Origin of the sequence: Stappia sp. TSB10GB4 (assembly GCF_900185745.1) — a bacterium.
Classification (GTDB): Bacteria; Pseudomonadota; Alphaproteobacteria; order Rhizobiales; family Stappiaceae; genus Stappia.
The window spans coordinates 1-55,611 of the sequence record NZ_FYAV01000070.1; the positions used below are offsets into that span (position 1 = coordinate 1).

General features: G+C 68.6%; 53 protein-coding genes (1 of these 53 only partly in view). 31 read left to right on the forward strand and 22 right to left on the reverse strand.

The window, feature by feature from the left end; all coding sequences use genetic code 11:
- Positions 1–185 (forward strand): hypothetical protein (locus TSB10GB4_RS23705; protein WP_208984904.1); only part of this gene is annotated, 185 nt, incomplete at its 5' end.
- A gap of 449 nt (positions 186–634) precedes the next feature.
- Here the strand turns inward: TSB10GB4_RS23705 and TSB10GB4_RS20215 are convergent.
- Entirely contained in the window at positions 635–1,564 is a 930-nt protein-coding gene (locus tag TSB10GB4_RS20215; protein WP_244570983.1) for an alpha/beta hydrolase, read from the reverse strand.
- Positions 1,565–1,728: 164 nt separating this feature from the next.
- A complete protein-coding gene (gene purD, locus TSB10GB4_RS20220) occupies positions 1,729–3,015 on the reverse strand; it encodes a phosphoribosylamine--glycine ligase (protein WP_186397212.1) in 1,287 nt (428 codons plus the stop codon).
- A gap of 136 nt (positions 3,016–3,151) precedes the next feature.
- On the opposite strand from purD, the gene ubiA reads away from it, so the two are divergent.
- Positions 3,152–4,096, forward strand: coding sequence for a 4-hydroxybenzoate octaprenyltransferase (gene ubiA / locus TSB10GB4_RS20225; protein WP_186397213.1), 945 nt, complete (start codon positions 3,152–3,154; stop codon positions 4,094–4,096).
- Positions 4,097–4,113: 17 nt separating this feature from the next.
- Here ubiA and TSB10GB4_RS20230 read toward each other — a convergent pair whose 3' ends face one another.
- Complete coding sequence (locus TSB10GB4_RS20230) at positions 4,114–4,698, reverse strand: DUF6101 family protein (protein ID WP_208984899.1); 585 nt, start codon at positions 4,696–4,698, stop codon at positions 4,114–4,116.
- A 245-nt stretch (positions 4,699–4,943) separates the two neighbouring features.
- Here TSB10GB4_RS20230 and TSB10GB4_RS20235 point away from each other — a divergent pair, with 245 nt between their 5' ends.
- From TSB10GB4_RS20235 to lpxK, 6 genes are read left to right on the forward strand one after another with little or no spacing between them, the layout of a single operon-like run.
- Positions 4,944–6,287, forward strand: a complete 1,344-nt coding sequence (locus TSB10GB4_RS20235) for a TldD/PmbA family protein (protein WP_186397214.1) — start codon at positions 4,944–4,946, stop codon at positions 6,285–6,287.
- Positions 6,274–7,080, forward strand: a complete 807-nt coding sequence (locus TSB10GB4_RS20240; RefSeq protein WP_244570985.1) for a 3'(2'),5'-bisphosphate nucleotidase CysQ — start codon at positions 6,274–6,276, stop codon at positions 7,078–7,080. The genes TSB10GB4_RS20235 and TSB10GB4_RS20240 overlap by 14 nt, the downstream gene beginning before the upstream one ends.
- Positions 7,081–7,136: 56 nt before the next feature.
- Positions 7,137–7,379, forward strand: a complete 243-nt coding sequence (locus TSB10GB4_RS20245) for a DUF4170 domain-containing protein (protein ID WP_186386979.1) — start codon at positions 7,137–7,139, stop codon at positions 7,377–7,379.
- A 51-nt stretch (positions 7,380–7,430) separates the two neighbouring features.
- On the forward strand, positions 7,431–8,120 hold the full coding sequence (locus TSB10GB4_RS20250) for a lysophospholipid acyltransferase family protein (protein WP_186386980.1): 690 nt from the start codon (positions 7,431–7,433) through the stop codon (positions 8,118–8,120).
- Positions 8,117–9,472, forward strand: a complete 1,356-nt coding sequence (locus TSB10GB4_RS20255) for a 3-deoxy-D-manno-octulosonic acid transferase (RefSeq protein WP_186397215.1) — start codon at positions 8,117–8,119, stop codon at positions 9,470–9,472. The genes TSB10GB4_RS20250 and TSB10GB4_RS20255 overlap by 4 nt, the downstream gene beginning before the upstream one ends.
- A complete protein-coding gene (lpxK, locus tag TSB10GB4_RS20260) occupies positions 9,469–10,506 on the forward strand; it encodes a tetraacyldisaccharide 4'-kinase (RefSeq protein ID WP_186397216.1) in 1,038 nt (345 codons plus the stop codon). The genes TSB10GB4_RS20255 and lpxK overlap by 4 nt, the downstream gene beginning before the upstream one ends.
- Here the strand turns inward: lpxK and TSB10GB4_RS20265 are convergent.
- The gene (locus TSB10GB4_RS20265) at positions 10,482–10,703 is read right to left on the reverse strand and encodes a DUF2093 domain-containing protein (RefSeq protein WP_186397217.1); all 222 of its coding nucleotides are present in this window, start codon (positions 10,701–10,703) and stop codon (positions 10,482–10,484) included. The genes lpxK and TSB10GB4_RS20265 overlap by 25 nt on opposite strands.
- Positions 10,704–10,997: 294 nt before the next feature.
- On the opposite strand from TSB10GB4_RS20265, the gene TSB10GB4_RS20270 reads away from it, so the two are divergent.
- Both TSB10GB4_RS20270 and TSB10GB4_RS20275 read left to right on the forward strand, forming a co-directional pair.
- A complete protein-coding gene (locus TSB10GB4_RS20270; protein ID WP_186386984.1) occupies positions 10,998–11,849 on the forward strand; it encodes a patatin-like phospholipase family protein in 852 nt (283 codons plus the stop codon).
- Positions 11,850–11,905: 56 nt separating this feature from the next.
- The gene (locus TSB10GB4_RS20275) at positions 11,906–12,742 is read left to right on the forward strand and encodes an MBL fold metallo-hydrolase (RefSeq protein ID WP_208984900.1); all 837 of its coding nucleotides are present in this window, start codon (positions 11,906–11,908) and stop codon (positions 12,740–12,742) included.
- 13 nt (positions 12,743–12,755) lie between these two features.
- Here the strand turns inward: TSB10GB4_RS20275 and TSB10GB4_RS20280 are convergent, their stop codons facing one another.
- Complete coding sequence (locus TSB10GB4_RS20280; RefSeq protein ID WP_186386985.1) at positions 12,756–13,100, reverse strand: antibiotic biosynthesis monooxygenase; 345 nt, start codon at positions 13,098–13,100, stop codon at positions 12,756–12,758.
- A gap of 72 nt (positions 13,101–13,172) precedes the next feature.
- Positions 13,173–13,643 (reverse strand): nucleoside deaminase, encoded by a 471-nt coding sequence (locus TSB10GB4_RS20285; protein WP_186386986.1) that lies wholly within the window; start codon positions 13,641–13,643, stop codon positions 13,173–13,175.
- Positions 13,644–13,781: 138 nt separating this feature from the next.
- On the opposite strand from TSB10GB4_RS20285, the gene TSB10GB4_RS23995 reads away from it, so the two are divergent.
- Both TSB10GB4_RS23995 and rsmD read left to right on the forward strand, forming a co-directional pair.
- The gene (locus tag TSB10GB4_RS23995; protein ID WP_186397218.1) at positions 13,782–15,800 is read left to right on the forward strand and encodes a pseudouridine synthase; all 2,019 of its coding nucleotides are present in this window, start codon (positions 13,782–13,784) and stop codon (positions 15,798–15,800) included.
- The gene (gene rsmD / locus TSB10GB4_RS20295) at positions 15,797–16,351 is read left to right on the forward strand and encodes a 16S rRNA (guanine(966)-N(2))-methyltransferase RsmD (RefSeq protein WP_186386988.1); all 555 of its coding nucleotides are present in this window, start codon (positions 15,797–15,799) and stop codon (positions 16,349–16,351) included. The genes TSB10GB4_RS23995 and rsmD overlap by 4 nt, the downstream gene beginning before the upstream one ends.
- A gap of 5 nt (positions 16,352–16,356) precedes the next feature.
- Here rsmD and TSB10GB4_RS20300 read toward each other — a convergent pair whose 3' ends face one another.
- The 3 genes from TSB10GB4_RS20300 to TSB10GB4_RS20310 form a co-directional block, all read right to left on the reverse strand.
- A complete protein-coding gene (locus tag TSB10GB4_RS20300; protein WP_186397219.1) occupies positions 16,357–16,638 on the reverse strand; it encodes a hypothetical protein in 282 nt (93 codons plus the stop codon).
- Positions 16,639–16,781: 143 nt separating this feature from the next.
- Positions 16,782–18,683 (reverse strand): DNA mismatch repair endonuclease MutL, encoded by a 1,902-nt coding sequence (gene mutL / locus TSB10GB4_RS20305; RefSeq protein ID WP_186397220.1) that lies wholly within the window; start codon positions 18,681–18,683, stop codon positions 16,782–16,784.
- 159 nt (positions 18,684–18,842) lie between these two features.
- A complete protein-coding gene (locus TSB10GB4_RS20310; RefSeq protein ID WP_186397221.1) occupies positions 18,843–20,789 on the reverse strand; it encodes a methyl-accepting chemotaxis protein in 1,947 nt (648 codons plus the stop codon).
- Between the two features lie 291 nt (positions 20,790–21,080).
- Here TSB10GB4_RS20310 and TSB10GB4_RS20315 point away from each other — a divergent pair, with 291 nt between their 5' ends.
- The gene (locus TSB10GB4_RS20315; protein ID WP_186386992.1) at positions 21,081–21,953 is read left to right on the forward strand and encodes a TIGR01459 family HAD-type hydrolase; all 873 of its coding nucleotides are present in this window, start codon (positions 21,081–21,083) and stop codon (positions 21,951–21,953) included.
- A gap of 210 nt (positions 21,954–22,163) precedes the next feature.
- Here TSB10GB4_RS20315 and TSB10GB4_RS20320 read toward each other — a convergent pair whose 3' ends face one another.
- Complete coding sequence (locus tag TSB10GB4_RS20320) at positions 22,164–22,838, reverse strand: protein phosphatase CheZ (protein WP_186386993.1); 675 nt, start codon at positions 22,836–22,838, stop codon at positions 22,164–22,166.
- 139 nt (positions 22,839–22,977) lie between these two features.
- A complete protein-coding gene (locus TSB10GB4_RS20325; RefSeq protein WP_067220588.1) occupies positions 22,978–23,361 on the reverse strand; it encodes a response regulator in 384 nt (127 codons plus the stop codon).
- A gap of 239 nt (positions 23,362–23,600) precedes the next feature.
- Here TSB10GB4_RS20325 and TSB10GB4_RS20330 point away from each other — a divergent pair, with 239 nt between their 5' ends.
- The 7 genes from TSB10GB4_RS20330 to TSB10GB4_RS20360 all read left to right on the forward strand — a co-directional run bounded on the left by TSB10GB4_RS20330 (position 23,601) and on the right by TSB10GB4_RS20360 (position 30,546).
- Complete coding sequence (locus TSB10GB4_RS20330) at positions 23,601–24,056, forward strand: MaoC family dehydratase (RefSeq protein ID WP_186386994.1); 456 nt, start codon at positions 23,601–23,603, stop codon at positions 24,054–24,056.
- A 149-nt stretch (positions 24,057–24,205) separates the two neighbouring features.
- Positions 24,206–25,207 (forward strand): bifunctional riboflavin kinase/FAD synthetase, encoded by a 1,002-nt coding sequence (locus TSB10GB4_RS20335; RefSeq protein ID WP_186397242.1) that lies wholly within the window; start codon positions 24,206–24,208, stop codon positions 25,205–25,207.
- Positions 25,204–26,148 (forward strand): DMT family transporter, encoded by a 945-nt coding sequence (locus TSB10GB4_RS20340; RefSeq protein WP_186386995.1) that lies wholly within the window; start codon positions 25,204–25,206, stop codon positions 26,146–26,148. The genes TSB10GB4_RS20335 and TSB10GB4_RS20340 overlap by 4 nt, the downstream gene beginning before the upstream one ends.
- A 15-nt stretch (positions 26,149–26,163) precedes the next feature.
- The gene (gene lspA, locus TSB10GB4_RS20345; protein ID WP_186386996.1) at positions 26,164–26,679 is read left to right on the forward strand and encodes a signal peptidase II; all 516 of its coding nucleotides are present in this window, start codon (positions 26,164–26,166) and stop codon (positions 26,677–26,679) included.
- A 112-nt stretch (positions 26,680–26,791) separates the two neighbouring features.
- Positions 26,792–27,502 (forward strand): hypothetical protein, encoded by a 711-nt coding sequence (locus TSB10GB4_RS20350; protein WP_186386997.1) that lies wholly within the window; start codon positions 26,792–26,794, stop codon positions 27,500–27,502.
- Between the two features lie 177 nt (positions 27,503–27,679).
- The gene (locus TSB10GB4_RS20355; protein WP_244570986.1) at positions 27,680–29,176 is read left to right on the forward strand and encodes a pitrilysin family protein; all 1,497 of its coding nucleotides are present in this window, start codon (positions 27,680–27,682) and stop codon (positions 29,174–29,176) included.
- A 44-nt stretch (positions 29,177–29,220) separates the two neighbouring features.
- Entirely contained in the window at positions 29,221–30,546 is a 1,326-nt protein-coding gene (locus TSB10GB4_RS20360) for a pitrilysin family protein (RefSeq protein ID WP_186397222.1), read from the forward strand.
- 127 nt (positions 30,547–30,673) lie between these two features.
- Here the strand turns inward: TSB10GB4_RS20360 and TSB10GB4_RS20365 are convergent, their stop codons facing one another.
- A complete protein-coding gene (locus tag TSB10GB4_RS20365; RefSeq protein ID WP_186397223.1) occupies positions 30,674–32,146 on the reverse strand; it encodes an EAL domain-containing protein in 1,473 nt (490 codons plus the stop codon).
- Positions 32,147–32,411: 265 nt separating this feature from the next.
- On the opposite strand from TSB10GB4_RS20365, the gene TSB10GB4_RS20370 reads away from it, so the two are divergent.
- Positions 32,412–32,609, forward strand: coding sequence for a heavy-metal-associated domain-containing protein (locus TSB10GB4_RS20370; RefSeq protein ID WP_186387000.1), 198 nt, complete (start codon positions 32,412–32,414; stop codon positions 32,607–32,609).
- Between the two features lie 24 nt (positions 32,610–32,633).
- Here the strand turns inward: TSB10GB4_RS20370 and TSB10GB4_RS20375 are convergent, their stop codons facing one another.
- From TSB10GB4_RS20375 to TSB10GB4_RS20385, 3 genes are read right to left on the reverse strand one after another with little or no spacing between them, the layout of a single operon-like run.
- Positions 32,634–33,359, reverse strand: coding sequence for an ABC transporter ATP-binding protein (locus TSB10GB4_RS20375; protein WP_186397224.1), 726 nt, complete (start codon positions 33,357–33,359; stop codon positions 32,634–32,636).
- On the reverse strand, positions 33,356–34,594 hold the full coding sequence (locus TSB10GB4_RS20380) for an ABC transporter permease (RefSeq protein WP_186397225.1): 1,239 nt from the start codon (positions 34,592–34,594) through the stop codon (positions 33,356–33,358). The genes TSB10GB4_RS20375 and TSB10GB4_RS20380 overlap by 4 nt, the downstream gene beginning before the upstream one ends.
- A 4-nt stretch (positions 34,595–34,598) precedes the next feature.
- Entirely contained in the window at positions 34,599–35,612 is a 1,014-nt protein-coding gene (locus TSB10GB4_RS20385; protein WP_186397226.1) for an efflux RND transporter periplasmic adaptor subunit, read from the reverse strand.
- A 308-nt stretch (positions 35,613–35,920) separates the two neighbouring features.
- On the opposite strand from TSB10GB4_RS20385, the gene TSB10GB4_RS20390 reads away from it, so the two are divergent.
- Together TSB10GB4_RS20390 and TSB10GB4_RS20395 are read left to right on the forward strand one after the other, a co-directional pair.
- Entirely contained in the window at positions 35,921–37,378 is a 1,458-nt protein-coding gene (locus TSB10GB4_RS20390) for a sigma-54 dependent transcriptional regulator (protein WP_208984901.1), read from the forward strand.
- 79 nt (positions 37,379–37,457) lie between these two features.
- On the forward strand, positions 37,458–38,084 hold the full coding sequence (locus tag TSB10GB4_RS20395) for a hypothetical protein (protein ID WP_186397227.1): 627 nt from the start codon (positions 37,458–37,460) through the stop codon (positions 38,082–38,084).
- A 54-nt stretch (positions 38,085–38,138) separates the two neighbouring features.
- Here the strand turns inward: TSB10GB4_RS20395 and TSB10GB4_RS20400 are convergent, their stop codons facing one another.
- A complete protein-coding gene (locus TSB10GB4_RS20400; protein WP_186397228.1) occupies positions 38,139–39,455 on the reverse strand; it encodes a pilus assembly protein in 1,317 nt (438 codons plus the stop codon).
- A 363-nt stretch (positions 39,456–39,818) separates the two neighbouring features.
- Between TSB10GB4_RS20400 and groES the strand changes: the two genes are divergently transcribed.
- From groES to TSB10GB4_RS20415, 3 genes are all read left to right on the forward strand, one after another.
- Positions 39,819–40,106 (forward strand): co-chaperone GroES, encoded by a 288-nt coding sequence (groES, locus tag TSB10GB4_RS20405; protein ID WP_186387007.1) that lies wholly within the window; start codon positions 39,819–39,821, stop codon positions 40,104–40,106.
- A gap of 102 nt (positions 40,107–40,208) precedes the next feature.
- The gene (gene groL, locus TSB10GB4_RS20410; protein ID WP_186387008.1) at positions 40,209–41,846 is read left to right on the forward strand and encodes a chaperonin GroEL; all 1,638 of its coding nucleotides are present in this window, start codon (positions 40,209–40,211) and stop codon (positions 41,844–41,846) included.
- 186 nt (positions 41,847–42,032) lie between these two features.
- Positions 42,033–42,245, forward strand: coding sequence for a SlyX family protein (locus tag TSB10GB4_RS20415; protein ID WP_186397229.1), 213 nt, complete (start codon positions 42,033–42,035; stop codon positions 42,243–42,245).
- A gap of 26 nt (positions 42,246–42,271) precedes the next feature.
- Here the strand turns inward: TSB10GB4_RS20415 and hisG are convergent, their stop codons facing one another.
- Genes hisG through hisS form a run of 3 tightly spaced genes read right to left on the reverse strand, consistent with a single transcriptional unit; the run spans position 42,272 to position 46,016 of the window.
- A complete protein-coding gene (gene hisG, locus TSB10GB4_RS20420; protein ID WP_186397230.1) occupies positions 42,272–43,270 on the reverse strand; it encodes an ATP phosphoribosyltransferase in 999 nt (332 codons plus the stop codon).
- 11 nt (positions 43,271–43,281) lie between these two features.
- Positions 43,282–44,409, reverse strand: a complete 1,128-nt coding sequence (locus TSB10GB4_RS20425) for an ATP phosphoribosyltransferase regulatory subunit (protein ID WP_186397231.1) — start codon at positions 44,407–44,409, stop codon at positions 43,282–43,284.
- Positions 44,406–46,016, reverse strand: a complete 1,611-nt coding sequence (gene hisS / locus TSB10GB4_RS20430; RefSeq protein WP_186397244.1) for a histidine--tRNA ligase — start codon at positions 46,014–46,016, stop codon at positions 44,406–44,408. Before hisS ends, TSB10GB4_RS20425 begins: the two co-directional genes overlap by 4 nt.
- A gap of 270 nt (positions 46,017–46,286) precedes the next feature.
- Here hisS and TSB10GB4_RS20435 point away from each other — a divergent pair, with 270 nt between their 5' ends.
- The 5 genes from TSB10GB4_RS20435 (at position 46,287) to TSB10GB4_RS20455 (ending at position 52,493) form a co-directional block, all read left to right on the forward strand.
- Complete coding sequence (locus TSB10GB4_RS20435; RefSeq protein WP_186387122.1) at positions 46,287–47,438, forward strand: glycosyltransferase family 2 protein; 1,152 nt, start codon at positions 46,287–46,289, stop codon at positions 47,436–47,438.
- A 39-nt stretch (positions 47,439–47,477) separates the two neighbouring features.
- Entirely contained in the window at positions 47,478–49,025 is a 1,548-nt protein-coding gene (locus TSB10GB4_RS20440) for a glycosyltransferase family 39 protein (protein WP_186397232.1), read from the forward strand.
- Positions 49,026–49,096: 71 nt separating this feature from the next.
- On the forward strand, positions 49,097–49,885 hold the full coding sequence (locus TSB10GB4_RS20445; RefSeq protein WP_186397233.1) for a ChbG/HpnK family deacetylase: 789 nt from the start codon (positions 49,097–49,099) through the stop codon (positions 49,883–49,885).
- A 315-nt stretch (positions 49,886–50,200) separates the two neighbouring features.
- A complete protein-coding gene (locus TSB10GB4_RS20450) occupies positions 50,201–50,890 on the forward strand; it encodes a Crp/Fnr family transcriptional regulator (RefSeq protein WP_186387015.1) in 690 nt (229 codons plus the stop codon).
- 169 nt (positions 50,891–51,059) lie between these two features.
- Positions 51,060–52,493: an amidase gene (locus tag TSB10GB4_RS20455; protein ID WP_186397234.1), complete on the forward strand. Its 1,434-nt coding sequence runs from the start codon at positions 51,060–51,062 to the stop codon at positions 52,491–52,493.
- Positions 52,494–52,916: 423 nt separating this feature from the next.
- On the opposite strand, the gene TSB10GB4_RS20460 is transcribed toward TSB10GB4_RS20455, so the two are convergent.
- The 3 genes in view from TSB10GB4_RS20460 to TSB10GB4_RS20470 are tightly spaced (at most 49 nt apart) and all read right to left on the reverse strand, a layout consistent with a single transcriptional unit that may run on beyond the window.
- Positions 52,917–53,786 carry an oxaloacetate decarboxylase gene (locus TSB10GB4_RS20460; protein ID WP_186397235.1) on the reverse strand — a complete coding sequence of 290 codons (870 nt, stop codon included), beginning with the start codon at positions 53,784–53,786 and terminating at the stop codon, positions 52,917–52,919.
- 49 nt (positions 53,787–53,835) lie between these two features.
- Complete coding sequence (locus TSB10GB4_RS20465) at positions 53,836–55,110, reverse strand: TRAP transporter large permease (RefSeq protein ID WP_186397236.1); 1,275 nt, start codon at positions 55,108–55,110, stop codon at positions 53,836–53,838.
- An 18-nt stretch (positions 55,111–55,128) separates the two neighbouring features.
- On the reverse strand, positions 55,129–55,611 hold the 3' portion of the coding sequence (locus TSB10GB4_RS20470) for a TRAP transporter small permease (protein WP_186397237.1). 24 nt of this gene lie beyond the right edge of the window; the window shows 483 of its 507 coding nt (coding positions 25–507); the start codon falls outside the window, past its right edge — the gene reads right to left on this strand; its stop codon occupies positions 55,129–55,131.

The window sequence follows — 55,611 nt, forward strand, 5'->3', positions numbered from 1 at the left end:
GTCTCTCCGGCGGCATCAACCCCGTGGAGTTGGAAGAGATGCTTGGACGTGTCCATGCCGATGCGCGTAATCTCGTTCATTGGGCGGCTCCTTCGATGTGTTGGGACCATCATCTTGGCGCAAAACGGCGCCGGATGGGGGCCGTCCACCCCAACGGGATCCATTGGCAACCTCGGCAGGCGTGAGGCGGGACGCGCGCGCCTCCGCCCCAGCCACTCGGTCCACCCTCTCCGGCGTCTTCCCGGACGGCGCGCCAGCGCCGAGCCGGGATCGGCGAGCCGCGGCGCTTGTGGTGTCTTTCGGGAGCGCACCTCAAACGCCCCCGGCTCTCCGGCCCCGCATCTCCGCTTCGCTGCGTGCGGGATGACGAAGGAGGGGCTTGCGTGCAGCATGACGACAGAGAGGATGCAAGGCGCTGCCTCCCTCTCAGACGTCATCCCGGTCCAGCGCAGCGCAGAACCGGGAACCATTGGCAACCCCGGCCGGCATGTGACGGAAGACCCTCTCGCAGCCACCCCAGCCCCGCTCCTCCCCCTCCGGCGTCTTCCCGAACGGCGCGCCAGCGCCGAGCCGGGATCGGCGAGCCCCGGCGGTCGTGGCATCTTTCGGGCGCCACCTCGTCAAAAGAACGCGCTCACGCCTCCCCCAAAAAGAACGGCAGCAGCGCGGCCAGCGTTGCCGCCGGGGCCTCCTCAGGCAGGAAGTGGCCGGCATCGACGCCGTGCCCGCGCACGTCGCTCGCCCAGCGCGACCAGGTCTCGACCGGCGTCGCGGTCTTTTGCGCCAGGCCCCCATTGCCGTAGAGCGTCAGCAGCGGGCAGGCGATCTTGCGGCCCGCCTCGCGGTCGGCGGTGTCGTGATCCATGTCGACAGTCGCGCCGGCCCGGTAGTCTTCGCAGGCCGCGTGCTGGCGCGCCGGCTGGGCGAACGACGCCCGGTAGTCGGCGAGCGCCCTCGCATCGAAGGCGCTGAGGTCCTTGCGCGCCGTCCAACTCGCCAGCGTGTGGTCGAGATAGAAGTCGGGGGCCCCACTGATCAGCCGTTCGGGCAGCGGCTTGGGCTGGGCCAGGAACAGCCAGTGATAGATGGCCATGCCGTAGCGCCAGTCCATGTTCTGCCAGTAGTCGTAGGTCGGCAGGATGTCGAGCACCGCGAGCCGGCGCACCTTGTCGGGGTGATCGAGCGCCATCCGGTAGCCGACCCGCCCGCCGCGGTCGTGGCCGGCGACCATGAAGCTGTCGTGGCCGAGCCCGGCCATGACCGCGACCATGTCGGCCGCCATCGCGCGCTTGGAGTAAAGGTGATGGTCCGCATCGCCCTCCGGCGCGGTCGAGCGGCCATAGCCGCGCAGATCCGCGACGACCACGGTGAAGTGGCGCGCAAGATCGCCGGCAATAGTGTGCCACATCGCATGGGTCTGGGGATAACCGTGCAGCAGCAGGAGCGGGGGGCCCTCGCCGCCACTGATGCGGCAGAAGATGTCCACGCCCTCGCCGCGAGATATCCCCGCCGTGAAGCCTGGAAAGAGATCGTCGCCGCCCTGCATCGCAGCCTCCCGCGCCATCCGGTCGGCAGGCCCTCCTCGCGGAACCTGCGCGGGTGCGATTGAAGCGTCTGTGGCCGTCCGGCGCAATCGGCGATTTCGAGAGACGTTTCTCGAATTTTACGGATTTCGAGACGGAATTTCGCAAAATCCGTCTCGAAATTCTGCAAGCCGAAAAACTGGCCTCAGGCCGTGCCGTCTTCGCGCGCGACCGCCCGCCAACCGATGTCACGGCGGCAAAAACCTTCAGGCCAATCAATGCGTTCGATGGCGGCATAGGCGCGCTCGCGGGCTTCCGCGACAGTGCGGCCGAGCGCCGTGACGTTGAGCACGCGCCCGCCATTGGCGAGCAGCCGGCCGTCGTCGTCGCGCCGCGTTCCGGCATGGAAGACCTTGAGCGCGGGGTCCCCCTCCAACGCCTCCAGACCGTGGATAACCGTGCCCTTGTCGTAGATGCCGGGATAGCCGTTCGCGGCCAGGACTACGGTCAGCGCCACCTCGTCGCGCCAGCGCGCGCCGACGGTGTCGAGTGTCCCGTCGATGCAGGCGAGCATCAGGGTGACGATGTCGTCCTTGAGCCGCATCATCAGCACCTGGCACTCCGGATCGCCGAAGCGAACGTTGTATTCGATCAGCTTCGGGCCGTCCTTGGTCATCATCAGCCCGGCATAGAGCACGCCGACGAAGGGCGTTCCCTCGCTTGCCAGCGTCGCCACGGTCGGCTCGACGATCTCGCGCATGGCGCGCGCGGTGAGTTCCTGCGTCATCACCGGCGCGGGGGAATAGGCGCCCATGCCGCCGGTGTTCGGGCCGGTATCGCCCTCGCCCACACGCTTGTGGTCCTGGGCGCTGGCGAGCGGCAGCACGTTGCGGCCGTCGGACAGCACGAAGAGGCTCGCCTCCTCGCCTTCCAGGAATTCCTCGACCACGACCTCGGCGCCGGCAGCGCCGAATTCGCCGTCGAAACAGGCATCTATCGCGGCAAGCGCCTCGGCCTCGGTCATCGCCACGACAACGCCCTTGCCGGCGGCGAGCCCGTCCGCCTTGACGACGATGGGGGCGCCGACCTTGGCGACATGGGCCTTGGCAGCAGCGGCATCGGTGAAGCGGCCATAGGCGGCGGTGGGGATCGCCGCACGGGTACAAAGGTCCTTGGTGAAGCCCTTGGAGCCCTCCAGGCTCGCCGGTGCCTTGCGCGGGCCGAAGGTCTTGATGCCGGCGTCCATCAGCTCGTCGACAAGGCCGGCGACCAGCGGCCCCTCCGGCCCGACGACGACGAGGCCGATCTCCTGGTCGCGGCAATAGGCGATGACGGCCGAGGGGTCCGACGTGTCGAGCGCGACGCAGACCGCCTCCTGCGCGATGCCGGCATTGCCGGGGGCGACATGGAGACGGCCGGTCAGCGGCGAGTTGGCGATGGCCCAGGCCAGGGCGTGTTCGCGGCCGCCGGATCCGATCAGGAGGATATTCATCTGTCGCTCACCCCGTCGCGATGTATGGAGGACTTGCCGCCTCCTAGCCTGCGCCGACACCCGAAACAAGCCCCGCTCTTTCAACGGCGCCGCAAAGGCGGTATCACGTCGCGCTGGATAGCCGACAGGTGAGGCGATGCAAAACGACACGATCGCGGGCCGGGTGGCGGATGCCGTACGGGGACATTGGGTCGACACGCGGGCGCCGCAATGGCTGCGGCCCTATGCGAGACTGGCGCGCTGGGAGCGGCCGATCGGCTGGTGGCTGCTGCTGTGGCCGTGCTGGTGGTCGGCCGCGCTTGCGGGGATAGCCGGCGGGCGGGCCTTTCCCGACCCCTGGCATCTGGTGCTGTTCCTGATCGGCGCCGTCGCCATGCGCGGCGCCGGCTGCACCTATAACGACCTGATCGACCAGGACATCGACGACAAGGTCGCGCGGACCCGTTCGCGCCCCCTCCCCTCCGGCCAGGTGACGCGGATGCAGGCCAAGACCTTCCTGCTGCTGCAGGCGCTGGTCGGGCTTGCGGTTCTGGTACAGTTCAACGGCTTCGCCGTGCTGCTCGGCATCGCCTCGCTGGCGGTGGTCGCCGTCTATCCGTTCATGAAACGGGTGACCAACTGGCCGCAGCTCTTTCTCGGCCTTGCCTTTTCCTGGGGCGCGCTGATGGGCTGGGCGGCCGCATTCGGCCGGCTCGACTGGCCGGCCGTGGCGCTCTATTGCGGCGGCATCCTGTGGACGATCGGCTACGACACGATCTACGCGCATCAGGACAAGGAGGACGACGCACTGGTCGGCGTGCGCTCCACCGCGCGCCTTTTCGGGACGTGGACAAAGCCGGCGCTCGCCGCCCTTTACGGCGGGGCGACGGTGCTGTTCGCGCTGGCGCTCGCCGGGGTGGACGCGGGGCCGGCCGCGTTCCTCGGCCTTGCCATCGGCCTTGCCCATCTGGTCTGGCAGATCGTCCGGCTTGACATCGACGACCCGGACCAGTGCCTGAAGCTGTTCCGCTCCAACACGACCTATGGCTGGATCCTGTTCGCCGGCCTGGTGCTGGACGCGATGGTCCAGGCACTGCTGTAAAAGCGGATTTTTTTCAGTCAGTTGCGGGCGATCATCTCGCGCTCGCCGCGATGGACGGCGGGGGTCTGCGAGCGGCTGCCCGGCTTGCGGCGCAGCAGGAAGCGCGGCCGGCGGGCGGTCAGCGCCGCGACGCGGCGGCGGGCCGGCGCCATCGGCGTGCGCCCCGAATGGCCGGGGCCATCGATGCGGCTGACGCTGCCGTCCGGCTCGACGAGAAGCAGCGGCAGGCCGAGGGCCTCGCCCCAGGCGCACCAGTCTTCGGCAAGCCCTTCGAGATGGTCGTCGCTGGCCAGTTCGATGGACATTGCCGGATCGCGGTGCATCAGGCCGATGCGGGCCTTCAGCGTGCCCGGCGCCTCGCCGGGCGTGACCTCGGCGAAGACGCCGAGGAAGACGGCGACCGGCTGGGCAAGGGTCAGCGGCAGGCCGGCGAGCCGGCGTTTGACGATGACCTGCTGGCGGTCGATATAGACGTCGAGTTGCGTCGGCTCGCAGGCCGTGCCGCGCGCCGCGAAGCGGTGCGGCATCTGCGAGGGATCGAGCCGCGCGGTGCGGCCCGATCCCGTTGCAGTGGCGTCCTGATGTGCTGTTTGACGGCTCAATTCGCTCTCCATCGGGCCACTGTTTTTGTCTGGCCTCTGATGGGTTCACACTAGCAGGCAGGCGTCCCAAACCGCTTAACAAGCACGGTTAACGATTTTCCGTTGCAACCAGGGTTAGGGATTGGTCACCGAATACGGCAAACAAAACCTGAACCGCCTCCGCGACCGGCTTGCCGAAGCGCGGCCCCGGCACTACGGTCGCGGCCGACCGTTCAGCGGACCGCCTCCCCCGCAAGGATCACGAGATGCAGCACCCGATTGACCAGACCCGGCTGATGGACGAGGCCCGCGCTCTTGTCGAGGCCGCCCTCAAGGCAGGCGCGGACGCGGCCGATGTCGTCGCCGCCACCGGCGTTTCGCTTTCCGTCGAGATGCGCGAGGGCAAGCTGGAGGAAAGCGAACGCTCGGAGGCCGACGACGTCACCTTGCGCGTCTTCTGCGGCCACCGGGTCGCCAGCGTCTCCTCCAACGATTTCCGCGAGGGCGCGACCCTTGCAGAACGCGCCGTCGCCATGGCCCGCGCCGCGCCGGAAGACCCGTTCGCGGGCCTCGTGCCGGCCGGCGAACTCGCCAGCGCGTTTCCCGATCTCGAACTGCTCGACGCGGTACAGGTAGGCGCCGAGGCGCTTGCCGAGCGCGCCCGCGAGGCGGAGGCCGCGGCCCTTGCCGTCAAGGGCGTCAGCCGTTCGGGCGGGGCCAGCGCCTCCTTCCGCCTCAGCGGCATCGTGCTGGCGACCAGCGAAGGCTTCTGCGGGGGATATCTGGTCTCGCGCCACGGCGTCTCGGCGACGGCGGTCGCCGGCGAGGGCACGGGAATGGAGCGGGACTACGACTTCGACAGCCGAGGATTTCTGTCCGATCTTGCCGACCCGCGCGAGATTGGCCGGCGCGCCGGCGAGCGGGCGGTGGCACGGCTCAACCCGCGCAAGCTCTCGACCCGCACCGCCGACATCGTCTATGAGCCGCGCGCGGCGCGCTCGCTGCTCGGGCATTTCGCCGGCGCCATCAACGGCGCGGCGATCGCCCGGGGCACCAGCTTCCTGAAGGAGAAGATGGGCGAGCGGATCTTCGCTGCCGGAATTGCCATCACCGACGATCCGACCCGGCCGCGCGGCCCGGCGAGCCGCCCGTTCGACGGCGAGGGCCGGCCCGTCGCCCCGCTGGTGCTGGTGGAGGACGGCATCCTCAAGACCTGGCTGCTCGACACACCGGCAGCGCGCGAACTCGGCCTTGCCCCCAATGGCCGGGCGGTACGCGGCGGGGCCGGCACCAGCCCGTCGACCACCAATGTCACCCTGTCGCCCGGCGCCCGCTCGCAAGCCGAGATGCTGGCCGAGATCGGCACCGGCCTCCTGGTCACCAACCTTATCGGCCACGGCGTCAATGGCGTCACCGGGGATTACTCGCGCGGCGCCTCGGGCTTCTGGATCGAGGACGGCGCCATTGCCTATCCGGTCTCGGAGATCACCATCGCCGGCAATCTGATCCCGATGTTCGCCTCGCTGGAGGCGGGCAGCGACCTCGACACCCGCTCCGCCTATCAGGTGCCGAGCCTGCTGCTGAGGGGCCTCACCATTGCCGGCGCGTGACACGACCGCCAATCTCGACGACATGGATCTGATCGCCCGCGCGGCCCGCGAGGGAGGCGAGATCGCCCTGTCCTATTTCCGCAAGGACCCGCGCCGCTGGACCAAGGAGAACGACTCGCCCGTCTCCGAGGCCGACCTTGCCGTCGACCGGCACCTTGCCGAGGCGTTGAAGGCGGCGCGTCCAGACTATGGCTGGCTGTCGGAAGAGACCGCGGACGACCGCTCGCGGCTGGCGGCCCGGCGCAGCTTCGTCGTCGACCCGATCGACGGGACGCGCGGTTTTCTCGCCGGCTCCGGCGAGTGGACCGTGGCGATCGCGGTGGTCGAGGACGGCAGGCCCGTCGCGGCGGCGCTCTACCGGCCGGTCGGCGATGACCTCTACACCGCGACCCTCGGTCAGGGGGCAAGGCTCAACGGGCGCGAGGTTGCCGTTTCCGGCCAGCCGGTGCTGTCGGGCGCGAGCGTTGCCGGTCCCAAGTCGATCACCGGCCAGGGGCCGATGATGCGCACCGGCATTTCCCATGCCGGCTACATTCCCTCGCTGGCCCTGCGCCTGGCGCTGGTCGCGCAAGGGCTGATCGATGCCGCCGTGGTCCGGGAAAATGCCTGCGACTGGGATCTTGCGGCGGCCGACCTTTTGGTGCAGGAAGCGGGCGGCCGGCTTGAGGATCTCGAGGGGCGGCCGCTTGCCTACAACCGGGCGAGCGTCCGGCACCCGGCGCTGGTCGCAGGGCCGCCGGCCCTCGCCGCGCCGCTCCGGCCGATCCTCGCGCAGCTCTTGACGAACCCGTGATGCCGGCCGGACAGTCCGGCCAGATCCTTGCGAACCCCGTTCCCGGAGTGACGTTGATGACGACCACCGAACCCGGCAAGCAGCTTCTCCATCTCGTCTTCGGCGGCGAGCTCGAACGTGTCGACGGCCTGACCTTCCGCGATCTCGAGAAGCTCGACATCGTCGGCATCTACCCCAACTATGCCGCGGCCTATGTGGTGTGGAAGCAGAAGGCGCAGCAGTCGGTCGACAACGCCCACATGCGCTACTTCATCGTCCATATGCACCGCCTGCTCGACCCCGAGACCGAGGGCCAGTAAACCCTTGGTACGACGTCTTTCCCGGAGGCCGGCCGCACGGCCGGGCGGATCATGCTGAAGCGCGCCGGACGCAGCCCCCTGCTGCAGCGGCTGGTCGGCAACGCGCTGGCCGGCTACCTGCTCGCCGTGCGCAAGACCAGCTCCTTCCGCCTGGACCCGCCCGACCTCTACGAGCGGATCGAAGACGACCTGCCGGCCATCGTCGCCATGTGGCACGGCCAGCATTTCGCCGTGCCCTTCGCGCGCCCGCCGAGCTACGACGTCCGGGTAATGATCTCGCGCTCCGCCGACGGCGAGATCAACGCGATTGCCGCGCGCAAGCTCGGCCTTGGGCTGATCCGCGCGTCCGGTGCCCATCACGCCCACCAGGTGAGCAAGCGCGGGGGCCTGCGCGGTTTTATCGAGGCGATGCGCTGCCTGAAGGAAGGCGCCAGCGTGGCGATGACGGCGGATGTGCCGAAGGTGTCGCGCGTCGCCGGGCTCGGCATCGTCCAACTCGCCCGCCATTCCGGCCGGCCGATCCTCCCGATAGCGGTCGCCACCAGCCGCCATGTCGACCTGTCGAGCTGGGACCGGGCAACGATCAACCTGCCGTTCAGCCGGATGGTGGTGGCAGCCGGCGACATGATCCGCATCGCCCCGGATGCCGACGACGCCGCGCTGGAGGAGGCGCGCCAGGCGGTGGAGGCCTCGATGAACGAGACCACCGCCCGCGCCTACGCCCTGGCAAAGTCCAGATGACGACCGACGGCCCGGACAGGACCGCTGTGCCGGCCGGCCTCGCCCGCGCCGGAGTGCCGTCGCGACTGATCGGGGAGATCCTGCTCCTGCTCTATCGCGGCTTCGGCCATGCGGTGGCGCCGCTGCTGCCGCTGCTCTTCGCCCGCCGGGCGCGGCGCGGCAAGGAGGATGCCGGCCGGCGCGGCGAGCGCTTCGGCCGCGCCTCGCGGCCGCGCCCCGACGGACCGCTGGTCTGGCTGCATGCGGCCAGCGTCGGCGAGATGAACGCCTCGCGCCCCCTGGTGCGCGCCCTGCGCCAGCGCGGGCTCGTCGTGCTGCTGACCACCGGCACCGTCACCTCCGCCCGGATCGCCGCCGCCGAGGTGGATCCCGGCGTCATCCACCAGTTCGTGCCCTATGACACGCCGCCGGGCATCGACCGCTTTCTCGACCACTGGCGGCCCGACCTTGCCATCACGGCGGAATCGGAAATCTGGCCGACGACCATCTCGTCGCTGGCCCGGCGCGGCATTCCGCTTGCCATTGCCAGCGCCACCATGTCGCCGCGCTCGGCCAAGGGCTGGCGGCGGATGCGGCCCTTCGCCCGCGCCATCTTCTCGCGCATTCCGCTCTGCCTCGCCCAGACGCCGGAGGACGGGGAGCGGCTCAGCGAGTTCGGCGCGCCGCAGGTCGAGATCTGCGGCAACCTGAAATTCGACGGCGGCGACCTGCCGGTTGACGCATCGGCCTTGGACGCGCTGACGCAGGCGCTCGCCGGACGGCCCGTGTGGCTCGCAGCCAGCACCCATGAGGGCGAGGAAACGCTGGTCGCCGAGGTCCACGAGACGCTGCGCGAGGATCTGCCGGGCCTGCTCACGGTCATCGTGCCGCGCCATCCGGAGCGGGGAGCCGCCATCGCAGACACCCTCGCGGCGCAGGGGCTGCGGCTCGCCCGGCGCTCGCAAGGTCTGCTGCCGGACCCGGACTGCGACATCTATCTCGGCGACACGATCGGCGAGATGGGCCTCTACTATCGCATCGCGCCGGTCGCCTTCATCGGCAAGTCGCTGGTGCCGGAGGGCGGGCAGAACCCGCTGGAGGCCGCCCGCCTCGGCGCGGCCATCGTCACCGGCCCGCATGTGTTCAACCTGCTCGACATCTACACACCGCTGTTTACGGCGAAGGGGGCGGAGATCGTCCGGGATGCGCGCGAACTGGCCGACGCCGTGCGCGCCCTGCTGGGCGACAGGCGGCTTGCCAGCGAACGCGCGGCCATCGCCGCCAATGTCGGCAAGGCAGGAAGCGGCGCGCTCGACGCAAGCCTTGCCGCGCTTCGCCCCCTGCTGCCACCGGCACGGGATCCGGCGCCGTGAGCGGCGGACTTGAAGCCCCGTCGTTCTGGTGGCAGCCGCCCGGCCCTGCCGCCGTCGCGCTCGCCCCGTTCGGCTGGATCTATGGCGCGATCACAGCAAGCCGCATGGGGCGCAAGCCTGCCTACACCGCCGCCGTGCCGGTGATCTGCGTCGGCAACTTCACCGTCGGGGGAACCGGCAAGACGCCCTTCGCCCTGGCGCTTGCCGAGATGCTCAAGGCGCGCGGCGAGCGCCCGGTCTTCCTGACCCGCGGCTATGGCGGGCGGCTCTCCGGCGGCCCGCCGGTGCGGCTCGATCCCGCAAGGCACAGCCCGCTTGATGCCGGCGACGAGCCCCTGCTGCTTGCAGCCAGCGGCCCGGTGGTGATCTCCGCCGACCGGCCGGCCGGCGCAAGGCTCGCGGAAGGGCTCGGCAGCGTCATCCTGATGGATGACGGGCTGCAGAACCCGACCCTTGCAAAGACCGTGTCGCTGGCGCTGATCGATGCCGCATCAGGCACCGGCAACGGTTTCTGCCTGCCGGCCGGCCCCTTGCGCGCGCCGGTGGAGCGGCAGCTTGCCCATGTCGATGCGCTGGTGGTGATCGGCGACGGTGAGGCGGCAAAGCCGGTCGAGGCCGCCGCCCAGCGGCGCGGCCTTCCGGTCTTTCGCGCAAGTCTGGCTGCTCGCGAGGCGGATTGGCTGACAGGGACCCGGGTGCTCGCCTTTGCCGGCATCGGCCGGCCGGAGCGGTTCGTGGACAGCCTGCGCGGTGCCGGGGCCGATATTGTCGAGACGCGGTTCTTCGGTGATCATCACGCCTTCACCGACAGCGAGGCGCAGGACCTGCTCGACCGCGCCGCGCGGTCAGGACTGACCCTCGCCACCACGGCAAAGGACCGGGTGCGGTTCGGCACGGGCGAAGGCGACACCGTACTCGCCCGGTTGGCGAGGCAAGCGCGGGTGCTGGAGGTCGAGATGCAGCCCGAGGAACCCGACGCCCTTGCCGCGTTTCTTGGCGCACGCCTTGATCAGGGCGTGTTGCCGCATTCCTGATAGCGGGACAGGGCGGCCTGCGCGTCGGCATAGGCCTCCTGGCGCGACACGCTCCAGTATTTCAGCTCATCGAGCGGAATCGTCTGGCCGGTGACGGCGCAGCGCACGAAAGTGCCCGGCGACAGGATCTGGAAATCGGCGTCCAGATAGCGGATGCGCGCCTCGCCCGGCACGCGCGGGGTCTCGTATCGGTTCATGCGTGTGGTGCCTTTCGCGGCCCGTCGCGGCCGCCTTTCGGTCCTGAATACAGGCCTGCCGGCTCCTTGGCCACCCCTTGCCGTGCCGCCGCGTCTCATGCCGCCCTACCTCTTGGAAGACCCCTTGCCGCCGCCCTCGCGGATCGGCGACAGGTGTCATCCGCAAGTTGCCCGATTCCTCCGTTAAGCGAAACCGAACGGATGCGGGCGGCAGCCTGTGCGCCTTCGCCGGCTTGACCCGCGCCGGCGGGCGCGAAACCATCGGGACGGGGAATGCCCCACACAGGAGGCGTCATGACCACGGTACGGATCGGACTGGCACTCGGCGGCGGCGGGGCGCGCGGCATGGCTCATGTCCCGGTGATGGAGGCCTTCGACGACCTCGGCATCCGCCCGGCGGCGATCGCCGGCACCTCCATCGGCGCGATCTTCGGAGCGGCCTTCGCCACCGGCCTCGACGGCGCGGCGCTGCGCGAGATCTCGCAGGCGACCTTCGCCGACCGCAATGCCGTGCTCGCCCGGCTGTGGAAGCTGCGCCCGCGCCGGCTCGGCGACCTGTTCGGCAATCCCGGCATCATGCAGTTCAACGCGCTCAAGGTGCTGGAACAGTTCGTCGGCCAGCACATTCCGGCAAGCTTCGAAGAGTTGCAGACGCCGCTCACCCTGATCGCCACCGACTTCTACCTGTGCCGGGAGGTGCGGCTGCAGCAGGGCTCGCTGCACCATGCCGTTGCCGCCTCCATTGCCATCCCGGCGCTGTTCAAGCCGGTCACCGTCGAAGGGCGCATCATGGTCGACGGCGGTCTCGTCAACCCCCTGCCCTTCGATGCGCTGCCGCCCGACATGGACATCGTCGTCGCCAGCGACGTGGTCGGCTCGCCGATCCCGCGCAAGGGCCGCAACCTGCCGGGGGCGGGCGATGCGGTGTTCGGCGCGACGCAGATCCTGATGCAGTCGATCGTTCAGGAAAAGCTGAAGAACCGCCAGCCGGACGTGCTGGTGAAGCCGGACATTTCCGGCTTCCGCGTGCTCGACTTCATGAAGACCGGCACCATCCTGGAGGCGGCCGAGCCGATGCGGGAAACGGTCAAGCGGCAGGTGGCCGCCGCCATCGAGGCCTTCGAGGCCGGGCGCGCGATACCTTGAAGCGAGCGGCCAGGGCGCTATCCTAACCTCGCGGCACGCCAGCAGGGAGCCTTGCGATGGACCTGACGACCTTCTCTGCCCCCCTCCGCCCGCTGCGGACGATGGCGCGATCTGCGCTTGCCGGGCTTGTCGGCACCTTCGCCCTTGCCGGCGGACAGGCCGCCGCCTCCTGCCAGTTGCTCGCCGACGGCTGGATCACCGCTCCCCCACCTCTGGTGCGGCAGGCGGCGCTGGCGATGGACCAGGTCGGCATCACCTTTGTCGGACACGCCACGTTCGAGATCGAGACGCCGAAGGGCGTGCGCATCGCCACCGACTACAACAACGTGCACCGGCCCGCGCGGCTGCCGCGCGTCGTCACCATGAACGGTGCCCATTCCACCCATTTCACCCTCAATCCGGATCCGGCGATCGAGCATGTGCTGCTCGGCTGGAACCCGGACGGCGGGCCGATGGACCACGACCTCACCGTCGAGGACGTGCGCATCCGCAACCTGCAGACCAATATCCGCGGCTGGGACGGCCAGACGCGCCTGCTCGGCAACTCGATCTTCGTCTTCGAGGTGGCGGACCTGTGCATCGCCCATCTCGGCCATCTGCACCACCGGCTGACACCCGAGGACCTTGCCCGGCTCGGCACGATCGACATCGTCTTCGCCCCGGTCGACAACGCCTCGACGCTCAGGCTCGACAGCCTGGTGGAGGTGATCGGCGCCGTTTCGCCGCGCATCGTCATCCCGATGCATGCCTATACCTACGGCTCGCAGGAAACCTTCGTCGCCCGCATGGCGAGCGAAGGCTTCCGCGTCGAGATGTCTGAGAGCCCGCTCTATGTGGCCAGCCGCGCGGCGCTCCCAGCGGAGCAGACCGTTCTGGTATTGCCGGAGCGCTGAGGGGGGCGCCGCCTCACCCGTGCAGGGCGATGCTGTCTTCCGGCGCCTCGTCACGCGCGCTCATGCCGTAGTCGCGGATGACGGCGGCCACGCGCAGGCGATAATCGGCGAAATGGGTCTTGCGGCCGGCCGCCTGCGCCATGCGGTGGCGCGCCTCGTGCCGCCATTTCGACAGGGCCTCCTCATCGCGCCAAAACGAGAGGGAGAGCAGCTTTCCCGGCTCGGTCAGGCTCTCGAACCGTTCCACCGAAATGAACCCGTCCTGCTCGGCGAGCAGCGGCTTCAACCCCGCCGCGATGTCGAGATAGGCGCCCGTGTGGCCCTCCTTCGGCCAAAGCTCGAAGATCACCGCAATCATGTTCTCTCCCTCCGTGTTTGGTGACGCTGTCCGGCGACGCGGCCCCTCGTGCCTGCCGCCCGCCGGTGTCTTTCAGTCGCGCCGTGCCTTGAAAAAGCTGCGCAAAAGCTCCGCCGCGTCGCGCTCGGCAAGCCCGGAATAGACCTCCGGCGCATGGTGGCAGGTGGCCTGGGAATAGAAGCGCACGCCGTTCTCCACCGCGCCGCCCTTAGGGTCCTGTGCGCCGAAATAGAGCCGGCGGATGCGGGCGAAGGAAATCGCCGCCGCGCACATCGGGCAGGGTTCGAGCGTGACGTAGAGATCGCAGTCGGGCAGCCGCTGGCTGCCGAGCGCGGCGGCGGCACGCCGCATCACCAGGATTTCCGCATGGGCGGTGGGGTCGCTCAGCTCCAGCGTGCGGTTGCCGTCGGCGGCCAGAACCTCGCCGCCGCGCACCAGCACGGCGCCGACCGGCACCTCGCCCCGCGCCGCCGCCGCCCGTGCCTCGGCCAGCGCCAGATCCATGAAGCTGCCACCCGCGGCAGGCCTGTCGTTCCCTGTCATGGCCGCGACCCTACAGCCCCGGAGCGCCGTTTGGAATCGCCAACTCGGCCCTCCTCCTGCCCCTTGCGCAAAACGCAGGGAGCGGCGCTGAAAAAGCGCGCTTCCCGCAGCCCTGCCGCTCTGGTATGACGCGGCACCATGACCGAAGACAATCGACCCTCGCGGCCCCCGCGCCGCGCCCCCGCGCCGGGGAAATCCGGCAGCGGACGCCCCGGCAACGGCAAGCCCCGCGCAGCGCGCGGCACTGACGGCGCACATCGTTCAACGGACGGTGCCGAGGCACGCGCTCCGCGCAAGAGCTTCGGCGCAAAGCCCGCCGGCGACCGGCCGGGTGCGGACAAGCGGAGCGGTGGCAAGCCCTTCTCCGACAAGAAGAGCTCTGGCGGCAAGAAGAGCTTCGGTAGCAAGAAGAGCTTCGCTGATCGCAAGGGCGCGCCGAAGCGCGACAAGACCCCGCCGCCGGGCGCAGCGCCGCTGGCCGCGCGCACCGAGGATGCCGAGCGCGTCGCCAAGGTGATCGCCCGTGCCGGCCTGTGCTCGCGCCGCACGGCCGAGAGCTGGGTGGTCGCCGGGCGCGTTGCCGTAAACGGCACGGTGCTGACCTCGCCGGCCGTCACCGTGACCGACGCCGATCGCATCACCGTGGACGGCGAGCCGCTGCCGGAGCGCGAGCGCACCCGCCTCTGGCTCTACCACAAGCCGCGCGGCCTGGTGACGACCAATTCCGACCCGGAAGGCCGGCCGACCGTGTTCGAGCGATTGCCCAAGACCCTGCCGCGGGTGCTGACCGTCGGGCGTCTCGACATCAACACCGAAGGCCTGCTGCTGCTGACCAATGACGGCGGCCTGTCGCGGGTGCTGGAACTGCCGGCCACCGGCTGGCTGCGCCGCTACCGCGTGCGCGCCTATGGCCAGATCACCCAGGACCGGCTCGACAAGCTGGCCGACGGTATCGAGATCGACGGCGTGCTCTATGGCGCCATCGAGGCGCAAATCGACAAGGAGCAGGGCGATAACGTCTGGATGACGATCGCCCTGCGCGAGGGCAAGAACCGCGAAATCAAGAAGGTGCTGGAGCATCTCGGCCTTGCCGTGAACCGGCTGATCCGCATCTCCTTCGGCCCGTTCCAGCTTGCCGAACTGCCCGAGGGCGAGGTGCGCGAAATCCGTGGGCGGGTGCTGCGCGACCAGCTCGGCGAACGGCTGGCCGCCGAGGCCAATACCGACTTCGAGGCCCCGCTGCTGACGCCGGGCGGCGAGGCCGACGGCGACGATGCCAAGCCGGCCCGCAAGTCCGCTCCCGGTGCCGCCCCGCAGCGCGGCAAGCCCGCCGCCGGCAAGCCCATCTCTGGCAAGCCCGGAGCCGCAAGAACCGAGGACCGTTACCTCAGTGCCCGCGAGGGCCGCGAGGCGCGCGAGAAGCCGTCGCGCAGCCGGCGCAAGGACGAGAGCCGGGCAAAGCCGTCGCGGGACGAGGCAGAATCTTCGGCCTATATCTCGCCGCGCTCGCGCTTCCGCTTCACGCCGGAGACGATGCCCCGCGCGCCCAAGGGTGACAGCCAGGCGAGCGGCGCCCGCCGGCGGATCTGGGACGAGGACGGCTCGCTGGTGGTCGACACCGCCCCCGTGTCCGACGACGCGCCGCGCGGCGCGGGCCGCGGCAAGCCGGGCGGCGGAAAGGCATTTGGCGGCAAGGCTGGCGGCGGAAAGTCCTTCGGAGACAGGAAGCCCTTCGCGGCCCGTTCAGGCGACGACCGCCCGCGCCGTTCCGGCCCGCGCGAGGACAGGTCGCGCGAGGACAGGCCGAGGGACGACCGGCCCCGCGAGGATCGCCCAAGGGGCGAGCGACCCTTCGGCGACAGGCCTAGAACTGACAGACCCGGAACTGACAGGCCGCGCGACGACCGCCCGAGAGGCGACCGTCCCTTCGGCGGCAAGCCCGGCGGAGACCGGTCGCGCGAAGACCGGTCGCGCGAAGACCGGCCACGGGGAGACCGTCCCGGGGGCGGCCGTCCGGCAGGTGGGCGTCCCGGCGGAGGCCGCCCGGGCAGCAGCCGTCCGGCGGGCAAAGGCCCCGGCGGCAAGGGTCCTGGAGGCAGGGGGCCTGGAGGCAGGGGTCCCGGCGGTAAGGGTCCTGGTGGGGGCAAGCGCCCGTGAGGATTGTCGCCGGACGCTTCCGGGGCTCGCCGATCGAGGCGCCGCGCGGTGACGCGACGCGCCCGACCAGCGACCGGCTGCGCGAGACCCTGTTCAACGTGCTGGCCCATGGCCATGGCGAGGCGCTGCAGGAGACGCGCGTGCTGGACCTGTTCGCCGGCAGCGGCGCGCTGGGGCTGGAGGCGCTGAGTCGCGGCGCCCGCCACTGCCTCTTCGTCGAGGAGGCGAGTGCCGCGCGTGCGGCGATCCGCGCCAATGTCGAGGCGCTCGGCCTGACCGGGGCAACCAAGATCTTTCGCCGCGACGCAACGCGCATCGGCCCGGTCGGCACCATCGCGCCCTTCGACCTCGTCTTCGCCGACCCGCCCTATCGCAAGGGGCTGGGCGAGCAGGCGCTCGCCGCCTGCCTTGCCGGCGGCTGGCTGGCGCCGGGCGCGCTGGTGGTGCTGGAAGAAGACGCCAAGACCGAGATCACCCCCATCGACGGGCTGGAAGAGCTGGACCGCCGCACCGTCGGCGACAGCCAGTTCGTCCTCTTCCGCCGGGTGTAGCGCCGTCAAGACCCGGGTTGGGACGGCTCCTTGCGGCGCGGGCGGGTGCGGCGCAGTGCCGCCGTCAGGCCCTTCGGCGCCTTTTCCTCCAGTCGGATGAAGGCCTCATCGAGCCGCAGCAGCCGGCGACGGCGGGTGCGCAGCCAGCGCGTCGCCTGGCGGCTGCTGCCAAGGATCAGGATCAGCCCGCCGGCGATGAGCGGCACGCCGGTGGGGATCGGTGTCCAGACGGTCGCAAGACCGAGCAGGATCATCACCACGGCCGCCGCCCAGACGAACAGTTTCATGCGCGATCGGCTCCAGGACGGATGGAGCCCGCACGGGCGCTCCCTTGCACGCAAATGGCACGGGCGCATGACGGGCGTATGACGGGCGCATTACAGGCGCGCGAGCGGCTGAGAAAACGCCGCGCCGCGCCCTCTTCCCTGCGCTATTTGCGGCCGAACAGCCGCTCGATGTCGGAGAGCTTCAGCGAGATCCAGGTCGGGCGACCATGGTTGCACTGGCCGGAATTGGGCGTTGCCTCCATCTCGCGCAAGAGGGCGTCCATTTCCTCCGGCCGCAGGCGCCGCCCGGCGCGCACCGACCCGTGACAGGCCATGGTCGCAGCGACATGGTCGAGCCGTTCGCGCAGGCGGGTGGAACTGTCCCATTCGGCGAGATCGTCGGCAAGATCGGTCACCAGGCCGCGAATGTCGATCTGGCCGAGCAGCGCCGGCGTCTCGCGCACCGCCACCGCGCCGGGGCCGAACGGCTCCAGCACCAGACCGACGGCCTCCAACTCCTCGGCCCGCTCCGCAAGACGCGCCACATCTTCCTGTGGCAATTCGACGATCTCGGGGATCAGGAGGCCCTGGCGGGCGACGCCGCGCTCGGCGAGCGCCGCCTTCAGCCGCTCGTAGACCAGCCGTTCATGCGCGGCGTGCTGGTCGACGATGACGAGGCCGTCCTCGGTCTGGGAGATGATGTAGGTGGCATGGACCTGCGCCCGTGCCGCGCCGAGCGGGCGCGTCTGGCGCTCCTCCATTGCCTCATTGGCAGGGGCGAAAACATGCGCGCGGGCATCCGCCGAGGGCATGTCCAGCGTCTCGAAGCCCGCCTGCGTCGCCTCGCCGAAGCCGGACATGACCGGTGCCCCGCCATCGTCTGCCTCCCCATCGTCGAGCGGGCGGAAGGGCGAGGTGCGCCAGTCGGTTGAGGCCGGCGCCGGCGACGTTGCGGAGCGCTGGTAGCCATACGTGCCGCCCGAGGCGGGGCGTAGGCCGGCGGACGGGCCGGCCGCAAAGCCTGTCGAGAAGGACGCCATCGCTGACCTTGCGGTGTGCGAGGAGGCGAGATGGCCGGCCTCGGCAAAGACCTGGCGCAGGGCGCCGACGATCAGTCCGCGCACCAGTTGCGCGTCGCGGAAGCGCACGTCGGCCTTGGCGGGGTGAACGTTGACGTCGACCTGGCGCGGGTCGAGTTCGAGGAACAGCACGGTGACCGGATGCCGGTCGCGGGCGAGCACATCGGCATAGGCGCCGCGCAGCGCCGCCATCAGCAGCTTGTCGCGCACCGGCCGGCCGTTGACGAAAAAGAACTGGGACAGCGAATTGGCCTTGTGGAAGGTCGGCAGGCCGGCAAGCCCGTGCAACCGCACGCCCTCGCGCACCGCATCCACCGGCCGGGCATTCTCCACGAAATCGGTGCCCATCACCTGGGCAATGCGGGCGTCCAGCGCCCGCTCGCCGCTGGCCGCGGCAAAGGTCGTCGCCTGCCGGTCGCTTCCCGACAGTTCGAAGCGCACCGACGGGTTGGCGAGCGCCAGCCGGCGGACCACGTCGGTGACCGCCGCGCCTTCCGCCCGGTCCGACTTCAGGAACTTGAGTCGCGCGGGGGTGGCGAAGAACAGGTCGCGTACCTCCACCTGGGTCCCGCCCGCATGGCTGGCCGGGGACGGACCATCCTTGCGCCCGCCCTCGACCCGGATGGCCCAGGCATGGGCGTCCGACGCATGGCGCGAGGTCATGGCAAGGCGCGCGATCGCGCCGATGGAGGGCAGCGCCTCGCCGCGAAAGCCGAGGCTGCGGATGTCGAACAGGTCGTCCTCGGAGAGTTTGGAGGTGCAATGCCGCTCGACCGCCAGCGCCAACTGGTCTGCGGGAATGCCGCAGCCGTCGTCATCCACGCGGATCAAGGTCTTGCCGCCGGCCGCCGTCGCCACGCAAATGCGCGCGGCGCCCGCATCCAGCGCGTTCTCGACCAGTTCCTTGACCACGCTGGCCGGCCGCTCGATCACTTCGCCCGCCGCGATCTGATTGATCGCGTGGTCGCTCAATTGCCGGATCGTCATTCCCGGACCTTCACCTGCGAATCGCCCCGTCTCCCGGCGCCAGCATCGCCCGTTTGGCCTCGCGGGACCAGCCACCCCGGCAACCCTGCCGCGAAACGGGAAAGGAGCGCCCCGGGGCGCTCCTCTCGATGTCAGCCGTAGGGTGAGGCAGCGCAGCGTTCAGGCGGCGGCAACGCTCTTGAGGAACAGCTCGATCTCCTCGCGGAAGCGCGCCGTATGACGCGCCGCCTCGCCGGTCGCTCCCAGCACCTGCTGCGCCGAGCGGTTGGTCTCCTCCACCGCCGTGTCGAGTTCGCCGATGCTGTCGACCACGGAGCGGGTGCGGGTGGCAGCCAACTGGATGTTGGAACTGATCTCGCTCGTCGCCGCCCCCTGCTCAACCACCGCCGCGGCGATGGCGCTGGTGTGATCGTTGACGTCGTCCATGGTGTTGGCGATCTCGGCGATGGCCTTCGCCGTTTCGGAGGTCGCCGCCTGGATGGCCGCGATCTGGGCCGAGATCTCGCCGGTGGCACGCGAGGTCTGGTCGGCGAGTTGCTTCACCTCCCCCGCGACGACGGCAAAGCCCTTGCCCGCCTCGCCGGCGCGCGCGGCCTCGATCGTGGCGTTGAGCGCCAGCAGGTTGGTCTGCTCGGCGATCGCCTGGATCAAGGTCACTACCTCGCCGATCTTGGCGGCGGAGGCTGCAAGGCCGGAGACCTTCTCGTTGGTTGCCCGCGTTCTGTCGGTCGCGCGGGTGACCACCGTCGTGGTCCGCTCCACCTGTTCCGAGATCTCGTGGATCGAGGAGGAAAGTTCCTCGGCCGCGCCCGCAACGGACTGCACATTGCCGGAGGCCTCGCTCGAAGCCGAGGCTGCGCCTTCCGCCTGCTCGGCGCTGGAGGCGGCCACCGCCTCCAGCGTGCGCGCGGTCGCCTCCAGGCTCGCATTGGCATGATCGACGGCCGCCAGCACGTCCTGCGCGGTGGCCTGGAACCCGCTGATCAGCGCGTCGACCTGCCGCTGACGCGCATCGCGCGCCTCCCGGTCGCCATGCTGGGCGCGCTCCAGCCGATCCTGCTCGATGCGGTTGTCCCGGCACACCTCGATGGCGCGGGCGATGTCGCCGATCTCGTCCGAGCGCTCGCGCCCAACGGCCTCGAAGCCGGTCTTGCCGGCGGCCAGTTCCATGATCTGGTCGGCGACCGTGCGCAGCGGATTGCAGATCGAACGCACGGCGTAGACGACCGCACCGGCGGCAATTGCCAGCAGCAGCAGGCCGACGCCGATGCCGGCCGCCCGCGCCCGTCCGGCAATCGTCGCATAGGCGGTGCGGTCCACCGCGATCACCGCGACGGCTATGGGATGCCCCGAAAAGTCGGCGACATCGATCTTGTCGACATAGAAATCGCCGGAAGCCGAGACGAGGCCGCCGCCCGCCGCATGCGCGGCAAGGGCCAGCGGATCCATGTCGGCCGGCAGACGATTGCCGATCACTTCCAGCGCGTCGCCGCCCCTGGCGCCGAGCCGCAGGACCGCCAGCGGATAGCCGGTCTTCGCCGTGAAATCGGCGACGAACATCTCATGCAATTCGAGACCGAATTCGACCGAGCCCTTGTGCTGGCCATCGACGCGGATGGGCACGACGCCGCGGTTGCCGATGCCGGCAACGCCCTGCTCCAGGCCGGAAATGTCCCTGACTTGGGCATTGGTCTCCACCACCGTGGCACGGAAGGAGGCGAGATCGTCGCCGAACTCCTCCGGCTTGTGAACCCGCAGGAAGGAGGTCGCGGGCGGCAGGTGGAACTGGAACTGGCGAATGCCGAACTGCGCCTTCAACTCCTCGAAGGCCGGGACAAACTCGTTCGCCAGCCCCTCGCGGTCGCCGGCGGCGAAGCGCTGCTGTACCGAGGCCTGCCCCGCAACCACCTTGGCCAGCAGCAGGGCCTGGCGGCTTTCCGCCTCGATCTGCGCCAGTAGCTGCCGCTTGGCGCCTGCCACCTCCCGCTGCAAGGCCGTGTCCGTCAAGCTCCCGGCCACCCATTGCGAGATGGCGACAGCGGACACCGCGCCAAGCAATGCCAGCGCAATCGTCACCAGCATCATGCGTGCTCTTATCGTCTTCATCCTTGACCTCTCGACGAGACCGGTCGACGCGAAGCGGGAGCGGGAGACAGATACTTTCTCTAATTTCAATATTCAGATGTGACCAAGTCTCTACTCGAGAGTGACCAGAACATGTTGAACAATGTCTTAAGCGCACGCGCCGGAGACTGCGGCAATCCGTCCTCCGGCGCCGCGGCGCGGCGCCGTCAGCGCCCGCCCGTGCTGCTGGCGTCTTGTCCTTGTCGTCGGGGATCATCTATGGTCCGCCCGCGCGCCCTCGCGCTCCCAGTCCGCCCGCCGAAAGAGGCCTCGATGACCCAGCCCGCGCCGCTTCTCGTTTCCGGGCTTTCCGCCCTCGCACCGTCCTACCGCGCCGTCCTGTGCGACGTGTGGGGCGTTCTCCACAACGGCGTTGCGGCGTTTCCGGCCGCCTGCGAAGCGCTGGCCCGTTTCCGCAGCGAGACCGGCGGGATCGTCGTGCTGATCACCAATGCGCCGCGACCGACCGGTTCCGTGCTGACGCAGTTGGAAGCGCTCGGCGTGCCGCTCGACGTGTTCGACGACGTGGTGACCTCCGGCGATGTCACCCGTCACCTGCTGGCGGCGACGCGCGACCGGCCCGTCTTCCATATCGGTCCGGCGCGCGACCTGACCCTGTTCGAGGGCCTCGACATCCGTCTGGTCGACGAGGACGAGGCCGGGCAGGTGGTCTGCACCGGGTTTCACGACGACGAGAACGAGACGCCGGAAGACTACCGCGACCAGATGGAGCGGCTGGCGGCGCGCGGCCTGCCGTTCCTGTGCGCCAATCCGGACATCGTGGTGGAGCGGGGCACCCGCCTGGTGTGGTGCGCCGGCGCGCTCGCCCGGCTCTATGAGGACATCGGCGGCACCGTCACCATCCTCGGCAAGCCGCATGCGCCGATCTACGAGGAGGCGGTGGCGCGGGTCGCCAGGATCGCCGGCGAGAAGGTGGCGCGCGAGCAGATCCTTGCCGTCGGCGACGGGCTGCCGACGGACATCCGCGGTGCGGTCGCCAACGAGATCGACGTGCTGTTCATCACCGGCGGCATCCATGGCGCCGATTTCGGCCCTGTCGAGGCCCCGGACGAAGCACTGGTGCGCCGCCGCCTCGCCGAGGAGGGGCTGAGCGCGCAGGCCGCCGTGCCGCATCTTTGCTGGTAGCGGCACGCAAGCGGGACCCGCACGCAACGTCCCTGCCCCCTGGCACACGAACATCTTGGTAGACGAAAAAAGGCCGGATCCCATCGGACCCGGCCTTTTTTCAGTTTCCGGCCGCTCGCGGGGGGCGCCGGCCAGGCAACTCGCGTCTCTTGGTGGACGCGCAGCAGACGGTAGGCCCCTGCGGGCCGATCTCGGTTGGCCGACCCTGGATCAGCCGAACAAGCGGTCGATTTCGTCCTGGGCATCCGACAGCATGCTGTCGACATCGGCCTGGGACACGCCTTCGCCCGCATGCTGGGGGCCGTGCAGGATCAGGTCGCGGCGGCGCCGTTCCTCGTCGGTCTCCTCGCGCGGCGCGTCGTCGCCCTCGGCGATGCGCAGCCGCTCGACAAAGGCCGAGACGCGGGCGTCAATGGCGTTCAGCGCGCTGACCACCTTGGAGATGCGCTGGCCGGTGATGTCCTGAAAGGCGCAGGCCTCGAAAATCTCGATCATCTTGTCGTTGACCAGCGCCTGGTAGGCTTCGTGGTCCGCAGCATCGGCGGCCATGATCGTTTCGGCCGCCTCCATGATCGTGTGTGTGGCGGACTCGGTCGACTCGACGATGGCATCCAGTTCCCGGCCCGCTTCCGGGATCTGGTTGTTCTTCATGTCGTTGGGGCGCAGGTTGATGATCTCGACCTTCAGCCGCGAAATCTCGTCGGCGATGGCCGTCAGTTCCGCGGTGATCGTCGGCTGGACGGCAGCGAGAAACTCGCGCATCGAGCCGGTCATCACCTCGGCGAGATCGATCACATCGTTCAGCGTCACATCGCCCTGGCGCTCCCGGTTGTGCTCCAGGAAAGAAATCAGTTGCGAGAGATCCTGCTTCTTCAAAGAGCCCATGGATCCTGTCCTTCTTGCCACGGCATCCGACGGCCGCGCATCATCCGCCTGCGCCCGGCGACCGGACGCAGCTTGCCTGCTCCCCGGCGGCGCTGCCGCCGGCTCCCTGCAGAGCCTCAATCCCCGGCCGATACCCGGCTCAGTCGGAGAACACGGCCTCGATCTTGCCCTTCAGCGTCTGTGCGTTGAACGGCTTGACGATGTAGTTGTTCACGCCGGCCTTCTTGGCGGCGATGACGTTCTCGGTCTTGGACTCGGCCGTCACCATGATGAACGGCGTCTTGCAGAGGCCGGCATCGGCGCGGACCTGCTTCAGCAGTTCGTAGCCGGTCATCGGCTCCATGTTCCAGTCGGAGATCACCAGTCCGTAGCGGCGCTGCTTCATCTTCTCGAGCGCTTCGGTGCCGTCGGCAGCGTCGTCGATGTCTTCGAAGCCGAGCTGCTTGAGCAGGTTTCGGATGATGCGGATCATGGTCTTGTAGTCGTCCACCACGAGGACCGGCATCTGAACATCCAGGGCCATTGTCTACTCCATACTGTAAATCTGCCCGACCCGCTTGAGCGGGCGTCTGATGCTTCTTCAACTCTTCAGGAGGACGACACGATCCCGTGTCTCCGCCTCCCCACGCCTTGCCACACTAGCCTGCTCCCCTGAAAACTCCGTTAATGCGGCCCCGCGATCTGACACCAAAGCTTAATTGCTTCCGCGGTCGTGAGCGACTAGCGTCCCTTGCCGACGACGGAGGAAGGACTGAGGCGACCATGCTGGCATTGCAGACACTGTATTTCGAAGATCTCTCGCCCGGACTGAGCGAAACCCTGACGAAGACCGTCAGTTCTTCGGATGTGATTGGCTTCGCGGAGGTTTCCGGCGACCGCAACCCGATCCACCTGTCGGAACACTTCGCCGCCCGGACCCCCTTCCGCACCCGCATCGCCCATGGGCTCTACACCGCCAGCCTGATCTCGGCGGTGCTCGGCACGCGGCTGCCGGGCCCTGGTGCGATCTATCTGTCGCAGACGCTGAATTTCCGCGCGCCGGTGCGAATCGGCGACGAGGTGACAGTCACGGTGACGGTCAGCGAGTTGATGGAGAAGGGAAACCGGGCGCGGCTCGACTGCCGCTGCGCCGTCGGCGATACGGTGGTGCTGGAGGGCGAGGCCATCGTCAAGGTGCCGACCCGGGCCGAACTGGAGGCGGGCGATCCGCGCGGCTGACGCGGTAACGCAGCCGCATTTGCGGCGCTTGACCTTTTGAGGGCGAATGGGCAGGGTCCGCCGGCAGTTTCGCGCCGCCTCGGGCGGCGTGCCCATTCAGCCTCCGGCCGCCCGCTGTCCCGCGCGTGTCCGGCAAGCCCTCGACGCCGATGACCGATCTCGTCTCCACCGCCTTTCCCCTCGTCACCGATCTTGCGGCGTTTCCCGCCGCCCTTGCCGACGGGGTCGTGGCGATCGGCAATTTCGACGGTGTGCATCGCGGTCACCAGGCGGTGCTCGGCGCCGCGCTGGAGATTGCCAGGGCCCAGTCGGTGCCGGCCTTCGCGCTGACCTTCGAGCCGCATCCGCGCACGGTGTTCAATCCGGACAAGCCGGTCTTCCGCCTGACGCCGGAGCCGATGAAGGCCCGCGTCATGGCCGCCACCGGGCTCGACGGCATGGTCAGCCTGCCCTTCACCCGCGCCTTCGCCGGCATCGAGGCGGAAGCCTTCGTCCACGAGATCCTGCGCGACAAGCTGCATATCCGCCACGCGGTGACCGGCTACGACTTCCATTTCGGCCGCGCCCGCCGCGGCACGCCGGACTTCCTGCGGGCCGCCGGGCAGTCCGACGGCTTCGGCGTCACCATCGTCACGGCGGAGACCGCCGAGGCCGGCGAGGCGGTCTCCTCCAGCCGCATCCGCGCGGCGCTGGCCGAGGGCGATGTGGTGGTCGCCAACGCGCTGCTCGGCTATCGCTGGTCGGTGGAGGCAGACGTGCGCCATGGCGAGAAGCGTGGCCGCGACCTCGGCTATCCGACCGCCAATCTGGCGCTGCCGGCCGAAACGGAACTCGCCCACGGCATCTATGCGGTGCGCGCCCGCATTGATGGCGGCGCCTGGCGCGACGGCGTCGCAAGCTTCGGCCGTCGCCCCACCTTCGACAATGGCGCGCCGCTGCTGGAGGTCCATCTCTTCGACTTTTCCGGCGACCTTTACGGCAAGCGGATGCAGGTCCTTTTCGCCGCCAGACTGCGGGACGAGGAACGGTTCGAGAGCATCGAGGCGCTTATCGTGCAGATGGACCGCGACAGCGCCGAGGCGCGGGCGGCGCTGGCCAGCCTTGTCCCACTCGGTGCCGTCGACCTTGCCCTGAACGGTCCCGCAAGATGAGCGGCGGCGCTCCGGCAACCGGGGTCATGCGCGGCATCGCCCTGATGAGCGTTGCCATGCTGCTGGTGCCGATGATGGATGTGACGGCCAAGTACCTGACCGCCACCCAGCCACCGCTGCAGATCGCGCTCGGCCGCTTCGCCTTCCAGATGGTCTTCGCGGTGCTGACGGCGGCCATCGGCCCGGGCCTTGCCGTGCTGAAGGCGCCGCGCCTGTGGCCGCACCTGTTGCGCGGCTTCTTCCTGTCCGGTGCGACGGTTTGCTTCTTCACCGCGGTCGCGACCATGCCCGTGGCCGATGCCATCGCCATCTTCTTCGTCGAGCCGATGATCCTGACGGTGCTTTCGGCCTTGGTCCTCAAGGAGCAGGTCGGCCCCCGCCGCTGGGCCGCGGTGATCGTCGGGCTCGCCGGCGCGGCGATCATCATTCGTCCGGGTTTCGCGACCTTCGGCGCCACGGCGCTGCTGCCGCTCGCCGCCGCCCTGCTGTTCGCCCTCTACCTGGTCATCACCCGCAAGCTCTCGGGCGAAGGCGGCATGCTCTGCGTCCAGTTCACCGCCGGCCTCGGCGGCGTGATGCTGCTCGGAACCCTGTTCCTGGCCGCCAATGTGGCCGGCTACCAGCCAGCCGCCGCCGTGATGCCGGATCTGCCGGGCTGGGGACTGCTCGCGCTGGTCGGCGCCATCTCCTTCTTCGCCCACGGACTGATCGTCCAGGCCTTCGCCGCCGCTCCCGCCTCGGTGCTGGCGCCGTTCAACTACCTGGAAATCGTCAGCGCCACCCTGTTCGGCTATCTGATCTTCGGCGACTTCCCCGACGGTCCCACCTGGGTCGGCATTGCCCTGATAGTCGGCAGCGGCATCTATATCGCCCATCGCGAGAACCGCCGCAGCCAGGAGGAGCTGGCCGCGCGCATCAACCGCACCGGCCCGCCGGACTGAGCGAGACGAAAACGGATGACCAAGCTCCGCCTCTGGGGCCCCTCCAGCGCCCTGATCCTGACCCTTGCCGTCCTCGGCATGGTGGTCGACCAGGCCTTCAAGCTGTGGATGCTCTACGGCTTCGACATCGCCGCGCGCGGCCGCGTTGCCGTCACGCCGTTTCTCGATCTCGTGATGGTCTGGAACTACGGCATCTCCTACGGGTTGCTGCAGCAGGAGGAGGACCTTGGCCGCTGGCTGCTGGTCGCCGCCACCGCGGTGATCACCCTTCTGTTCTGGATCTGGGGTGCCCAGGCGCCGCGCCGCCTGCAGGCCGCCGGCTTCGCGCTGGTCATCGCCGGCGCGCTTGGCAACGGCATCGACAGGGTGGTGCACGGCGCAGTCGCCGACTTCTTCCACCTCCATGCCGGAGACTTCTCCTGGTACGTCTTCAACCTTGCCGATGTCTGGATCGTTGCCGGGGTGGCGGCTCTGCTGTATGACAGTTTCGCTGGTGGCCCTAATGATGCCGCAAAAAACCCGTCTGAGTAGTCGCAGTGCCCTGTACGCGGCTTGTGCGGACCAGCCGGAGCCGACCTTCCTGGTGGCCGTAGTTTCGCCGGGACGCGGGTTTCCCCCGCAAGAGCCTTGAAGGATAGCTGACGTGTCGCGTCGAAACTGGACCGGAACCCCCCTTCGCAAGTCCGCCCGGAGCCTGCTCCTTGCCACGGCCGCGGCGCTCGTGCTCGCCGGCTGCCAGCACGGAGCCGATGGTTTCAACGACGGCCGGACCAGCGACGAAGCGCCCGATGTCGCGATGATGCGCCAGTTGATGGAAGGCCTCGGAGCGGTCGATGCCCGCACCGAACAGAAGATCGACTATTCGCCGCGCGCGCCGCTCGCCATGCCGACAAAGATGGGCGACCTGCCGCAGCCGGAAGAGAAGAAGGAGATCGCCAACTGGCCCGAGCAGGGCGAGACCGATCTCCAGCGCATCCAGCAGGCGTATCGCGACACCAGCGACCTCGACCGGCAGGGCCGCAGCACGGCCCAGCAGTCGCGCGGCATCAAGGAGCTTGCCACCGGCGGCGCCAACCGCGACATCCAGCAGGAAATCCGGACGGAGAACCGGCTGGAGAGCGCCCGCATGAAACCGAACGAGCTGAACCAGCGGGTCGGGGTGGTGCGCCGGGACACGGCCGTGCTCGACGAGAACGGCGCGCCGGTGCGGCGCTACCTGATCGACCCGCCGGTTGCCTATTCGACACCTGCCGGCAACGCGCCGATGCCCAAGGTCGGCCGGGTGGCCGAACAGCCCAGGGTGTCCGACATCGAGCGGGTGATGGACGGCCAGTCGGCCCGCACCCTGCGCTGACGCGCGGGCACCGCCAGAGCCAGGAGCCTGTCCGGCCGGGGCCCTGCCCCGGCCTTTTTGTTGCCGTGGACGCGCGCGCAAGCCGCGCCGCTGCGGACCTTACGAAAAGTTCACGGGTCCTTTGCCGCCCGCCCGCCTATATCTCGTCGGCAGGGACCCCTTTCCGGAGATCGTACCTTGTCGCCTCTCTCAGGACCTTTTTTCCAGCCGCCGCGCCGCGTTCCGACGGCTCGAAGCCTGCTCACCCGCCTCGCCCTTGCCGCGCTGCTGGCCATCGCACCTGCCGTCGCCGCGCGCGCCGAAGCGCCCCAGGCCGCCGATGCCGCCGCTTTCGCCGACATCCGGATCGGCGGCGACATGAGTGCCTTCACCCTCGACAACGGGCTTGATGTCGTCGTCATTCCCGATCGGCGTGCGCCGGTCGTCACCCATATGATCTGGTACAAGGTGGGAGCCGCCGACGAGCCCGAGGGCATGTCCGGCATCGCCCATTTCCTCGAACATCTGATGTTCAAGGGCACGAAGGACAATCCGGGCAACACCTTCTCCCGTCGCATCGCCGAGATCGGCGGCCAGGAGAACGCCTTCACCGCGCAGGATTACACCGCCTATTTCCAGCGCGTTGCCCGCGAGCATCTGCGCGAGATGATGGAGATGGAGGCCGATCGCATGCACAATCTCGTGCTCAGCGACGAGGTGGTGCTGCCGGAGCGCGACGTGGTGCTGGAAGAGCGCCGCCAGCGTGTCGACAGCGATCCCGGCTCGATCCTCGGTGAAACGCTCGACAGCATGCTCTTCGTCAACCATCCTTACGGCACACCGGTGATCGGCTGGGAGGATGAGATCCTCGCTCTCAACCGCCAGAACGCGATCGACTTCTACAACCGCTTCTACACGCCCAACAACGCGATTCTGATCGTTGCCGGCGACGTGACCGCCGACGAGGTGCGCGACCTCGCCGAGGCGACCTATGGCAAGGTGGCGCGCCGGGCCGAGCCGGGCGAGCGGCAGCGCGCCAAGGTCCAGGTCCTGCCGGGCGCGCGCGAGGTCACCTATTCCGATCCCCGCGTCAACCAGCCGAACATGCGCAAGGCCTGGGTCGTGCCGAGCTACAACACCGCCGAGGGCAACCAGGCCCCTGCGCTGGAGATCCTGTCGGAGATCCTGGGCGGCGGCAGCACCAGCCGCCTCTACCGGCAGTTGGTCGTCGAGCGCGGCATCGCCGCCTCCGCCGGCAGTTGGTATCGCTCGGGCGCCCTCGACGACAGCGTCTTCATGATCTACGCGGTACCGGCCGATGGAACGGAGTTGAAGGAGCTCGGCGAGGCGGCCCATGACGTGCTGAGGCAGATCGCCGCCGACGGGGTCACGGCCGAGGAATTGGAGCGCGCCAAGAAGAGCCTGCTGTCCTCAGCGCTCTACGCCCAGGACAGCCAGTCGGCGCTTGCCCGCATCTTCGGCGCGGCGCTGACCACCGGCGGGACCATCGAGCAGATCCGCAACTGGCCCGCGACCGTCGCCGCCATCACCGCCGACGACGTGAAGGCCGCCGCCGCAACGCAGTTTTCGGCGTCCCCTGTCACCGCCTATCTGCGCGGAAGCGAGGCGGCGGCAACCACCCCGCCGGAGGCGGCACTGCAGGATCCGGCCGTCGCGCAGGAGGTCCAGCAATGAGCCGCTCCGCCATCCGCCCCGCCACCCCTCACGGGACATCGCCCATGAGCCTCGTTTCCGCGCTCGGCCGCGGGCTTGTTGCCTTCGCCCTGCTCTTTGCCGCCCTTGCCGCCCTGCCGCGCCCGCTCTCGGCCATGGAGATCCAGGAGATCACCACGCCGGGCGGGCTCAGCGTCTGGCTGGTGGAGGACGACACGGTTCCGATCGTTGCGGTCAAGTTCGCCTTCGCAGGCGGCGCGTCGCAGGATCCGGAAGGGGGCGAGGGATTGACCAATCTCCTGTCGGCAATGCTCGACGAGGGGGCCGGGGATCTGGACTCCCAGGCCTTCCAGACGCGGCTGGAGGATCTGTCGGTACGGATCGGCTTCGATGCCGGGCGCGACAATTTCTACGGCGCGATGCGCACGCTGACGCCGAATATCGACGACGCCTTCGAGATGCTGCGCCTTGCGGTCACCGCTCCGCGCTTCGATGCGGAGCCGGCCGAGCGGATGAAACGCCAGATCATCGCCGGGCTGCGCCGCGAGGCGAAGGATCCGGACGCCATCGCCGGACGCCGCTGGGCTGAACTCGCCTATCCGGGCCACGCCTACAGCCGGCCGTCGCGCGGCACCGAGGAGAGCGTCGCCGCGCTGTCGCCGCAGGATCTGAAGGACCTGCATGGCCGCCTCTTCACCCGCCAGGGGCTGAAGATCACGGTCGTCGGCGCCATCACTGCGGAGCGGCTGGCGCCGCTGCTCGACAGCGTCTTCGGCGCGCTGCCGGAGACGGGCGAGTTGACCGAGGTCGCCGACATCGCCATGGCCAGGGGCACGATGGAGCATGTGGCGCTCGACGTGCCGCAGACCTCGATCCGCATCGGTCTGCCCGGCCTCAAGCGCGACGATCCGGACTTCATCCCGGCCTTCGTCATGAACCACATCCTGGGCGGGGGCACGTTCTCGTCCTGGCTCTTCGAAGAGGTGCGCGAGAAGCGGGGCCTTGCCTATTCCGTCGGCTCCTACCTGCTGCCCTATCAGCATGCCGGGGCCTGGCTGGCGGTGACCGGAACCCGCGCCGACCGCGCCGACGAGTCGGTGGAGGTGATCCGGGCGCAAATGGCGCGGATGGCCGACAAGGGACCGAGCGAGGAGGAACTGGCCAAGGCTAAGGCCTATCTCACCGGCTCCTATGCGCTGCGCTTCGACACGTCCGACAAGATCGCCGACCAGTTGCTCGGCATCCAGGTGGAAGGGCTCGGCCGCGACTATATCGACATCCGCAACGACCTCATCGAAGCAGTGACGCTGGATCAGGTGCGGGCCGCTGCCACCCGCCTGCTGAAGGGGGTCGATCCGCTGGTGGTGACCGTCGGTCCGGAAAAGGGATGACGCCGACGACCTGAGGCCCCTCTCCCGCCGGAGCACGCCCGCCAGCAACGCCCTCTTGCGACAGACACAGCCCCGCCGGAGGACCCTCCGGCGGGGCTTTCATTCGTTCGGTAGGGCTTTCGGGGGGCTATTCGGCGGCGCGGCGCATGTTGCGTTGCGGCGGACGCGCCTGCAGAACCTCCGGGCGCACCGGCCGCGGCGGCGAGAACAGATAGCCCTGGCCGATGCGGGCGTCGTAGTCGAGCACCTCCAGCACCTGCGCCTCGGTCTCGACATGGTCGACGATCAGTTCCATTGCGTAACGGCGCAGCAGGTCGCCGAGGTCGGCCGGATGGATATGGCTCGCCGGCATGTGCTCCGTGCCGATCAGGCGGCCGGCATGCAACTTGATGTATCGGAAGCCTCGGTCCGACAGCGCCTTGAAGTCCATCTTCAGGTCGCGGACACGATCGATCGAGAAGCGGTAGCCAAGTTCGTGCAGCGCCGCGAGGCTCTCCAGTTCCAGCGCCCCCATCTCGTTGACGTCGTCCTGGGTGAATTCGAAAGTCAACTGACCGGCGAAGCCCTCGTTGGCGCGCAGGAAATCGAGGAAACCAGGAAAGAAGCGCTCATCCACCAGTGTCTGAGTCGACAGGTTGACGAAGAGGCCGGACCGGCGGTTGCGGCTCGACAGCCGCCGCAGCACCTGGATGGCGCGGAACAGCATGAGGTTGTCGATCGCCGGCATCATCCGCGCCCGCGTTGCCTCGGCGATGAAGTCGACCGGTTCGAGATAGTTGTTCTGCGCGTCGCGGATGCGGGTCAGCGCCTCGTAGTCGCGGACCTGGCGCTGCGGCAGGGTGACGATCGGCTGCAGGAACAGGTCGACGCGGTTGTTGTCGAGCGCCTCCTGGATCACCCGGCGCAGTTCCGGATCGGGTCTCGCCTCCTCGCGAGCCCGCGCCATGGCGTGCGCCCCTGTCGGACCGGCCGGGTCCTCGGCGCGCTCCCCGGGACGGGTGGAGAGCGGCCTGTCGCCGGGAGCGGGTCCCCGCACCGCGGGAGCCTCGCCCGGATACCCCCGCAAGGGCGGCTGACCGCCAAACCCCGCCGCAGGGGCATGGTGCTGGCCCGTCGGCGGCTGGCTGTAGCCCAGGGCGCGTGGCTCCTCGTAAGCGGCGAAGCGCTCGGGCGGCGGCGGCGGCGCGATCTGGCGCGTCTCCTGCTCGTCGATCCGCTCTTCCATGCCGGCCATCGCCTCGGCCATCTGCTTGATCAGGCTGCCCAGCACCTCGACTTCGGCGAACAGCGGGTCGATCTCCTCGCGGGTGCGGCGCGGCAGGTTGGTCTCCATGCCGCTGAGACGCCCCTCGATGTTGCTGACGTCCTCGTCGACCTCGAGCACCCGCTCCTCGAGCGCGGCAACCTTCTCGGCGATATCGCCGCGGTCGCGCTGACGGGCGAAGACGAGATGCACGACGATCATGGTGCACAGAAGGGTCAGGCCAAGCGTCAGCGCCTCGCCCGCGGGGCGGGCGAACTGGAACATCATGATCGCAGCGACAGAGGCCGCGATCACCCCCATGCAGAGGAAAATGAAGATGCTTGTCGCGCGTGCCATGCTCGTCCGGCCAAGTCCGTGCTTCCGCCGAAGCCGAATCAAACCTACCTCGAATACTGACTGAATACGACGATTCTTCCGAGTCTCCAGCCCTCATGAGGCCACGGAAGGCGGGAAAGCCTCCCGGCGCGCCCTTGTGGGGATCATCAGTGGCGTCATCGGGCCGCAGCCGCGCCTCTTGACCTTCCCCTTGCTGGAAGCCCCATTGTTGCGGCGGATGACAGGTATCGCCGCCGGGCGCGGCGCAAAGGAGAGCGGAACCACCATGATCGAACTGAAGATCGACGGCATCACCTGCAACGGCTGCATCGCCTCGGTGAAGCGGGCGCTCGTCGCCGCCGACCCGGCCGCCACGGCCGAGATCGATCTCGCCAGCGGCGCGGCGCGCATCGAGACGCAGCTTCCCCGCGACCGGGTCGTGGAGACGATCGAGGCGGCCGGCTACGACGTCGTTGCCGGCTGAGCCTTTTTCCCTTCCCCTTCGCGCTCACGGGTCGGCCAGCATCCCGTCGACCAGATGCAGGCGGCGGTCCATGCGCGCGGCCATGTCGAGATCGTGGGTGACCGCGATCACGGTCTTGCCGTGATCGTCGACGAGGGCGCGCAGGATCTCGAAGACCTGGTCCGACGACTTGCTGTCGAGGCTGCCGGTCGGCTCGTCGGCCAGGATCGCCGGTGGTTCGTTGGCCAGCGCCCGCGCCACCGCCACCCGCTGGCGCTGGCCGCCGGACAACTGGTCCGGGCGCTTTTGCAGGTGATCGCCGAGCCCGAGATCGGCAAGTATCCCTTGCGCCCGCTCACGCATCTCGCGCGCCGGCAGCCGGCCGAGCTTGCGCATGGGGATCATCACATTGTCGGTGATGGAGAATTCCGGCAGCAGGAAGTGGAACTGGAACACGAAGCCGAGCGTCGACAGGCGGATCGCCGCGCGCCGGCGTTCGGACAGCAGATGCGTCGCTTCCCCTTCGATCAGCACCTCTCCCTGGCTCGGCAGGTCAAGCAGCCCCAGCAGATAGAGCAGCGACGACTTGCCCGAGCCGGAAGGCCCGGTGATCGCCACGAATTCGCCGGCCCGGATCGTCAGGTCGATGTCGCGCACCAAGGTCACCGGCACCGTGCCCGGCAGCACCCGGGTCAGCCGGCGCGCCTCGATCAGCGGTACCGCAGCCGGCTCCGGAGCAATGGCGACGCCGTCCTTCGGGGCCGGGCTCATGACGCCCCCCGAATGATCTCGACCGGATTGAGCTTGGCCGCGCGCCGGGCCGGCAGGTAGCCGGCGATGCCGGCGGCGAGCAAGGCGAAACCGCTGGCGATCAGGTAGTGGAGCGGGCTGTAGGTCAGCGGCAGCGAGGTCATCTCCACATTGGTTCGCACCTCGAAGGTGACCGAATCGAGCCCCACCGTGATCAGGTAGCCGAGGATCGAGCCGAGCACCGCGCCGACGGCGCCGATCACCAGCCCCTCGACCAGGAAGATGCGGCGGATGTCGCCCTGGCCGAAGCCGAGCGACTTGAGGATGGCGATGTCGCGGGCCTTCTCGTGGACGATGGTCGAGACGATGGTGAAGATGCCGAAGCCGGCAACCAGCAGGATCGCCCCGACCACGGTGTACATGATGACATTGCGCACCACGAGCACCTCCATCAGAGCCTCATTCGCCTCCTGCCAGGAGGTGGCGCGATAGCCGGTCATGCGCTCGATCCGCGCGGCGACAGAGCGCGCCGCGTTGATGTCGTCCAGCTTCACCGCGATCCGGTTGACCACGTCGGGCCGGGCGAAGAGCACCTGCGCCGTCTTCAGCATCGCATAGGCGGTGGCATCGTCCGCCTGGGTGACGCCGGTGTGGTAGATGCCGACGATCTTCAGCCGCCGCACCGCACCGGACGAGGTGGACGCCGCTATCGTATCGCCGAGCCGGGCGCCCAGCTTCTCGGCAACGCCGCTGCCGATCACGATGCCGTTCAGATTGGCGGCGAGTTCGATGAAGGAGCCGGTGCGCATGTCGCCGCCGATCGTCGAGACCTTGAGATAGCTCGCCGGATCGACTCCCGTCAGCGACACCGCGACGTCCCGTCCGCCATAGCGCAGCACCGCCTGGCCGGCCAGGGTCATGGTCATGCGGCCGGGCAGCCAGCTCTCCAGCATCGCCCGCAGCCTTGTCGGATTGCGCAGGCCGCGGGTGTCGTCGTCGGGCCGCGCGCCGATCACATTGACCGCGCCATAGAAGCTGGCGGCGGGCGGCGGCGCCGGATCGCGGGTCTCGTCGCTCACCTCCACATGCGGCATCGCGTCGACCAGCATCGCGATGAAATCCTCCTGCGATCCCTGCATCAGGGCCGCCATGGCGATGGAGAAGCCGACACCGAGCATCACGCCGAGCACGGAAACGACGCTCTGGCGCAGGCGCCCGCGCACATGGGTCATCGCGATGGAGAGGATCAACGGCACCGGCCTACCCCTCCGATGCGGCCGCAACCGCCGCCATGCCGGGCGCCAGCCCTTCCGCCCAGGGCGAGACGACGCGGGCATCCGCCTCCAGCCCGTCCAGCACCTCCACCTGCTCGATGCCGCGGATGCCGACCGAAACCCGCCGCTCGGCAAGGCGTCCGTCGCCGCCCAGCACCAGCACCCGATCGCCGTCCAGCGCGGCAAGCGGGATCAGCATGGCCTTCTCCACCTCGCGGACGACGATGTTGACGTCGCTGGTCATGCCGATCATCAGCGGGGTCTCCTGCGGAAAGGCGAGATAGACCCGATAGGTCTTGAGAACCGGGTCGCCCTTGGGCGTGATCCGGTCGACCCTGGCCTCGAAGCTGCTGCCGGGAAAGGCGTCAGCGCGCACCACCGCCTTCTGGCCGGCCCGGACCAGGGGAATGTCCTCCTCGTTGACGTCGGCGATGATCTGCAGCGGTCGCTCCTGGCCCACCCAGAACAGCACCGCGCCGGGTTCGGCCACCTCGCCGACCTCCCCGTCGCGCCGCAGAACCTTGCCGTCCATCGGCGCACGCAACTCGTAGTCGCCAAGCCGGGCCGCCTGCGCCGCGACCAGCGCCACGTTGCGCGAATGGTCATGCTCGGCCCGCTCGAAGGCCTGCTGCGATGCCACCCGCCGCTCCAGCAGGCCGGCGGCCCGCTCCAGTTCCTGCTCCGACAGCCGGGCGCGCGCCTCCAGTTCGGCGAGGGTGGCGCGCGCGGCGGTGGAGTCCAGGCGGCCGATCACCTGTCCCGCCTCCACGCTCTCGCCTTCGCAACTGCACAACTCGACGATGCGCTCGCGCAGCACGCTGGTCACCTTGGCCCAGCGCACCGGTTCGACCACGCCCGTCGCATAGACCACGTCGGCGGCCCGCCCCATCTGGGGGACGGCCACGGTAACCGGCACCGGCCGGTCGAGCCACCAGCGAACGGCGGCAAAGGCGGCGGCGGCCGCTGCCAGGATCACGAGCAGGGTCAGGATACGTCTCATTCGGGCGTCCCTTTGGGCGTGTAGCGGACGCGGTGTCGCCACCGCATCGCACTGCAACCTAGCATTCGCGAAGAGCCCCACCTATCCGCAGAAATTCGTGGGCCAGCAAAGCCCGCGGCGGCCCGCCGGCTGTGGATTGCGGGCCGTGATCGCAGCGACCTGTTTCACGAAACCCGAACAGAAACATTTTGTTTACCATGTCGGCTCAGAATCCATCTGCAAATCAAATCGATGCCGCGTGTTCGGCGGAAGCAAAAGGGGGTCGCCACAGCATGGAATCCATGCATGGCGCTGCGGGAAAAATCCGGTTGGCCGTTCTTGATGGCGGTGGCACGACCCGCGAGTTGGCGGGTTCGATCGCGCAAGCGATGGATCATCCCTGCGGGACGCCCGTCGCCTATCACAGTTTCGAGCCGTTCTACGCCGCCAGCACCCAGGTGCGCCCCGACGTGATGATCGTCGATCTCGAAACGCTCGGCCAGGACGGACACCTGTCCCGTCTTGCCGCCGCGCAGCCGCAGGCGATGTTGATGGCGGTCAGCCCCCGGGAATCCCTCAGCCGCAGCCTTGCGGCGATGGAGGCCGGCGCGCACGATGTCATCACCCTGCCGATCGATCCGGTCGCGGTGGCCGAGCGCATCGACCGCTTCCTGATCCAGAACACCCGCCCGCCGCGCGGCGAGGGCCAGCGCCGACAGGCCGCGCAAGCGGCGAGCGAGGCGCGCGACCTCACCGCCGGACGCGAGCCGTTCCGGTTCGAGAGCTTCGTCGGCGGTTCGGCGCGCATGCGCGAGGTCTACGACCAGATCCGCCGCATTGCCCCTTCCTCCGCCCCGGTCTTCATCACCGGCGAATCCGGCAGCGGCAAGGAACTGGCCGCCGCCGCGATCCATGCCCGCTCGCCGCGCGGTCCGGCCCCGCTCATCGCCATCAACTGCGCCGCGATCCCCGGCGAGCTGATGGAGAGCGAGATCTTCGGCCATGTGCGCGGCGCCTTTACCGGCGCCTCCGAGAGCCGTCCCGGCGCGGCGGAGGCCGCCGACGGAGGAACGCTGTTCCTCGACGAGATCGGCGAGATGGATCTTGCCCTGCAGTCGAAGCTGCTGCGTTTCGTGCAGACCGGCACGGTGCAGCGCATCGGCGATGCCCGGCCGAGGCCCGTCGACGTGCGCATCCTGTGCGCCACCAATCGCGACCCGCATGTGGAGATCGCCGCCGGACGGTTCCGCGAGGATCTGTTCTATCGGCTGCATGTCCTGCCGATCCGCCTGCCGGCGCTGCGCGACCGGCGCGAGGACATCCTGCCGCTCGCACACGCCTTCCTTGCCCGCTACGCCCAGGAAGAGAGCCGCGCCTTCTCCGGCATCGCCCCTTGCGCCGGCGAGAAGCTGCTCACCTATGACTGGCCGGGCAATGTCCGCCAGTTGGAAAACGCCATCCGCCAGGCCGTGGTGCTGCACGAGGGCGAGGCGCTGACCGCGCAGATGCTGCCGGCCTTCCTGCTCGGCGACGGCGGCCTGTCGCCGCGTCACGATCCGGCCCGCGCGCCGGCCTTCGGCGCCCGGCGCCGGGGCGGCGAGATCGAACCGCTCTGGGCGCAGGAAAAGCGGATCATCGAGGACGCCCTCGACGCCTTCGACGGCAACATCGCCAAGGCGGCGGCGGCGCTGGAGATCAGCCCCTCGACGATCTATCGCAAGCGCCAGTCCTGGACCGACCGCATCGACGGCGGCGATGGCGCCCTGTTCACCGGTTTTGCCGGATAATCTTGTTGTTTTCCCCGCGCCATTCTATACGTTGCGCCGCAAAATACGCCTTGCGGGGCTTCAACAGGGTGGGGCTTGGATGATCAGGGGCAAGTCGGTTCGTTTCGGCACTTCGGTCGGGGATGCGGTGGCTGTCGGCGGTGGGCCGCGCAAGGCGGGCTCTGCGTCCGTTGCCAGGGCTTTGGTGCTTGCCACCAGCCTCGTCCTGCTTCCTGCCACGGCGACTGCGCAGCAGACCATGCTTCCCCAGGACCTCGCCAGCGCCTATCAGGTGCTCGACGCGGTCTGGGATGAGGCCCCTCTCTCTTTCGCCGCCCTCGCCTTCACGGAAGCTCCTGCCACCGGCTACGGGCAGTACACGCCCCGCGGCGACGCGGTCTTCGGTGCGGGCGACACGCTCACCGTCTATGCCGAGCCGGTCGGCTTTGGCTATTCACAGACCGAGGCGGGCTACGGCGTGCGGCTCAGCGCCGGCTTCGAACTGCTCAACATGTCGGGACAGGTGCTGGCCGAACAGACCGGCTTTGCCGATCTGCGGGCCGACAGCCGCAACCGGTTGCGCGAGTTCCATGCGACGCTCAGCTTCGCCTTCGAGGGTTTGCGGCCGGGCGACTATCGGCTGGTGACGAAACTCACCGACACGGTGAGCGGCAAGACCGCCGCGGCCGAACTGCCCTTTACCGTCTCGGCGCCTGCGGCTCAATGAGCCGGCGCGCATCTCCGGCGGCAGCGCGGTCAAGGCAGGATCGGCGGCAGGACCTCATCTGGCAAGCCGCAGTCTGACGACGTTCTTGGCAATCGCTTCAAAGACCGAGATCAGTTCCTGCCCGCCGGTTGCAGAATAGGCGTGCGAGGCATCCGTAGCGCAGTCGCGCATCAACCCGGTCGCGCGCGGATCGTTCACGATCTCAAAACCGATCGTATAAACTTCCACGCCGGCTGACTTCATCGCACTGCACAGACTTCTCGTCTGAGCATAGGAATCTCCGTTCGGCGGAGGGCAGTTTATCTGATCCCTAAGGGAGCCACTGCCCGCAGTCGAGCTCGAACTGATGACGCCGTCGCAGTAGACGCTGTTGTATTCCCCGTCCGTCATCAGCACGACGATCTTGCGGACCTTCTTCTGATCATAGGCGGCAGGCCTTCCCTGGCCACTGAAGATGCTCCCGAAATTGGGGGAAACCATATACCAGCCCCACGCCACCCCGACCTGACCCGCCGTGGATCCGCCTGCCTGCAACTGGTTGATTGCAGTCTTCAGGGTCGATCTGTTGCTGCTCAGTGGCACGATCTGATTCGAGAGGCACGGATTGGCCGAACTCGGATAGTTTCGGCCCACCGGGGCCACGGCCGGCGAGGCATCCGTGTAAGCGTGCGGACCCGTGCGTTCGGACACACAGGTGCTGATGTCATACGTCAGGCTGGTCCGATATGGATTTAAGAACCTGAATCTCTGGCATCCGCTGCTCGTACACGTCCCGGACGAGACAGTCCCGCGCGCCGCATTCGCGTATGATCCCACGTTGACCCCCATCGAATAGGGCACGATCGCGACGCGGGAGTAAAACGGATACTGGTCATCGGTGACGACCGTATCGACAAAACTTGTCGCAGCCTTTCGAAGGTCGGAAATTCGACTCCCCGCCATGGACCCGGTCACGTCAAGAACCAGCGAGACTTCGATATTGGTGCCGCCGCGAACGATCTCGCTGGTCACGGCGACATCCACTTTGTCCAGGCCGGCGATCCCCATCACCAGCGTGTCGATCTTTCCGGAAGCGCGGAAGCTGATGGTTTCTTCGCTCAACGTCACCTCGATCGGATCGACCTTTCCAAGGTCCGTGAATCCAATGAGGTTGGCGTTGAACTCAAGTTGAGCCTGTTGCACCAACTCGGCTTCCTTGGCATTGCGCATCGTCCCTGCGGTAATCGCCGCGGCGTCGAGAGCGCTCTGCATCTTCGCCTTCATGTTGACGGCGCGCGCGTAATCGATGGCGGCTCCCAGAACAAGGACCACCGCCGCAAGACACAGCGCTAACGGAACAACGATGCTCCCGGATTTATCTCTCAAGAACATTTTGGCTCACGCTCTTTTCACGACGAAGGCGTTCCGCTCTCGCCCTCGCAGAGACGCACGGCAGCCCTTACGGGCGGATCCTACACCGCCGGCCCTTGCCAAAACCTTTTCGAAGGCCGCCCATTCTGCGGGTACCCTGTTTTCAGAGATTTGACGTGTGGGCGGTCTGCCCGCCCCTCTGGTCGTGCGGCGCAAAAAGCCGTGCAGGAGACCATTGACACCCGTCGGAGAGGCGCCTACATCAGTCGCGCTGTTAGCACTCTCATTCACAGAGTGCCAACGTGGTCGGCGATCCGGGCGACCCCGACGGAGGGGCGCCGGCGCGACAAGTACCACGCTGGCCCCAAAAGGAAAGAGCACGACATGAAGTTCCGTCCTCTGCATGATCGCGTTGTTGTGCGCCGCGTCGACTCCGAGGAGAAGACCGCCGGCGGCATCATCATTCCGGACACCGCCAAGGAGAAGCCGCAGGAAGGCGAAGTCGTCGCCGTCGGCCCGGGCGCCCGCAAGGAGAACGGCGACCTGATCGCGCTGGACGTCAAGGCCGGCGACCGCGTGCTGTTCGGCAAGTGGTCCGGCACCGAGGTCAAGATCGACGGTCAGGACCTGCTGATCATGAAGGAAAGCGACATCATGGGCGTGGTCGGCTAAGCCGCACCGCGCTTTTTCGTCCTTTTCGCGGTCGCTCGCCGCAGGCCCGCCAGGGCCGCCGCCGCGATACCGCGATGATCCAAACCACATGGAGACCTGAAAATGGCTGCCAAAGACGTCAAGTTCTCTTCCGACGCCCGCGACCGCATGCTGCGCGGCGTCGACATCCTCGCCAACGCGGTGAAGGTGACGCTCGGCCCGAAGGGCCGCAATGTCGTGATCGACAAGGCTTTCGGTGCCCCGCGCATCACCAAGGACGGCGTGTCGGTCGCCAAGGAAATCGAGCTTGAGGACAAGTTCGAGAACATGGGCGCGCAGATGGTGCGCGAGGTCGCGTCGAAGACCAACGACATCGCCGGCGACGGCACGACCACCGCGACCGTCCTGGCCCAGGCCATCGTCCGTGAGGGCGTCAAGGCCGTTGCCGCCGGCATGAACCCGATGGACCTGAAGCGCGGCGTCGACCTCGCTGCCCAGACCGCCGTCAAGGACCTCGAGGCCCGCTCCAAGAAGATCTCCACCTCCGCCGAAGTGGCGCAGGTCGGCACGATCTCGGCCAACGGCGACACCCAGATCGGCGAGGACATCGCCAGCGCCATGCAGCGCGTCGGCAACGAAGGCGTGATCACCGTCGAGGAGGCCAAGTCGCTCGAGACCGAGCTCGAGGTCGTCGAGGGCATGCAGTTCGACCGCGGCTACCTGTCGCCCTACTTCGTGACCAACGCCGAGAAGATGGTCGCCGAGCTGGAGAAGCCGTATATCCTGCTGCACGAGAAGAAGCTCTCGAACCTGCAGGCCATGCTGCCGATCCTCGAGGCCGTCGTCCAGTCCAGCCGTCCGCTGCTGATCATTGCCGAGGACGTCGAGGGCGAGGCGCTTGCCACGCTCGTGGTCAACAAGCTGCGTGGCGGCCTGAAGATCGCCGCCGTCAAGGCTCCGGGCTTCGGCGACCGCCGCAAGGCCATGCTCGAGGACATCGCTGTCCTGACCGGCGGCACGGTGATCTCCGAGGATCTCGGCATCAAGCTCGAGAACGTCACGCTCGACATGCTCGGCACCGCCGAGAAGGTCTCCATCACCAAGGAGAACACCACCATCGTCGACGGGTCGGGCAACAAGGCCGACATCGAGGGCCGCGTGGCGCAGATCAAGGCGCAGATCGAGGAGACCACCTCGGACTACGACCGCGAGAAGCTGCAGGAGCGTCTTGCCAAGCTCGCTGGCGGCGTCGCGGTGATCCGCGTCGGCGGTGCGACCGAGGTCGAGGTGAAGGAAAAGAAGGACCGCGTCGACGACGCTCTCAACGCGACCCGCGCGGCCGTCGAGGAAGGCATCGTCCCGGGTGGCGGCGTCGCCCTGCTGCGCGCCAAGAAGGCCGTCGAGGCGCTGACCTCCGACAATCCGGACATCATGGCCGGCATCAAGATCGTCCTGCGCGCTCTTGAGGCTCCGATCCGCCAGATCGCCCAGAACGCGGGCGTCGAGGGTTCGATCGTTGTCGGCAAGATCCTGGAGAACAGCGACGAGACGTTCGGCTTCAACGCCCAGACCGAAAAGTACGTCAACATGGTGGAGACCGGCATCATCGACCCGACCAAGGTCGTGCGCACGGCCCTCCAGGACGCGGCTTCGATCGCCGGCCTGCTGATCACCACCGAGGCGATGGTCGCCGAGCTGCCGAAGAAGGACTCGCCGGCTCCGGCGATGCCGGGCGGCGGCATGGGCGGCATGGACTTCTAAGAAGTCCAAAGCCAGAAACAACGAATGGGCGGCCCTCGGGCCGCCCATTTGCGTTTGGGACAGGACCACCTCCCTCGCCCTTCTCCGCATGGACAGAGGCGACCACAAAGGGTATGGCGAGGCCGGACAGCCGGCCCCGAAGGTCGGCCCAAAAGAACCCGACGAAAAGACCTGAGAAAGAGTGCCATGGACCGCGAAACGCTAGCCCGCATCGAGCGGCTGGAAGAGCAGATCGCCTTCCAGACGCGCACCGTCGAGGAGTTGAACGAGGTGGTCACCCGCCAGGCCGACCAGATCGACATGCTGAGCCGCCGCCTGGCGGCCCTGGGCGAGCATGTCGAGGAGTTGGAAGACGCCGCCGCCGGCAATGTGCCGGTGGCCAAGCCGCCGCATTACTGAGCCGGCGGGCAGGCGTTCCTAGCGCGTCAGCCGCTCACCTGGGCGGCGAGCCGCTCGAACAGCGGGTTGGCGGCGGTGAAGACGTAGTCGAGCGTCGTCACGCTGACATGCGGGGCGCCGTGGTCGCGCAGCAGCGTGGCGCAGTCGGCGGCGCGATCCGCCGGGCAGTGCAGCAGCAAGGGCTGGCCGACCTGGGTGCCGAAGGGCGCGACCGCGCCGAACTGCTCGGCCGCCGTGCGGGCGGTCAGCTCCGGCGCCTGCACCAGCGCGCGGATCTCGCGATGCGAGCGGGCCCGCTCCTCCGCGGCGATCCGGTCGAGGATGACCCTTGCGGCGGCAAGCTGCGCCGGCGTCCACTCGGCCTTCAGCGAGGCGACGAGATGCGCCTGGCTCTTCAGGATGACGCCGTCGTCCAGCACCTTGAGATTGTTGGCGGCAAGCGTCGAGCCGGTGGTGGTGATGTCGACGATGAGCTCCGCCGTGCCGGCAGCCGGGGCGCCCTCGGTCGCGCCGGCGCTTTCGACGATGCGGTAGTCGGACAGGCCATGCTGGGCGAAGAAGGCCCGCGTCAGCGCCACATATTTGGTGGCGACGCGCAGCCGTCCGCCGTTGCGGGCGCGGAAATGCGAGGCGACGTCGACGAGATCGGCCATGGTCGACACGTCGATCCAGGCATCGGGCGCGGCGACGACCACATCGGCGAAGCCGAAGCCGAGCGGGGTGACCACATGCACCAGCTCCTCGCGCCGCGAGATCGTCTCATGCACGAGATCGAGGCCGGTGACGCCCAGATGCGCCTGCCCGGTGCTGAGCTCGCGGGCGATCTCGGAGGCCGACAGGAAGGCGATCTCGACCTCGGAGGCGGCAAAGCGGCCGAGCCGGCCGCGATAGTTGCGCGCCCCGCCCGGACGGCCGACCGGCAGGCCGGCACGGGCGAAGAAGTCGTGGGTGTTGTCCTGCAGCCGTCCCTTGGAGGGCACCGCGATGATCAGCGGCTGGGCGGCGGTTTCCGGCGAATGGGTCATGACACTGCGCCTCAGATCCGGTCGAGCCAGATGGAAAAGCCGGTCGCTGGGATGTGGGTCTCGGCGCCGAGCAGGGCGAGCAGGCGGTCATAGCGGCCGCCGCCGACGATCTGGCCTGCCGCTTTGCGCGAGGCCGAATGAATTTCGAAGACGAAGCCGGTGTAATAATCGAGCCGGCGGCCGAAATCGGCGGAAAACTCGAGGTTCCCCACATCGACGCCGGCCGCCTCCAGCGCGTCCAGCCGGGCGGTGAAGCCGGCAAGCGCGGCAGCCAGATCCAGTCCCGAGCGGGCCGCGAAGGCCTCCAGCGCCGTCACCGCCTCGCGCGGACGGCCGCGGATCGCCAGGAAGGCGGAGAGCAGCTCCGCCGCCCGGTCGGTGCCGCTGTCATGGGTGGCGAGCGCCGCCTGCTCCAGCAGCCGGCCGGCAATGTCGGCGGCGCTGCGGCCGGCGATCGGACGCAGGCCCGACAGCCGCAGCAACTCGGCAACGGCCTGCTGCGCGGTCGCGGGATCGACGCCGTCGAGCGCCCGCATCAAGGCGGGGGCCGGCATCGCCCCCTCCGGCACGCCGCCGGTCATGGCGGCGATGGCCGCGTCCAGCCGATCGCGTTCGCCGAACAGCTCGCCGAGCCGGCGGCGCCACACGGGTGCAAGATCCAGCCCGTCGAGCACGGCGCGGAACAGCGCCTCATCACCGATCTGGATCGTCGCATCGTCGACGCCGAGCGTTGCCAGGCTCTCCAGCGCCAGCGCCAGCACATGGGCGTCGGCCTCGGCCTCGTCCGGCCGGCCGAAGCATTCGACGCCGGCCTGCATGAACTCGCCGGCACCCTCGCGGCGCTGGCGGAACACCGGGCCGCAATAGGAATAGCGCGCCGGGGTCGTCGCGCCGGGCCCGTCGAGATGGGCGCGGCAGACCGGGATCGTGTAGTCCGGACGCAGGCACAGTTCCTCGCCGGCCGCGTCCGAGGTCAGGTACATGCGGCCGCGGATGTCTTCGCCGATCAGGTCGAGAAACAGGCTGCTCGGCTGCAGGATCGCCGGCTCGACAGTGGGAAAGCCGGCGGTCTCGAACAGCGCGGTCAGGGCCGCGTAGCGCGCGGTCTGCGGCCCGGCGGGGTTCGTGGCGGGGCTCACTTGGTCACTCCCGCATCGCCGTCCTGCCGGGCGCGGTCCTCGGCCTGCTCGGCCAGCATCCGCCGCACGGTGGCGACGATATCGGCCTCGGGGATGCTGACCTGCGCCGGGCGGCTCTCGCGCCAGGTCACATTGTCGGCGATCTCGCCGGAAAGCCGCTTTCCCTCAATCAGATCCTTGATCTGGACGGTGCCTTCGGCCCGTTCGTCGCCGCCCTGGATGATGGCGAGCGGGCAGCCGCGGCGGTCGGCATATTTGAGCTGGTTGCCGAACTTCTTCCAGTTGCCCTGGTACATCTCGGCGCGGATGCCGGCGGCACGCAGCTCCTGCGTCATTTTCTGGTAGCGGGCGAGGCTTTCCGTGTCGCCGTCCATCACGGTGACCAGCACGGGGGCGACGACCTCGTCGGCCTGAAGCTTCTTCAGGTTCTTCAGCGCGCTCATCAGGCGCGAGACGCCGATGGAAAAACCGGTCGCCGGCACGTCGCGCCCGGTGAAGCGCTTGACCAGCCCGTCATAGCGCCCGCCGCCGCCGACGGAGCCGAACTGCACGACCTCGCCCTTCTCGTTGGTGACGGGAAACAGCAACTCGGCCTCATAGACCGGGCCGGTGTAATATTCGAGCCCGCGGACGACGGAGGGATCGATCTTGATGCGGTCCGGACCATAGCCGGCAGCATCTACCAAGTCGGCAATCTGCGAAAGCTCTTGGTAGCCCTCTAGGGGAATACCTCCCTCGTCCGCGTTGACCAAAAGTGCATGACACAAGAGCCGGTTTGAAAGATAACCCTTTGCATCAGGTGGATTGTTGACGGAACTTTTCTCCGCTTCGCTAGCAGTCTCATCAGAAGCATAGTCGATAGCAATCTTGTTGATGAAAACTGCTGTCAAAACCTTCTGAATTTGCGCGCTATCCAGTCCGGCACCTTTGGTGAAATCGCCGCTCTCGTCCTTGCGGCCCTCGCCCAGCAGCAGGGCGACCCCTTCCTCTCCAAACTTATCCAGCTTGTCGATTGCCCTCAGAACCGCCAGCTTCTGTTCGGAATCGATTACGCCTCCAGCTTCTAGTATTCCGTCGAGCACCTTGCGGTTGTTGACGCGGATGACATATTTCCCGCGATCAATGCCGAGGGCCTCCATCGTGTCGGCCATCATCATGCACATCTCGGCATCCGCCTGGACGCCCGGCGCGCCAACGCTGTCGGCATCGAACTGCATGAACTGGCGGAACCGGCCCGGCCCCGGCTTCTCGTTGCGGAACACCCAGCCGGCGCGGTAGCTGCGGAACGGAAGCTGGATCTCGTTGATGTTCTCCGCCACATGGCGAGCGAGCGGCGCGGTGAGATCGTAGCGCAGGCTCATCCACTGCTCGTCGTCGTCCTGCACCGAGAAGACGCCGGCATTCGGCCGGTCGGTGTCGGGCAGGAACTTGCCGAGGCAGTCGGTATATTCGAAGGCCGGCGTTTCGACCGGATCGAAGCCGTAGCGCTCGTAGACCTCGCGGATCTTCGCCAGCATCGCCTCGGTGGCGCGGATGTCGGCGGCCGAGCGGTCGACGAAGCCGCGCGGCAGGCGGGCCTTCAGCTTGGACGGTGTGTTCTTGGCCATCGGCGTATCGGAATCCATCGCGGGCGCGCGCCTTTTTCAAACATGGTCAAAAAAGGAGTGCGCGATCTTGCAGTTGCCGGTTTCCTAGACGAAACGGCCCGCGCGGGCAAGGATGGCGGGGAGAGTGCCGCCGGCGCGCGCGGGGCGCCGCAGCGGATCGGCGCTTGCATTCGGGGGCGTTCCGACTATGGTCCCGCGCGGTTCCGTCGCAGTGGCTCTCGGGTCGCGGGCGGTCAAACAGACCGGATCCCCTTGATGTTCGGAGTTCCCATGCCGGGTGACGGCATTCTGCAGACGGGCGAGGCCAGCGAAACGGCGCCGCTTGGCGCAGCGCGGCTTTCCGTCGTGCTGCCGACCTATAACGAGCGCGACAACCTGCCCGTCCTGATCGACCGGCTCGACGCCGCGCTGGCCGGCATCGCCTGGGAGGCGATCGTCGTCGACGACAACTCGCCCGACGGCACTGCGGATGTCGCCCGTGCCATCGCCGCGCGCGATCCGCGGGTGCGCGTCATCCGCCGTGTCGGGCGGCGCGGCCTGTCGGGCGCCTGCGTCGAGGGTATGCTCGCCTCCTCCGCCGACTATGTGGCGGTGATGGATGCCGACCTGCAGCACGACGAGACCCTGCTGCCGAAGATGCTGGCGGCGCTGTCCAACGGCGCGGCCGACCTTGCGGTGGCCAGCCGCCATGTGGAAGGCGGCGACGTCGGCACCGGGCTTTCCGGCGTGCGAGCCTCCGGCTCCGGCCTTGCCAACCGGCTGGCGAGGGTGCTGCTGAAGGTGACCTTGTCCGACCCGATGAGCGGCTTCTTCATGATCCGCCGCACCGAGGTGGAGCGGCTGGCGCCCGGCCTCTCGTCGCAGGGCTTCAAGATCCTGCTCGACATCGTCGCCACCGCGCGCGGCTCCTTGCGCATCGTCGAGCTTCCCTTCGTCTTCCGAGAGCGCCTGCATGGCGAGAGCAAGCTCGACACGCTGGTGGCGCTCGACTTTCTGGGGCTCGTCTTGTCCAAGCTCGTCGGCGACCTGGTCTCGATCCGCTTCCTGATGTTCATGCTGGTCGGCGCGTCCGGCGTCGTCGTGCATATGGCGGCGCTGTTCGCGCTGCTGGAGATCGGCGGCCTCTCCTTCCCGGTGGCGCAGACGGCGGCGACCTTCGTCGCCATGACCACCAATTTCTGGCTCAACAACCGCCTGACCTATCGCGACCGGCGGCTGCGCGGCTTCGCGGCCCTGCGCGGCCTCTTGACCTTCTATGTGGTGTGCAGCGTCGGCGTCGTCGCCAATGTCGGCGTCGCCTCGCTGGTCTATCAGGAGGATGCCGGGCGCATCCTGGTCGGGCTCGCCGGCCTTGCCGGCGCGGTGATGGGCGCGGTGTGGAACTATGCGGCAAGCTCGGTGCTGACCTGGCGCAAGGCCTGAGGCCGTAGCAGGCCTTCGCGGCGCGACAAGGACGACGAGATGGCGGGACACGGCTCCAACAACGAGGCAATACAGCCGGGCGGCACGGCAGATGATGCCCTGCCGCTGTGGCTGCGCCCGCTGCCTCTTGCCCTGCTGGTCGCCGCCCTCACCGCTCTGCGGCTGCTGGTCGCCGCCAAGGCCGGCCTTGCGGAGGACGAGGCCTATTACCGGCTCTGGGGCCTTTTTCCCGTCGCCGGCTATTACGACCACCCGCCGATGGTCGCCTGGTTCGCCTTCCTCGGGCAGTCGCTGTTCGGCGACACCGCGTTCGGCCTGCGGTTCCTCTCCGTGCTGTCGGCCGCTATCGGTTCGGCGGCGATCTGGCGCACCGGGCTGCTGCTCTATGGCGCGCGCGAGGCCGGCTACGCGGTGCTGTTCCTCAACGCCAGCCTGCTGATCGGTGCCGGCAGCGTGCTGGCGACGCCCGACGCGGCCTCCGTGCTGTTCTGGGGCCTTGCGATCTGGGCGCTGGCGGAACTGACGGCGAGCGAGAACCCGGGGTGGTGGCTGGCCGTCGGCCTGTTCGCCGGGCTTGGGCTCAATGCCAAGTATTCGGTGCTGTTTCTCGGCGCCGGCATCGTGCTCTATCTCGTCTTCGTGCCGCAGGCGCGGCGCTGGTGGGGCGCCTGGCAGCTCTGGGCCAGCGGTCTGCTGGCCATCGTCCTGGTGTTGCCGGTGATCGGCTGGAACGCGGCGCATGACTGGGCCTCCTTCACCAAGCAGTTCGGCCGCGCCGTGCCGGAAGGCTGGAGCACGCGCTACCTGCCGGAATTCGTCGGCGCGGTCGTCGGCCTCGCCAATCCGCTGGTCGCGGTGCTGGCCGGCATCGGCCTGGCGCGGATCGCCCGCGCCGCCCTGCGAGGCGAGGCGGCGGGCGGCCTGCTGCTGTGGACCAGCCTGCCCTTCGTCGTCTACCTGCTGGCGCATTCGCTGCATTCGCGGGTGCAGGGCAACTGGCCGGCGCCGCTGTTTCCGGTGATTGCCCTTGCCGCCGCGCTGATTGCCGCCCGGCCGCCCGCATGGCCCGGCGCGCGGGTCTGGCAGCGGTTTTCGGCCATTGCGATCGCCCTCGGGCTCGCTGTCTCGCTGATCGTCTATGTCCATGCGGTGATGCCGCTGACCGGCGCCCTCGCCCGCAAGGACCCGACGCACCAGATCCGCGGCTGGCCGGAGATCGGCTCGGAACTGCGGCGGCTTGCGGCCGAGCAGGAGGTCGCCTGGATCGCCACCGACGCCTATGGCCTCAACGCGCAGCTCGCCTGGCAGCTCGACCGGGTGATGCCGGTGGAGCAGGTCGACCAGCGCATCCGCTACGCGATGCGGCCCGAGCCGGATCCCGGCCTTGTCGCCCGCCCTGCCCTTTTCGTCGCCCAGGAGCGACGCGATCCGGGCACGGAACGCCTGTCGGCCCGTTTTGCCGAGGTCGAGCGCATCGCCGTGCTGACCCGCCGGTCGGACGGCACGCCGGTCGAACGCCTTGTCGTCTACCGGGTGGCCGAGCCGCATGCCGGCACGCCGTTCGATCCGGTCTACCCGCTTCCCTGAGCCGCCCGGCAAGCCGAGCCGGCAAAATTGACACTGGTGCCGGCCGGCCCGCCGCTGCATAGAATTCCACCATGAAACGGATCCTTCTCACCTCACCGGACTACGGCCTGGCCTTCGGCGTCGACAGGGCCCTGCGCGAGCTGATCTCGGCCGGCGCGCTGTCCGCCGTGGGGTGTCTCGTCGTCTCCGACCTGTGGTCGCGCGAGTACCTGCCGCTGCGCGATACGGTCGACAGCGTGCGCCACCGGACCCTGGTCGGCCTGACGCTGACGCTCACCCATCCTTTCGCGCCGCTGTCGATGCGCGCGCGCAGCCAGTTCGGCAACCGGTTTCCAAAGGCGCGCTGGTGGCGCTGGTGGGGGGCGCTGCGGCTGCTGCCCGACGAGATGCTGGCGGAGGAGGTCGAGGCGCAGATCACCTGTTTCGAGGAGTTCTACCAGCGTCCGGCAGACTTCCTGCACGTGGCGGAGGACCTGCTGGCCGTTCCCGCCCTCGCCCGGGTGGTGCTGAAGCAGGCGGCCCTGCGCCGCTGGCCGCCGCGCATCGTGATGCCGCAACTCAGCCCGCGCGCCGCCGCGCGCTTCACCCGCGATGCGCGCGATGCCGGTCTCAAGGTGCTGGAGCGCGGCCCCGACTTTCCCGAGGCCATCGACCAGGGGGCCCATGTCCAGCACCTGCGCCGCGGGCTCGACGGGCTCGCCGACCGCACCGTCGTGTTCTGCCAGCCGGGCGAGATCGACGACCGGCTGCGGCGGGCGGAACCGCGCGCCCGGCTCGATACGCGCAGCGCCCAGTTCGCCTTCTTCCGCGGGGATACGTTCCCGCTGCTGCTGATGGAAAAGGACATTTTCCTGTATTGACGCGCGGCCCGAAGGCCAGAAACGCGAAAACCGGCCCCCCGCGGGGATGGGGGGCCGGTTTTTCGGGAGGGGCGCTGCCAGGTCAGGAGAGCAGCGCCTGTTGTCCTTGATATAGGGGCGCGGCGGTCCGGTTACAGTGACGACGGTCACATAATCGCTTTGCTGCGGGCGAAACCGCCGTACAATGGCGCAACGGGGCCATTCCGGTCCGGCGCGACGGGGCAGTCGCACCGGCGCATCCTCCAGTTCATGCGGCATTCATGCGCCAGCCCCGACACTGCGCGTCCATCGTGGCGACGAATCGAGGCAGGACACATGGTCGAACTGAGGAACTTCCTCGAGAACAGCTTCTCCATGGAGGGGCTCGACTGCAATCTCGCCGCCGGTCTCGCCGCGCTGGCGCGGCCGATGTCGGTGAAGCCGGGCGCCATCCTGTTCGAGTCCGGCGATCCCGGCAACGGCTGCTACGCGATCCTGGAAGGCTCGCTCAAGGTCTCGATCGTCAGCGTCGAGGGCGACGAGCAGTTGCTGGCCGTGCTCGGCCCCGGCGCCATCGTCGGCGAGCTCGCCCTGCTCGACGGACGGGCGCGCTCGGCCACCGTCACCGCGCTGAAGCCGACCCGCCTCGCCTTCATCGAGAAGCACGCCTTCGAGCGCTTCGCCGACGAGAACCCGGCGCTCTACCGCCACATGCTCTACATCGTCGGCCAGCGGCTGCGCCAGGCCAACGACGTGCTGGCGGCCCGTTCCTTCCTGCCGCTGCCCGGCCGCGTCGCCCAGACGCTGCTGCAGCTCGCCGACACGTTCGGCAAGCCGGTCGACAAGGACCGCATCCTGATCCACTACAAGCTGTCGCAGGCCGACATCGCCAACATGGCGGGGGCGGCGCGCGAAAACGTCAGCCGCGTCCTCAACGACTGGAAGCGCGCCGGCACGATCAGCCGCATTTCCGGCTATTACTGCCTGGAAAAGCCGGACTGGCTGCGCCGCGCCTCCGCGCTGTAGGAGCCTGCCTATCTCCAGGCCCCGCCCTTGGCATTCGCGCCGAAACATGTGACATTTCAAGTCACTGGCGCGAGGGGGGCTTCAGTCTCCCGCGCGCACTCCCGCCCCGTTTGCCGCCGGCCGGCCCTGCGCCCGCACAGCCGGCGGCCCAGCCCCAAGGGTTCCGCCGATGTCGTCACAAGAGCTGCTCGAACTGTCCGCCGTCGAGCTTTCGCGCAAGATCCATGGCCGCGACGTGTCGGCCCGCGAAGTGATGGAGGCGACGCTGGCGCGGATCGAGGCGGTCAATCCGGCGATCAACGCCATCGTCTCGCTGCGCGACGGCGATGCGCTGCTGGCCGAGGCGGAGGCGGCCGACGTCGAGCTCAGTGAGGGGCGCTCGCGCGGGCCGCTGCACGGAATCCCGCAGGCGATCAAGGACCTGGCGATGACCGCCGGCATCCCGACGACCATGGGCTCGCCGGTCTTCGCCCGCCAGGTGCCGGAGGAGGACGGCATCCAGGTGGCGCGCATCCGGGCGGCCGGCGGCCTTCTCATCGGCAAGACCAACGTGCCGGAATTCGGCCTCGGCTCGCATACCTACAACCCGCTGTTCGGGCCGACGCGCAACCCCTACGACAGGACGCGCAGCGCCGGCGGCTCCAGCGGCGGCGCCGCGGCGGCGCTGGCCGCGCACATGCTGGTGGTGGCCGACGGCAGCGACATGATGGGATCGCTGCGCAATCCGGCCGGTTTCTGCAACGTGCTGGGCATGCGGCCGAGCTACGGCCGGGTGCCGTCGGGACCGGGGCCGGAGAGTTTCTTCGACACGATGGCAACGGAAGGGCCGATGGCGCGCAGCGTCGACGATCTGGCGCTGCTGCTGTCGGTGCAGGCCGGGTACGACCCGCGCGCGCCGCAATCGCTGCCGGGCGACGGGTCCGAATTCGTGCCGCCGATCCGGTCCGACATCGCCGGTCTCAGGGTCGGCTGGCTCGGCGATCTTGGCGGACATCTGCCGTTCGAGCCGGGACTGCTGGAGCTGTGCCGGGCGGCGGTCGACGTCTTCGCCGGGCTCGGCTGCCGGGTCGAGGAGCCGGCGCCGGGCTTCGATCCGGAGCGGATTTTTCAGGCCTGGGCGGATCTGCGGAGCTGGCGGGTCGCCGGAAAGCTCGGCGGTCTCTATGAGGCGGCGGCGACGCGCGACAAGCTGAAACCGGCGGCGATCTGGGAAATCGAGCGCGGCCGCGCGCTGGCACTGGCGCGGCTGGAGGAGGCGAGCGTGGTGCGCAGCGCCTTCCACCGGGCGGTGCTGCGGCTGTTCGAGAAGGTCGACGTCCTGGTGCTGCCGACGGCGCAGGTGTTTCCCTTCGACGTCGATCTGGACTGGCCGAAGGAGGTCGGCGGCCGGGCGATGGACACCTACCATCGCTGGATGGAAGTCGTTGTTCCGGCAAGCCTTCTCGGCCTGCCCGTGGTGGCGGTGCCGGCCGGTTTCTCGGCGTCCGGACTGCCGGCGGGCCTCCAGATCATCGGCGCTCCGCGCGACGATCTCGGCGTGCTGAGGGCCGCGAAAGCCTATGAGCAGGCGACCGACTGGCTGGCGCGCAAGCCGGCGGTGTGAGGCAAAAAAGAGGCCGCTCCGGGGGAGAGCGGCCTCCGGGCCGGTCGGCCGATCGGGCAGGCGTTCCGGCTGAGAGCGGAAGCGTTTGGTCGAGCGGCGGATCGGGATTGCCGTCGCGCTTTCGGTCTCGCAGCGGTCTACGCCGGCAGGGCGGCGATGGATCATCTCCTTGCGGAAACTTGCCGAAATCGCCAAGAACCGCTTGTTCGGCAACGAGATTTCGAATTGAGAATTTTCGAGACGGATTTTGCAAAATTTTGAGAAATTTTGCGTTTTCCGGTCCAAACCCGTCTCAATTTTCTCGAAATCGGCGCGCGGCGGGCATTTCGGCCCGCAATAGCGACTTATCCCCGCCGCGCGGGGCGAGCGGCAAACACCTTATCCCCGCCTGCCGCCGGTGTGAGATAGTGTCACGAGATCGTGTCACTCACGACGGTCGGCGTAGTTCGCCTCTTCTTCGTAATAGGCGTCGAAGCCGACCGCCTTGCGCAGGGAGGCGAAGTCGAGCAGCGCCGCGTCGGGATGGCGGCCGGCCTTGATCACCTGCAGCGCCTCCTGCATGGCGCGGGTCACGGCGGAGAGCAGGGTCAGCGGATAGGCCGCGAGCCGGTAGCCGATGCGCTCCAACTCGGCATGGGGGAGAAGCGGCGTGGCGCCACCCTCGACGAGATTGGCCATGTGCAGGCCGGGCACCTCGCGGCAGATCCGCTCCATCTCCTCGACGGACTGCGGCGCTTCGACGAAGAGCAGGTCGGCGCCGGCCTCGCGGAAAGCGGCGGCACGCTCCAGCGCCTCGTCGAGACCATGGCCGTGACGGGCGTCGGTGCGGGCGAGGATGAGGATGTCGGCGCCCTCCTCGCGGGCATCGACCGCCGCCTTGATGCGGTTGACGGCCTCGGTGCGGTCGACGACCAGCTTGCCGCGGGTGTGGCCGCAGCGCTTGGGCGCGACCTGGTCCTCGATCATGATCGCGGCAAAGCCGGCCTGGGCGTAGCCGCGCACGGTGCGCTTGACGTTGAGGGCATTGCCATAGCCGGTGTCGCCGTCGCCGATGACCAGCGCGCCGGTCGCCGCGCAGACATTGCGGCCGGTGTCGACCATCTCACCATAGGAGATGAGGCCGGTGTCGGGCGCGCCGATGCGGGCGGCGGAGACGGCAAAGCCCGACATGAAGGTGACGGGAAAGCCGGCATCGCCGATCAGCTTGGCCGACAGGCCGTCGAAGCAGCAGGGCATCACCGTGAGCGGGGTCGCGGCGAGATGGGCGCGCAGGCGCGCGGCGGGAGAGGACATGGACATGCCTTTCAGTCAGGAACCGGGCAGCGGAAACCGGGCGGGGCGCCTACAGCCGGAAGGGAATGTAGAGCGCGATGTCGGGCCACCAGAAGATGGCGGCGGCGCAGACCAGCATGATCGCCAGGAACGGCAGGACGCCGGAGGCGACCTCGCCCATGCTGGCCTTGCCGACCGCCTGTATCACATAGAGATTGAGCCCGACGGGCGGGGTGATCAGCGCGCATTCGATCATGATGACGAAGAACACGCCGAACCAGACCGGATCGATGCCGAGCGCCATCAGCGCGCCGGACAGCACCGGCACCATGATCAGGATCATCGACAGCGATTCCAGGAACAGGCCCATGACCAGCAGGACCAGGGCGACGACCAGCACGAACATGCCGGCGGTCGAGATGTGGTCGGACAGGAACAGCGAGATGTCCTGGGGAATGCGATAGAGGGTGATCGCCTTGCCGAAGACCTTGGCGCCGGCGACGATCAGCAGGATCGCCACCGTCGTCGTCATCGCCTCGGCGACCGCGTCGCGGAATTTCGGCCAGTCGAGGGTGCGCAGGATCGGCCCGACCACGACCAGCGAGCCGAGAAAGCCGACGGCCGCCGCCTCGGTGGGCGTGAAGATGCCGAGATAGATGCCGGAGATCACCAGGCCGGCGAGCAGCACGGTCGGCAGGGCGCGGATCGCGGTGCGGCGGCGCTCGTCCCAGCTTGCCTTCGGGCTCGGCTGGTAGTCGGCGGCAAAGCTGGCATAGAGCACCGACCAGACGATGAACAGCGCCATCAGCAGCAGACCCGGCCCGACGCCGGCCAGGAACAGGGCGATGATCGATTCCTCGGTGATGACGCCGTAGACGATCATCGGGATCGACGGCGGAATGAGAATGCCGAGCGTGCCGCCGGCGGCCAGCAGGCCGAGCACGAAGCGGCGCGGGTAGCCGCGCGAGGTCATTTCCGGGATCGCCACGGTGCCGATGGTGGCGGCGGTGGCGACCGAGGAGCCGGAGATCGCCGCGAAGACGCCGCAGGACAGGATGGTGGCGATGGCGAGCCCGCCCGGCCAGTGGCCGACCCAGGCCTGCACGGCGGCGAAGAGATCTCGCCCGACGCCGCCCTTCAGCAGCACGTTGGACATCAACAGGAACAGCGGCACGGCGATCAGCACGAAACTGTCGGCCGCCGACAGCAGGCCCTGTGGCACCATCAGCGGCGAGAAGCCGCCGAAATAGAGCAGGCCGAAGCCGAGGCCGGCCAGGGTGAAGGCGACCGGCACACCGACCAGCAGCAGCGCGAACAGCGCGAGAAGAATGATGATAGTGGTCATCGTCTGGTGCTCTACCGTCTAGTGCTCTACCGAACCGCGGGGAAGATTTTCGGTCCCGCCGGCGGCGACGCGCAGCGCCTCGACCAGTGCCTGCAGGCCGAGCAGGGCGAAGCACAGCGGCAGCGAGACCTGCGCCCACCAGGCCGGCAGGTTGAGCATGGAGCCGGTGGTGCGGCCGCGCTGGAACGAGTCCCAGGCGATGCCGCCGCCGTCGCGGACGATGACCGCCGCAAGGGCGGCGATGAACAGCAGCACGAACACTTCCTGCAACCGGCGCAGGCGCGGCGACAGCAGGTCGGTCATCAGGGTGATGGTGATGTGCTGGCGGCGATGCAGCAGGATGGCGGCGCCGCCGAAGGTCGCCCAGACCAGCAGCATGCGCGACAGTTCCTCGGCCCAGATGGTCGGCGCGATGAAGACATAGCGCATCACCACCTCGTAGCCGAGCATCAGGGCGGTGGCGAAATAGGCCCATCCGGCGACCGTCCCGAACAGGCGGGA

Coding starts and splice junctions, on each gene's coding strand:
- TSB10GB4_RS20215 (WP_244570983.1), bottom strand. CDS start 1,564: ATGGCGCGGGAGGCTGCGATGCAGGGCGGCGACGATCTCTTTCCAGGC.
- purD (WP_186397212.1), bottom strand. CDS start 3,015: ATGAATATCCTCCTGATCGGATCCGGCGGCCGCGAACACGCCCTGGCC.
- ubiA (WP_186397213.1), top strand. CDS start 3,152: ATGCAAAACGACACGATCGCGGGCCGGGTGGCGGATGCCGTACGGGGA.
- TSB10GB4_RS20235 (WP_186397214.1), top strand. CDS start 4,944: ATGCAGCACCCGATTGACCAGACCCGGCTGATGGACGAGGCCCGCGCT.
- TSB10GB4_RS20245 (WP_186386979.1), top strand. CDS start 7,137: ATGACGACCACCGAACCCGGCAAGCAGCTTCTCCATCTCGTCTTCGGC.
- TSB10GB4_RS20250 (WP_186386980.1), top strand. CDS start 7,431: ATGCTGAAGCGCGCCGGACGCAGCCCCCTGCTGCAGCGGCTGGTCGGC.
- TSB10GB4_RS20255 (WP_186397215.1), top strand. CDS start 8,117: ATGACGACCGACGGCCCGGACAGGACCGCTGTGCCGGCCGGCCTCGCC.
- TSB10GB4_RS20265 (WP_186397217.1), bottom strand. CDS start 10,703: ATGAACCGATACGAGACCCCGCGCGTGCCGGGCGAGGCGCGCATCCGC.
- TSB10GB4_RS20270 (WP_186386984.1), top strand. CDS start 10,998: ATGACCACGGTACGGATCGGACTGGCACTCGGCGGCGGCGGGGCGCGC.
- TSB10GB4_RS20275 (WP_208984900.1), top strand. CDS start 11,906: ATGGACCTGACGACCTTCTCTGCCCCCCTCCGCCCGCTGCGGACGATG.
- TSB10GB4_RS20280 (WP_186386985.1), bottom strand. CDS start 13,100: ATGATTGCGGTGATCTTCGAGCTTTGGCCGAAGGAGGGCCACACGGGC.
- TSB10GB4_RS20285 (WP_186386986.1), bottom strand. CDS start 13,643: ATGACAGGGAACGACAGGCCTGCCGCGGGTGGCAGCTTCATGGATCTG.
- TSB10GB4_RS23995 (WP_186397218.1), top strand. CDS start 13,782: ATGACCGAAGACAATCGACCCTCGCGGCCCCCGCGCCGCGCCCCCGCG.
- TSB10GB4_RS20300 (WP_186397219.1), bottom strand. CDS start 16,638: ATGAAACTGTTCGTCTGGGCGGCGGCCGTGGTGATGATCCTGCTCGGT.
- mutL (WP_186397220.1), bottom strand. CDS start 18,683: ATGACGATCCGGCAATTGAGCGACCACGCGATCAATCAGATCGCGGCG.
- TSB10GB4_RS20310 (WP_186397221.1), bottom strand. CDS start 20,789: ATGAAGACGATAAGAGCACGCATGATGCTGGTGACGATTGCGCTGGCA.
- TSB10GB4_RS20315 (WP_186386992.1), top strand. CDS start 21,081: ATGACCCAGCCCGCGCCGCTTCTCGTTTCCGGGCTTTCCGCCCTCGCA.
- TSB10GB4_RS20320 (WP_186386993.1), bottom strand. CDS start 22,838: ATGGGCTCTTTGAAGAAGCAGGATCTCTCGCAACTGATTTCTTTCCTG.
- TSB10GB4_RS20325 (WP_067220588.1), bottom strand. CDS start 23,361: ATGGCCCTGGATGTTCAGATGCCGGTCCTCGTGGTGGACGACTACAAG.
- TSB10GB4_RS20330 (WP_186386994.1), top strand. CDS start 23,601: ATGCTGGCATTGCAGACACTGTATTTCGAAGATCTCTCGCCCGGACTG.
- TSB10GB4_RS20335 (WP_186397242.1), top strand. CDS start 24,206: ATGACCGATCTCGTCTCCACCGCCTTTCCCCTCGTCACCGATCTTGCG.
- TSB10GB4_RS20340 (WP_186386995.1), top strand. CDS start 25,204: ATGAGCGGCGGCGCTCCGGCAACCGGGGTCATGCGCGGCATCGCCCTG.
- lspA (WP_186386996.1), top strand. CDS start 26,164: ATGACCAAGCTCCGCCTCTGGGGCCCCTCCAGCGCCCTGATCCTGACC.
- TSB10GB4_RS20360 (WP_186397222.1), top strand. CDS start 29,221: ATGAGCCTCGTTTCCGCGCTCGGCCGCGGGCTTGTTGCCTTCGCCCTG.
- TSB10GB4_RS20365 (WP_186397223.1), bottom strand. CDS start 32,146: ATGGCACGCGCGACAAGCATCTTCATTTTCCTCTGCATGGGGGTGATC.
- TSB10GB4_RS20370 (WP_186387000.1), top strand. CDS start 32,412: ATGATCGAACTGAAGATCGACGGCATCACCTGCAACGGCTGCATCGCC.
- TSB10GB4_RS20375 (WP_186397224.1), bottom strand. CDS start 33,359: ATGAGCCCGGCCCCGAAGGACGGCGTCGCCATTGCTCCGGAGCCGGCT.
- TSB10GB4_RS20385 (WP_186397226.1), bottom strand. CDS start 35,612: ATGAGACGTATCCTGACCCTGCTCGTGATCCTGGCAGCGGCCGCCGCC.
- TSB10GB4_RS20395 (WP_186397227.1), top strand. CDS start 37,458: ATGATCAGGGGCAAGTCGGTTCGTTTCGGCACTTCGGTCGGGGATGCG.
- TSB10GB4_RS20400 (WP_186397228.1), bottom strand. CDS start 39,455: ATGTTCTTGAGAGATAAATCCGGGAGCATCGTTGTTCCGTTAGCGCTG.
- groES (WP_186387007.1), top strand. CDS start 39,819: ATGAAGTTCCGTCCTCTGCATGATCGCGTTGTTGTGCGCCGCGTCGAC.
- groL (WP_186387008.1), top strand. CDS start 40,209: ATGGCTGCCAAAGACGTCAAGTTCTCTTCCGACGCCCGCGACCGCATG.
- TSB10GB4_RS20415 (WP_186397229.1), top strand. CDS start 42,033: ATGGACCGCGAAACGCTAGCCCGCATCGAGCGGCTGGAAGAGCAGATC.
- hisG (WP_186397230.1), bottom strand. CDS start 43,270: ATGACCCATTCGCCGGAAACCGCCGCCCAGCCGCTGATCATCGCGGTG.
- hisS (WP_186397244.1), bottom strand. CDS start 46,016: ATGGCCAAGAACACACCGTCCAAGCTGAAGGCCCGCCTGCCGCGCGGC.
- TSB10GB4_RS20435 (WP_186387122.1), top strand. CDS start 46,287: ATGCCGGGTGACGGCATTCTGCAGACGGGCGAGGCCAGCGAAACGGCG.
- TSB10GB4_RS20440 (WP_186397232.1), top strand. CDS start 47,478: ATGGCGGGACACGGCTCCAACAACGAGGCAATACAGCCGGGCGGCACG.
- TSB10GB4_RS20445 (WP_186397233.1), top strand. CDS start 49,097: ATGAAACGGATCCTTCTCACCTCACCGGACTACGGCCTGGCCTTCGGC.
- TSB10GB4_RS20450 (WP_186387015.1), top strand. CDS start 50,201: ATGGTCGAACTGAGGAACTTCCTCGAGAACAGCTTCTCCATGGAGGGG.
- TSB10GB4_RS20455 (WP_186397234.1), top strand. CDS start 51,060: ATGTCGTCACAAGAGCTGCTCGAACTGTCCGCCGTCGAGCTTTCGCGC.
- TSB10GB4_RS20460 (WP_186397235.1), bottom strand. CDS start 53,786: ATGTCCTCTCCCGCCGCGCGCCTGCGCGCCCATCTCGCCGCGACCCCG.
- TSB10GB4_RS20465 (WP_186397236.1), bottom strand. CDS start 55,110: ATGACCACTATCATCATTCTTCTCGCGCTGTTCGCGCTGCTGCTGGTC.